This window comes from Cryobacterium sp. TMN-39-2, from assembly GCF_004402745.1.
Taxonomy (GTDB): Bacteria; Actinomycetota; Actinomycetes; order Actinomycetales; family Microbacteriaceae; genus Cryobacterium; species Cryobacterium zongtaii.
This window is the reverse complement of record NZ_SOFX01000003.1, coordinates 56,514-111,583: the sequence shown is the minus strand read 5'-3', so window position 1 is coordinate 111,583 and position 55,070 is coordinate 56,514. Positions and strand designations below refer to the sequence as shown.

Annotated in this window: 63 protein-coding genes (2 of these 63 cut by a window edge); 2 read left to right on the top strand and 61 right to left on the bottom strand. The window is 64.9% G+C overall.

Annotated features, from left to right (window positions below):
* The 4 genes from E3O57_RS00710 to E3O57_RS00695 form a co-directional block, all read right to left on the bottom strand.
* Positions 1 to 1,146: the 5' portion of a PTS mannitol transporter subunit IICB gene (locus tag E3O57_RS00710; RefSeq protein ID WP_103459162.1), read on the bottom strand. 312 nt of this gene lie to the left of the window's left edge; 1,146 of the gene's 1,458 nt are visible here — the first part of the coding sequence; its start codon is at positions 1,144 to 1,146; the stop codon falls past the left edge of the window.
* Positions 1,143 to 2,867 carry a phosphoenolpyruvate--protein phosphotransferase gene (ptsP, locus tag E3O57_RS00705; protein WP_103478905.1) on the bottom strand — a complete coding sequence of 575 codons (1,725 nt, stop codon included), beginning with the start codon at positions 2,865 to 2,867 and terminating at the stop codon, positions 1,143 to 1,145. Before ptsP ends, E3O57_RS00710 begins: the two co-directional genes overlap by 4 nt.
* Positions 2,868 to 2,880: 13 nt before the next feature.
* Positions 2,881 to 3,147, bottom strand: a complete 267-nt coding sequence (locus tag E3O57_RS00700) for an HPr family phosphocarrier protein (RefSeq protein ID WP_103478904.1) — start codon at positions 3,145 to 3,147, stop codon at positions 2,881 to 2,883.
* Between the two features lie 130 nt (positions 3,148 to 3,277).
* On the bottom strand, positions 3,278 to 3,595 hold the full coding sequence (locus E3O57_RS00695; protein ID WP_088457162.1) for a PTS sugar transporter subunit IIB: 318 nt from the start codon (positions 3,593 to 3,595) through the stop codon (positions 3,278 to 3,280).
* A 165-nt stretch (positions 3,596 to 3,760) separates the two neighbouring features.
* Here E3O57_RS00695 and E3O57_RS00690 point away from each other — a divergent pair, with 165 nt between their 5' ends.
* On the top strand, positions 3,761 to 5,692 hold the full coding sequence (locus tag E3O57_RS00690; protein ID WP_241990251.1) for a BglG family transcription antiterminator: 1,932 nt from the start codon (positions 3,761 to 3,763) through the stop codon (positions 5,690 to 5,692).
* A 114-nt stretch (positions 5,693 to 5,806) separates the two neighbouring features.
* Here the strand turns inward: E3O57_RS00690 and map are convergent, their stop codons facing one another.
* The 56 genes from map to E3O57_RS00405 all read right to left on the bottom strand — a co-directional run bounded on the left by map (position 5,807) and on the right by E3O57_RS00405 (position 52,880).
* Positions 5,807 to 6,643 (bottom strand): type I methionyl aminopeptidase, encoded by an 837-nt coding sequence (gene map / locus E3O57_RS00685; RefSeq protein WP_241990250.1) that lies wholly within the window; start codon positions 6,641 to 6,643, stop codon positions 5,807 to 5,809.
* 98 nt (positions 6,644 to 6,741) lie between these two features.
* A complete protein-coding gene (locus tag E3O57_RS00680) occupies positions 6,742 to 7,356 on the bottom strand; it encodes an adenylate kinase (RefSeq protein WP_088457167.1) in 615 nt (204 codons plus the stop codon).
* Positions 7,353 to 8,675, bottom strand: coding sequence for a preprotein translocase subunit SecY (secY, locus tag E3O57_RS00675; RefSeq protein ID WP_088457168.1), 1,323 nt, complete (start codon positions 8,673 to 8,675; stop codon positions 7,353 to 7,355). The genes E3O57_RS00680 and secY overlap by 4 nt, the downstream gene beginning before the upstream one ends.
* A gap of 102 nt (positions 8,676 to 8,777) precedes the next feature.
* Positions 8,778 to 9,380, bottom strand: a complete 603-nt coding sequence (gene rplO / locus E3O57_RS00670) for a 50S ribosomal protein L15 (RefSeq protein WP_088457169.1) — start codon at positions 9,378 to 9,380, stop codon at positions 8,778 to 8,780.
* Positions 9,380 to 9,562 carry a 50S ribosomal protein L30 gene (gene rpmD / locus E3O57_RS00665; protein ID WP_066597599.1) on the bottom strand — a complete coding sequence of 61 codons (183 nt, stop codon included), beginning with the start codon at positions 9,560 to 9,562 and terminating at the stop codon, positions 9,380 to 9,382. The genes rplO and rpmD overlap by 1 nt, the downstream gene beginning before the upstream one ends.
* Positions 9,562 to 10,275: a 30S ribosomal protein S5 gene (gene rpsE, locus E3O57_RS00660; RefSeq protein WP_088457170.1), complete on the bottom strand. Its 714-nt coding sequence runs from the start codon at positions 10,273 to 10,275 to the stop codon at positions 9,562 to 9,564. The genes rpmD and rpsE overlap by 1 nt, the downstream gene beginning before the upstream one ends.
* A complete protein-coding gene (rplR, locus tag E3O57_RS00655) occupies positions 10,272 to 10,643 on the bottom strand; it encodes a 50S ribosomal protein L18 (RefSeq protein ID WP_088457171.1) in 372 nt (123 codons plus the stop codon). The genes rpsE and rplR overlap by 4 nt, the downstream gene beginning before the upstream one ends.
* Before the next feature lie 2 nt (positions 10,644 to 10,645).
* A complete protein-coding gene (rplF, locus tag E3O57_RS00650) occupies positions 10,646 to 11,182 on the bottom strand; it encodes a 50S ribosomal protein L6 (RefSeq protein ID WP_088457172.1) in 537 nt (178 codons plus the stop codon).
* A gap of 6 nt (positions 11,183 to 11,188) precedes the next feature.
* Entirely contained in the window at positions 11,189 to 11,587 is a 399-nt protein-coding gene (rpsH, locus tag E3O57_RS00645; protein WP_066597609.1) for a 30S ribosomal protein S8, read from the bottom strand.
* Positions 11,588 to 11,691: 104 nt separating this feature from the next.
* Entirely contained in the window at positions 11,692 to 12,282 is a 591-nt protein-coding gene (rplE, locus tag E3O57_RS00640) for a 50S ribosomal protein L5 (protein WP_088457173.1), read from the bottom strand.
* Entirely contained in the window at positions 12,282 to 12,641 is a 360-nt protein-coding gene (gene rplX / locus E3O57_RS00635; protein ID WP_088457174.1) for a 50S ribosomal protein L24, read from the bottom strand. Before rplX ends, rplE begins: the two co-directional genes overlap by 1 nt.
* Before the next feature lie 3 nt (positions 12,642 to 12,644).
* Complete coding sequence (gene rplN, locus E3O57_RS00630) at positions 12,645 to 13,013, bottom strand: 50S ribosomal protein L14 (RefSeq protein WP_066597616.1); 369 nt, start codon at positions 13,011 to 13,013, stop codon at positions 12,645 to 12,647.
* A gap of 33 nt (positions 13,014 to 13,046) precedes the next feature.
* The gene (rpsQ, locus tag E3O57_RS00625; RefSeq protein ID WP_088457175.1) at positions 13,047 to 13,340 is read right to left on the bottom strand and encodes a 30S ribosomal protein S17; all 294 of its coding nucleotides are present in this window, start codon (positions 13,338 to 13,340) and stop codon (positions 13,047 to 13,049) included.
* A 2-nt stretch (positions 13,341 to 13,342) separates the two neighbouring features.
* Complete coding sequence (gene rpmC, locus E3O57_RS19180; RefSeq protein ID WP_066597620.1) at positions 13,343 to 13,681, bottom strand: 50S ribosomal protein L29; 339 nt, start codon at positions 13,679 to 13,681, stop codon at positions 13,343 to 13,345.
* Positions 13,681 to 14,100: a 50S ribosomal protein L16 gene (gene rplP / locus E3O57_RS00615; RefSeq protein ID WP_066597622.1), complete on the bottom strand. Its 420-nt coding sequence runs from the start codon at positions 14,098 to 14,100 to the stop codon at positions 13,681 to 13,683. The genes rpmC and rplP overlap by 1 nt, the downstream gene beginning before the upstream one ends.
* Positions 14,100 to 14,864: a 30S ribosomal protein S3 gene (gene rpsC, locus E3O57_RS00610; protein WP_066597624.1), complete on the bottom strand. Its 765-nt coding sequence runs from the start codon at positions 14,862 to 14,864 to the stop codon at positions 14,100 to 14,102. The genes rplP and rpsC overlap by 1 nt, the downstream gene beginning before the upstream one ends.
* Positions 14,864 to 15,229, bottom strand: a complete 366-nt coding sequence (rplV, locus tag E3O57_RS00605; RefSeq protein ID WP_066597626.1) for a 50S ribosomal protein L22 — start codon at positions 15,227 to 15,229, stop codon at positions 14,864 to 14,866. The genes rpsC and rplV overlap by 1 nt, the downstream gene beginning before the upstream one ends.
* 23 nt (positions 15,230 to 15,252) lie before the next feature.
* Entirely contained in the window at positions 15,253 to 15,534 is a 282-nt protein-coding gene (gene rpsS / locus E3O57_RS00600) for a 30S ribosomal protein S19 (RefSeq protein WP_066597628.1), read from the bottom strand.
* Between the two features lie 9 nt (positions 15,535 to 15,543).
* The gene (rplB, locus tag E3O57_RS00595) at positions 15,544 to 16,383 is read right to left on the bottom strand and encodes a 50S ribosomal protein L2 (protein ID WP_066597631.1); all 840 of its coding nucleotides are present in this window, start codon (positions 16,381 to 16,383) and stop codon (positions 15,544 to 15,546) included.
* A gap of 25 nt (positions 16,384 to 16,408) precedes the next feature.
* Complete coding sequence (gene rplW / locus E3O57_RS00590; protein WP_088457176.1) at positions 16,409 to 16,711, bottom strand: 50S ribosomal protein L23; 303 nt, start codon at positions 16,709 to 16,711, stop codon at positions 16,409 to 16,411.
* The gene (gene rplD / locus E3O57_RS00585) at positions 16,711 to 17,361 is read right to left on the bottom strand and encodes a 50S ribosomal protein L4 (RefSeq protein ID WP_088457177.1); all 651 of its coding nucleotides are present in this window, start codon (positions 17,359 to 17,361) and stop codon (positions 16,711 to 16,713) included. Before rplD ends, rplW begins: the two co-directional genes overlap by 1 nt.
* Positions 17,362 to 17,365: 4 nt before the next feature.
* Entirely contained in the window at positions 17,366 to 18,025 is a 660-nt protein-coding gene (gene rplC / locus E3O57_RS00580) for a 50S ribosomal protein L3 (protein ID WP_088457178.1), read from the bottom strand.
* Positions 18,026 to 18,033: 8 nt separating this feature from the next.
* Complete coding sequence (rpsJ, locus tag E3O57_RS00575) at positions 18,034 to 18,342, bottom strand: 30S ribosomal protein S10 (RefSeq protein WP_035834607.1); 309 nt, start codon at positions 18,340 to 18,342, stop codon at positions 18,034 to 18,036.
* 606 nt (positions 18,343 to 18,948) lie between these two features.
* Positions 18,949 to 19,170: an antitoxin gene (locus E3O57_RS00570; protein ID WP_103478903.1), complete on the bottom strand. Its 222-nt coding sequence runs from the start codon at positions 19,168 to 19,170 to the stop codon at positions 18,949 to 18,951.
* A 192-nt stretch (positions 19,171 to 19,362) separates the two neighbouring features.
* Positions 19,363 to 20,556 carry an elongation factor Tu gene (gene tuf / locus E3O57_RS00565; protein ID WP_088457194.1) on the bottom strand — a complete coding sequence of 398 codons (1,194 nt, stop codon included), beginning with the start codon at positions 20,554 to 20,556 and terminating at the stop codon, positions 19,363 to 19,365.
* Between the two features lie 126 nt (positions 20,557 to 20,682).
* Complete coding sequence (gene fusA, locus E3O57_RS00560; protein WP_088457195.1) at positions 20,683 to 22,797, bottom strand: elongation factor G; 2,115 nt, start codon at positions 22,795 to 22,797, stop codon at positions 20,683 to 20,685.
* Between the two features lie 102 nt (positions 22,798 to 22,899).
* The gene (rpsG, locus tag E3O57_RS00555) at positions 22,900 to 23,370 is read right to left on the bottom strand and encodes a 30S ribosomal protein S7 (protein WP_066597688.1); all 471 of its coding nucleotides are present in this window, start codon (positions 23,368 to 23,370) and stop codon (positions 22,900 to 22,902) included.
* Positions 23,370 to 23,744 carry a 30S ribosomal protein S12 gene (gene rpsL / locus E3O57_RS00550; protein ID WP_055811472.1) on the bottom strand — a complete coding sequence of 125 codons (375 nt, stop codon included), beginning with the start codon at positions 23,742 to 23,744 and terminating at the stop codon, positions 23,370 to 23,372. The genes rpsG and rpsL overlap by 1 nt, the downstream gene beginning before the upstream one ends.
* 336 nt (positions 23,745 to 24,080) lie before the next feature.
* Positions 24,081 to 24,722 carry a spermidine/putrescine ABC transporter substrate-binding protein gene (locus E3O57_RS00540; RefSeq protein WP_103459157.1) on the bottom strand — a complete coding sequence of 214 codons (642 nt, stop codon included), beginning with the start codon at positions 24,720 to 24,722 and terminating at the stop codon, positions 24,081 to 24,083.
* An 82-nt stretch (positions 24,723 to 24,804) separates the two neighbouring features.
* On the bottom strand, positions 24,805 to 25,446 hold the full coding sequence (locus E3O57_RS00535) for a YitT family protein (RefSeq protein ID WP_241990249.1): 642 nt from the start codon (positions 25,444 to 25,446) through the stop codon (positions 24,805 to 24,807).
* A gap of 60 nt (positions 25,447 to 25,506) precedes the next feature.
* Complete coding sequence (locus E3O57_RS00530) at positions 25,507 to 26,040, bottom strand: hypothetical protein (protein WP_103459156.1); 534 nt, start codon at positions 26,038 to 26,040, stop codon at positions 25,507 to 25,509.
* Positions 26,037 to 27,758, bottom strand: a complete 1,722-nt coding sequence (locus E3O57_RS18575; RefSeq protein ID WP_165787888.1) for a hypothetical protein — start codon at positions 27,756 to 27,758, stop codon at positions 26,037 to 26,039. The genes E3O57_RS00530 and E3O57_RS18575 overlap by 4 nt, the downstream gene beginning before the upstream one ends.
* Positions 27,751 to 28,704 (bottom strand): hypothetical protein, encoded by a 954-nt coding sequence (locus tag E3O57_RS00520; protein WP_103478902.1) that lies wholly within the window; start codon positions 28,702 to 28,704, stop codon positions 27,751 to 27,753. The genes E3O57_RS18575 and E3O57_RS00520 overlap by 8 nt, the downstream gene beginning before the upstream one ends.
* Positions 28,705 to 28,706: 2 nt before the next feature.
* Complete coding sequence (locus E3O57_RS00515) at positions 28,707 to 29,195, bottom strand: hypothetical protein (RefSeq protein WP_103459154.1); 489 nt, start codon at positions 29,193 to 29,195, stop codon at positions 28,707 to 28,709.
* Positions 29,196 to 29,306: 111 nt separating this feature from the next.
* A complete protein-coding gene (locus E3O57_RS00510; RefSeq protein WP_088457201.1) occupies positions 29,307 to 29,603 on the bottom strand; it encodes a WXG100 family type VII secretion target in 297 nt (98 codons plus the stop codon).
* 279 nt (positions 29,604 to 29,882) lie between these two features.
* Positions 29,883 to 30,749 (bottom strand): hypothetical protein, encoded by an 867-nt coding sequence (locus tag E3O57_RS00505; RefSeq protein WP_103459153.1) that lies wholly within the window; start codon positions 30,747 to 30,749, stop codon positions 29,883 to 29,885.
* A complete protein-coding gene (locus E3O57_RS00500; RefSeq protein ID WP_103459152.1) occupies positions 30,746 to 31,336 on the bottom strand; it encodes a hypothetical protein in 591 nt (196 codons plus the stop codon). The genes E3O57_RS00505 and E3O57_RS00500 overlap by 4 nt, the downstream gene beginning before the upstream one ends.
* Positions 31,333 to 31,971, bottom strand: a complete 639-nt coding sequence (locus E3O57_RS00495; RefSeq protein ID WP_103459151.1) for a hypothetical protein — start codon at positions 31,969 to 31,971, stop codon at positions 31,333 to 31,335. Before E3O57_RS00495 ends, E3O57_RS00500 begins: the two co-directional genes overlap by 4 nt.
* A 4-nt stretch (positions 31,972 to 31,975) precedes the next feature.
* The gene (locus E3O57_RS00490) at positions 31,976 to 33,307 is read right to left on the bottom strand and encodes a hypothetical protein (RefSeq protein WP_103459150.1); all 1,332 of its coding nucleotides are present in this window, start codon (positions 33,305 to 33,307) and stop codon (positions 31,976 to 31,978) included.
* A gap of 67 nt (positions 33,308 to 33,374) precedes the next feature.
* On the bottom strand, positions 33,375 to 33,689 hold the full coding sequence (locus E3O57_RS00485; protein WP_103459149.1) for a hypothetical protein: 315 nt from the start codon (positions 33,687 to 33,689) through the stop codon (positions 33,375 to 33,377).
* A gap of 140 nt (positions 33,690 to 33,829) precedes the next feature.
* The gene (locus E3O57_RS00480; protein ID WP_103459148.1) at positions 33,830 to 38,305 is read right to left on the bottom strand and encodes an FtsK/SpoIIIE domain-containing protein; all 4,476 of its coding nucleotides are present in this window, start codon (positions 38,303 to 38,305) and stop codon (positions 33,830 to 33,832) included.
* A gap of 42 nt (positions 38,306 to 38,347) precedes the next feature.
* Positions 38,348 to 38,836 carry a hypothetical protein gene (locus tag E3O57_RS00475; RefSeq protein WP_103478901.1) on the bottom strand — a complete coding sequence of 163 codons (489 nt, stop codon included), beginning with the start codon at positions 38,834 to 38,836 and terminating at the stop codon, positions 38,348 to 38,350.
* A gap of 27 nt (positions 38,837 to 38,863) precedes the next feature.
* Positions 38,864 to 39,859 carry a hypothetical protein gene (locus tag E3O57_RS00470; protein WP_103478900.1) on the bottom strand — a complete coding sequence of 332 codons (996 nt, stop codon included), beginning with the start codon at positions 39,857 to 39,859 and terminating at the stop codon, positions 38,864 to 38,866.
* 94 nt (positions 39,860 to 39,953) lie between these two features.
* Complete coding sequence (locus E3O57_RS00465) at positions 39,954 to 40,703, bottom strand: type 4a pilus biogenesis protein PilO (protein ID WP_103459146.1); 750 nt, start codon at positions 40,701 to 40,703, stop codon at positions 39,954 to 39,956.
* A 2-nt stretch (positions 40,704 to 40,705) separates the two neighbouring features.
* On the bottom strand, positions 40,706 to 41,269 hold the full coding sequence (locus E3O57_RS00460) for a hypothetical protein (protein ID WP_103459145.1): 564 nt from the start codon (positions 41,267 to 41,269) through the stop codon (positions 40,706 to 40,708).
* A gap of 131 nt (positions 41,270 to 41,400) precedes the next feature.
* Complete coding sequence (gene pilM, locus E3O57_RS00455) at positions 41,401 to 42,450, bottom strand: type IV pilus assembly protein PilM (protein WP_103459270.1); 1,050 nt, start codon at positions 42,448 to 42,450, stop codon at positions 41,401 to 41,403.
* Between the two features lie 56 nt (positions 42,451 to 42,506).
* Positions 42,507 to 43,352, bottom strand: a complete 846-nt coding sequence (locus tag E3O57_RS00450) for an A24 family peptidase (RefSeq protein WP_241990248.1) — start codon at positions 43,350 to 43,352, stop codon at positions 42,507 to 42,509.
* The gene (locus E3O57_RS00445; protein ID WP_103478899.1) at positions 43,349 to 44,872 is read right to left on the bottom strand and encodes a hypothetical protein; all 1,524 of its coding nucleotides are present in this window, start codon (positions 44,870 to 44,872) and stop codon (positions 43,349 to 43,351) included. The genes E3O57_RS00450 and E3O57_RS00445 overlap by 4 nt, the downstream gene beginning before the upstream one ends.
* A gap of 56 nt (positions 44,873 to 44,928) precedes the next feature.
* Entirely contained in the window at positions 44,929 to 45,558 is a 630-nt protein-coding gene (locus tag E3O57_RS00440; RefSeq protein WP_103459143.1) for a hypothetical protein, read from the bottom strand.
* Positions 45,558 to 45,989 (bottom strand): type II secretion system protein, encoded by a 432-nt coding sequence (locus E3O57_RS00435; RefSeq protein WP_133159731.1) that lies wholly within the window; start codon positions 45,987 to 45,989, stop codon positions 45,558 to 45,560. The genes E3O57_RS00440 and E3O57_RS00435 overlap by 1 nt, the downstream gene beginning before the upstream one ends.
* A 121-nt stretch (positions 45,990 to 46,110) precedes the next feature.
* Entirely contained in the window at positions 46,111 to 46,557 is a 447-nt protein-coding gene (locus E3O57_RS19175; RefSeq protein WP_279326924.1) for a type IV pilin protein, read from the bottom strand.
* Positions 46,558 to 46,795: 238 nt separating this feature from the next.
* On the bottom strand, positions 46,796 to 48,025 hold the full coding sequence (locus tag E3O57_RS00425; RefSeq protein ID WP_103478898.1) for a type II secretion system F family protein: 1,230 nt from the start codon (positions 48,023 to 48,025) through the stop codon (positions 46,796 to 46,798).
* The gene (locus E3O57_RS00420; protein ID WP_103459141.1) at positions 48,026 to 49,558 is read right to left on the bottom strand and encodes a type IV pilus twitching motility protein PilT; all 1,533 of its coding nucleotides are present in this window, start codon (positions 49,556 to 49,558) and stop codon (positions 48,026 to 48,028) included.
* A gap of 41 nt (positions 49,559 to 49,599) precedes the next feature.
* Entirely contained in the window at positions 49,600 to 51,267 is a 1,668-nt protein-coding gene (locus E3O57_RS00415) for a GspE/PulE family protein (protein ID WP_103459140.1), read from the bottom strand.
* A 159-nt stretch (positions 51,268 to 51,426) separates the two neighbouring features.
* Positions 51,427 to 52,107 carry a hypothetical protein gene (locus E3O57_RS00410; RefSeq protein WP_103459139.1) on the bottom strand — a complete coding sequence of 227 codons (681 nt, stop codon included), beginning with the start codon at positions 52,105 to 52,107 and terminating at the stop codon, positions 51,427 to 51,429.
* 74 nt (positions 52,108 to 52,181) lie between these two features.
* Positions 52,182 to 52,880: a hypothetical protein gene (locus tag E3O57_RS00405; protein WP_103459138.1), complete on the bottom strand. Its 699-nt coding sequence runs from the start codon at positions 52,878 to 52,880 to the stop codon at positions 52,182 to 52,184.
* Positions 52,881 to 53,048: 168 nt separating this feature from the next.
* On the opposite strand from E3O57_RS00405, the gene E3O57_RS00400 reads away from it, so the two are divergent.
* A complete protein-coding gene (locus tag E3O57_RS00400) occupies positions 53,049 to 54,263 on the top strand; it encodes a hypothetical protein (RefSeq protein WP_103478897.1) in 1,215 nt (404 codons plus the stop codon).
* A gap of 205 nt (positions 54,264 to 54,468) precedes the next feature.
* Here the strand turns inward: E3O57_RS00400 and E3O57_RS00395 are convergent, their stop codons facing one another.
* Positions 54,469 to 55,070, bottom strand: partial view of a bifunctional diguanylate cyclase/phosphodiesterase gene (locus E3O57_RS00395; protein ID WP_103478896.1) — the 3' end only. Its footprint extends 2,287 nt past the window's final position; the window shows 602 of its 2,889 coding nt (coding positions 2,288–2,889); its start codon lies off the right edge, out of view; its stop codon occupies positions 54,469 to 54,471.

Here is a 55,070-nt window from a genome sequence, read left to right as displayed (position 1 = left end):
GGCCGTGGCGCCGAGGTTGCCCAGGATCGAGCTGGACTTGCCCTTGTTGGCTTCGGTCTTGGCGATAGCGGCGGCCAGTTCGTTGTCGTTCTCAGCGGCGAGGTCCTTCTTGCGGCTGGCGCGGAGGATGACACCACCGATCGCGAACGAGACACCGGCTGAGGCGATGACCGAGAGGATGACGCCGATGAAGTCGGTTGCCGGGGTCTGCGCCAGCACGGCGATGATGCTGCCGGGCGAGGCGGGGGCGCGAAGGCCGGTCTGGAAAGCGACGTTCACGGCAACACCGGTCATGCCGCCACCGATGGCGGCGAGCACCATCATCGGCTTCATCAGCACATACGGGAAGTAGATCTCGTGGATGCCACCGAGGAACTGGATGATGATCGCGCCGGGTGCACTCGCGCGGGCCAGGCCGACGCCGAAGAACGAGAACGCGAGCAGGATGCCGAGGCCCGGGCCGGGGTTCGCCTCGAGCAGGAACAGGATGGACTTGCCGGACTCCTGGACCTGCTGCACACCGATGGGGGTGAGCACACCGTGGTTGATGGCGTTGTTGAGGAAGAGGATCTTGCCCGGTTCGATGAAGATCGACGCGATCGGCAGCAGGCCGTTGACGATGAGCCAGTCCACGATGGTCTCGAGGAAGGCGCTCAGGCCGGTGACCAGCGGGGCGATTCCGAAGAACGCACCCAGCGCCAGGGCGAAGCCGAGGATACCGGCGGAGAAGTTGTCCACCAGCATCTCGAAGCCGGGGCGGATCTTGCCGGCCCAGATCTTGTCGACCTTCATCAGGATCCATGCGGACAGCGGGCCGACGATCATGGCGCCGATGAACATCGGGATCGAGCTGCCCACGATGACACCCATGGTGGCGATCGAGGCGATCACTCCACCGCGGGTGCCGTAGACCATCCGGCCACCGGTGTTGGCGATCAGCAACGGCAGTAGGTACAAGATCATCGGGTCCACGAGCGTGACCAGGGTCTCGTTCGGGGTCCAGCCGGTGGGGATGAAGAAGGCGGTGATGATGCCCCACGCGATGAACGCCGCGATGTTGGGCATGATCATGCCGCTCAGGAAGGTGCCGAAGGCCTGTACGTGGACCCTCGCGCCCTTCTTCTCGGTGACAGACGTCGTTGTCATTTCTGTGTACCTCTCTCGGGGGTTGCAAGCACGGTAGGGCCCGTGCCGGTGGGGGCGGTGCTGGTGTAGCTGTGTGCGATTGCGGTTGCCGCGGTGCGAGCGGATGCTGCGCCATCGGCGGACAGAGCGGCGTCGGCGAGGTGCCGGGCCTGCTCGAGTGTGAAGTCGGCCAGGGAGGACCGAACGTCGGCGAGAGCTGACGCCGACATCGACAGGGTGGTGGCGCCGAGGCCCACGAGCACCACGGCCAGCAGCGGGTCGGCCGCGGCCTCGCCGCAGACACCGACGGGCTTGCCCAGGCTCGCGCCGGCGGCGCCGACCTCGCCCACCAGGCGAAGCACCGCGGGGTGCCACGGGTCCTGGAACGCGGCGACGCTGCCGAGCATCCGGTCCGCCGCCAGCGTGTACTGGGTCAGGTCATTGGTGCCGATGGAGGCGAAGTCGGCGTGCGCCAGGATGTGGTTGGCCAGCAGTGCCGCGCTCGGCACCTCGACCATGACCCCGGCGGTCTTCAGGCCCAGCTCGTGGGCGAGGGCGGTGAAGTACACGGTCTCTTCCACGGTGGACACCATCGGCGCCATCACCCAGAGGTCCGCGTCGGTGGCCGCGTCGGCTTCGGCGAGGGCGGTGAGCTGCTCCCGCAGGATGTCCTCGCTGGCACGAAGGGCACGCAGGCCGCGCAGGCCCAGGGCGGGGTTCTCCTCGGCGGCGTCGTTGAGGAACGCCAGGGGCTTGTCGGCGCCGGCGTCGAGCGCCCGCACCACGACCTTCTGGCCGGGGAAGGCGCGCAGCATCCGCTCGTACTGCTCACGCTGTTGCGTCACTGTGGGCGCGGAGGTGGAGTCGAGGAAGAGGAACTCGGTGCGGAACAGGCCCACACCTTCGGCGCCGAGGGCGACAGCCTTGGCGGCGCCATCCGCCGAACCGAGGTTGGCCCGCAGCGGCACCGGCGTGCCGTCCTTGAGCCGGCCGGGGCCGATCGGGGCCAGCGCGCGGGCTTCGCGGGCGGCGATGCGGGCGCGGGCCTCTGCGAGCTGCTTCGCGGTGGGGGCCACGAGCACGATGCCGTTGGCGGCGTCGATGATGACCTCGTCGCCGTCGGCGAGCTGCGCGGCGGCGTGGGTGCCCACGATCGCGGTGATCGACTTCTCCCGGGCCAGGATGGCGGTGTGCGAGGTGGGTCCACCGTCGATGGTGATCAGGCCGAGCACCTTGTCGAGGTCGAGCAGGGCCGTGTCGGCGGGGGCGAGGTCGTGGGCGACGAGCACGAAGGGGTCTTCGGGGTCCGGCACACCCGGTGCGGGCAGGCCGCCGAGGTCCGCGATGACCCGCTGGGCCACGTCGTCGAGGTCGGCGGCGCGCTCACCGAGGTAGCCGCCGAGGACCAGCATCTGGTCGCGGAAGACGGCGAAGGCCTCGAACACGGCGCGTTCGGCGGTCTGGTGCTTGTGCAGCCGGGCGGTGACCTCCTCGAGAAGGGTGGGGTCCTCGGCCATCATGGCCTGGGCCTCGAGCACCTCCTGGGCGGTGCCGCCGGCGCGTTCGCCCCGGGCTTCGAGGTCTTCGGCGACGGTGTGCATCGACGCGGTCGCCCGGGCCAGTTCGGCATCCGGGTCGAGGGTGCTGCGGGTGCCGACAGGCTCCGGCAACGGTGCGGGCATGCGCAGGACCCGGCCGATGGCGACGCCCTGGCCGATCCCGATGCCCTGCAGCTCAATCATGTGCGCGTCCCGCCTAGGCGTCGTGGTCGGTGAGGAGGAGCTCGACGAGGCCGTCGAGCACGGTGTCGGCGTTGTCGCCGTCGGTGGCGAGGGTGACGCTGTCACCGTGGTTGATGCCCAGCGAGATGACGCCGAGGATGCTGGCGGCATTGACCGGCTTGCCGTCGCCCTTCTGCAGGGTGACCGGGGCTCCCGCGGCGGCGGCGGCCTTCGTGAAGAGTTTCGCGGGGCGCGCGTGCAGCCCGTGCGTCGATCCGATCCGTACGGTGCGTTCGACCATGTGTCGCGCCTGCCTTTCCAACGTGCGGGAGTGTCACCGGGGCCTCAGTCGAGGTCCCGGCTTCGTGCGGGCAGCCGGCGGCGGCCGGCACAACAAAAAACGGATGGAACGGTGCGGGTGACCGGCGAAGTCAGACCCACGACCGCTCGTGTTCGGCATCTACGGCCAGATCAAGTGCCACGACGCCGTCACGCGCCGAGAACACCGAGTCGGGCAGCAGTGCCACGCCCACGCCGCGCTCTTTCGCCTGGGCGCTGATGCGCTCGAAGCGGGGTGCGAGGTGGGGACCGACCAGGAGTACGTCAATGGTGTCGAGCGAGGACGGTAGGTCCCCTTCGCTACCGGCGACGACCGCGAGGGTGAGCCCGCGTTCCTTGCCGGTGACCCGCAGCCTGTGCGCCACGAATGCGCTGGACGCTCCGGCACCACACACGATGAGAATCTTCATTGATTCTTTCCTTTCATCGATCTTTGAATTCAACACTTACTGTCCTCTCTTCGGACTTGCGGCGCCACCAGACCCTTTTCCGCAGGGTGCGGAAACACGTCGGGGTCCTACCGTGCCGGGCTCGCACTCTGCTTGACTACTCTTGAGACGATGGAGTTGCGCACGATGAGTGATAAACAGACGCGGATGCTGGACTTCCTGTCCCAGACATCCAGCTGGATCACGGCAGGCGAACTTGCTGACCGCCTGGGCGTTACCCCGCGCAGTGTGCGCAGCTATGTCACGGCGGTGAAGGCGGCCGCGCATCCGCTCACCGTCATCGAATCCGGCACCGCCGGCTACAGGCTCAACCGCGACGAGTTCGCCAGCTTCACCGCCCAGCACCGGTCCAAGCCGCGCGAAACGGACGCGGACACCCCGCAGCAACGGCTGTCCAGCCTGGTGCGTCGGCTCACCGAATCGCCCGACGGGCTGGACGTCTACGAGCTGGCCGCCGAGAACTTCGTCAGCGACTCCACGGTGGAAGCCGACCTGGCCCGGGTGCGGCTGATGCTGCCCGACAGTGGCCTGACCCTGGTGCGGCACGGCAGCGTGGTCACCCTCACCGGATCGGAGACCGACCGGCGCCGGCTGCTCAGCCGGATGTTCCGCGAGGAGAGCGCCCGCGGCATGATCGACCTGGAGACCATCCAGCGCGAGTTCACCTCCGGGCAGGCCGGCGCCGACAGCCTGGGCGCGTTCAAGACCGACCTCATCGAGCTGCTCGACGGCCAGGGATATTTCGTCAACGAGTACGGCATCAACAACGTGTTGCTGCACGTGGCCATCGCGATCGACAGGGTCACCAAGCACCTCTCCCCCGCCCCCGCCGTCGCCGAACCGCCGTCGGAGCTCGCCACCTCGTTGTCCGGCCTGATCACGAAGCACTTCGACGTGCGCCTGGGCAGCGGTGACCTCGCCTATCTGGCGTTCCTGCTGACCACCCGGGTGATCACCCCCGGCCACGACCAGCCGGCCGAGACCCTCATCGAAAGCTACGTGCGGCCGGAGGAGCTCGCGATGATGCGCGCCATCGTGGACCGGGCCAGCCGGGAGTACCTCGTCGACCTCGACGACGACGACTTCATCGTGCGGCTGACCCTGCACGTGCGCAACCTGATCAACCGGGCACACGACAAGTCCTACTCCCGCAACCCGCTCACCCGGTCGATCAAGACCTCGTACCCGCTGATCTACGAGCTGGCCGTGTACATCGCCAGCCAACTGCAGCGCGCCGAGCAGATCGTGATCAACGACGACGAGATCGCCTACATCGCCATGCACGTGGGCGCGCATCTCGAGCAGCAGGTGCGCCGGGTGGAGCTGGTGACCTGCGCGATAGTGTGCCCCAACTACTACGACATGCACGTGCTGCTGCGCGAACGCATCGAACGGGTGCTCGGCGACGACCTCGAGGTCGTCGCGGTGATCACCCGTTCCGATGTGGACTGGGACGCTCTCGACGCCGATCTGGTGCTCACCACCATCGACCCGCAGTTGCACGCCGACGGGGTCATCGTGATCCAGCCGTTCCTCACTCAGAACGACATCGACCGCATCCGCCAGCAGGCCAGCCGGGTGCGACGGATGCGCCGGCGCGCGCGCCTGAAGGACGACCTGCTGCAGTTCTTCGACGAGTCTTTGTTCTCGCGCAACTTCTACGCCCCCGACGAGACCGCGATGATCACCGCGCTGGGCGAGCGCATGATGGCGCGGGGCATCATCGATCAGAGCTACGTGGACGGCGCCATCGAGCGGGAGCTGATGTCATCCACCGCGTTCACCGATAACCTCGCCGTGCCGCACGCCATGGCGATGAGCGCCCAGCAGACCTCGATCGCCATCGTGATCAACGACGCCCCGATGGACTGGGGCGACAACCGGGTGAACGTGGTCGCGCTGATCGCCTTCAGTGCCGCCGGCCGCAGCACCTTCCAGGCGGTCTTCGACCAGTTCGTGGAGGTCTTCTCCGACCGCCTCGAGGTGCAGCGCCTGATCAAACGCTCCGTCGACTTCGCGTCCTTCATCGACGAGCTGGTCCACGTCATGGACGCCTAGCCCGGCGCGTCCCGCTCCCGCACCCAACTGGTCCCAAATCGGACGAATGGTCCCGGCACACCGGGCGCAATCGTCCGCACCGGCAACTGTTGCGGCCGGGCGGGCGACGGCCGCTTAGGCCAGGGGCGTCGGGGTGATGCCGAACTGGGCCAGGCCCGCCGCACCGCCGTCTTCGGCGGTGAGCACCCAGATGCCGTCTTTGTGCACGGCGACGCTGTGCTCCCAGTGCGCGGCGGCCTTGCCGTCGCTGGTCGCGACGGTCCAGTCGTCGTCGCGGGTGAAGGTCTCGATGTCGCCGAGCACCACCATCGGCTCGATCGCCACGACCAGGCCGGGCTTCACGTCCGGGCCCTTCTGGCGCACCCGGTAGTTGAACACCGGCGGTGCCTCGTGCATCGACTTGCCGATGCCGTGGCCCACGTAGTCGGTGAGGATCCCGTAGCTGCCTTGCGATTCGATGTAGTCCTCGATGGCCTCGCCGACCTCGTTGAGGTGCCGCGCCTCGGCCAGGCGGGCGATGCCGTGCCAGAGCGACTGCTCGGTCACCCGCGAGAGTTCCTCGCGCTCGGCGACGAGCTCGGGCCGCGACGGGTCCGGCAGCACGAAGGTGAATGCCGCGTCGCCGTTCCAGCCGTCGATGATCGCGCCACTGTCGATTGACACGATATCGCCGGCACCGAGCACCCGACCATTGGGGATGCCGTGCACCACGTCGTCGTTCACCGAGGCGCACACCGTGTGGAAGTAGCCCTGCTCGAGCTTGAAGTTGGGCTGGCCGCCCAGCGCCACGATGGCCGCCTCAGCGGCGGCATCCAGCTCGAGGGTAGTGACTCCCACCTGCATGGCTTCCCGCGCCGCCACGAGCGACGCAGCGGTCGCCAGGCCGGGGGCCAGCATCAGGCGCATCTGCGCCGGGGACTTGTAGATGGAGCGGCGAAGGGCCACGGTCATACCTGCAAACTAAGTCGTCGTGCGGAGCCGGCGCCGGAAAGCGCCCGGGTGAAAAACGAAAGGGCGCCGACCGAAGCCGACGCCCCATCACAGCAAATCTAGACGGATGCCGCCACGGCGTCGGTGGGACCGACGGCGTGCAGACCGCGTTCGGCCAGCGCGGCCACGATGCGGTCGGTGACCTGGTCGACGGCACCGAGGCCGTCGATGGTGACCACGACGCCGCGCTTGTCGTACAGGTCGATGAGCGGTGCGGTCTGCTCTTCGTAGACGTCGAGACGGTGCCGGATGACCTCGGCGGTGTCATCCGCGCGGCCCTGCTCGGCGGCCCGCTTGAGCAGCCGGGCGACGACCTCGTCGGTGTCCGCGACGATCTGCACCACGGCGTCGAGCGAGGTACCTTCGGCGTCGAGCAGGCGGTCGAGCTCGAGCACCTGGTCGGTGGTGCGCGGGTAGCCGTCGAGCAGGAAGCCGCCACGGGCATCCGGCTCCTGAAGGCGGTCGGCGACGATCTCGTTGGTCAGGGAGTCGGGCACATACTTGCCGGCCTCGATGAACGCCTTGACCTTCAGGCCCAACTCGGTTTCGGTCTTCACGTTGTGACGGAAGATGTCGCCGGTGGAGATGGCGGGAATGCCGAACGCTTCGGCCAGGCGCACGGCCTGAGTGCCCTTGCCGGCCCCGGGGGGTCCGATCACGAGAAGACGGGTCATCGCAGGAGCCCTTCGTAGTGGCGCTGTTGCAGCTGGGAGTCGATCTGCTTGACCGTCTCCAGGCCGACGCCGACGATGATCAGGAGGCTGGCGCCACCGAACGGGAAGTTCTGGTCGGCGCCGATCAGCGAGAACGCGATCAGCGGGATCAGCGCGATGAGGCCGAGGTAGAGAGCACCGGGCAGAGTCACGCGGGTGAGCACGTAGTCGAGGTACTCGGCGGTGGGCCGGCCGGCACGGATGCCGGGGATGAAGCCGCCGTACTTCTTCATGTTGTCGGCGACCTCTTCGGGGTTGAAGGTGATCGCGACGTAGAAGTAGGTGAAGCCCACGATGAGCAGGAAGTAGAACGCCATGTACAGCGGGTGGCTGCCCTGGGTGAGGTTGTTGGTGACCCAGGTGACCCAGGCCTGCGGCGTCTCGCCGGCGGCGGGCTGGTTGAACTGGGCGATCAGGGCCGGCAGGTACAGCAGCGACGACGCGAAGATGACGGGCACAACGCCGGCCATGTTCACCTTGATCGGGATGTAGGTGTTGTTGCCGCCGTAGGTGCGGCGACCCACCATGCGCTTGGCGTACTGCACCGGGATGCGGCGCTGCGACTGTTCGACGAAGACCACACCCGCTACGACCACGAGGCCGATCGCGAGGACGACCAGGAAGATCTCGATGCCCTTCTGCTGGGCGATGGAGATCAGCGAGTTGGGGAACTGGGCAGCGATCGACGTGAAGATCAGCAGCGACATTCCGTTGCCGATGCCGCGCTCGGTGATCATCTCACCCATCCACATGATCACGCCGGTACCGGCGGTCATGGTGATGACCATCAGCATGATGGCGTACCAGGCGTCGTTGGTGAGCAGCTGGGAGCACTCGGAGGAGGCCGAGGTGCCGAACAGGGCGCCGCTGCGGGCCACCGTGATCAACGTGGTCGACTGCAGGATGCCCAGGGCGATAGTGAGGTACCGGGTGTACTGCGTGAGCTTGGACTGGCCCGCCGCACCCTCCTTGTAGAGGGTCTCGAAGTGTGGGATCACCACGCGCAGCAGCTGCACGATGATGGAGGCCGTGATGTACGGCATGATCCCCAGCGCGAAGACTGACAGCTGCAGCAGGGCGCCACCACTGAACAGGTTCACGAGCTCGTAGAGGCCGCTCGTTCCCTGGTTCGCTGCAAGACAGGCTTGCACGTTGCCGAAGTCCACGAACGGGGCGGGGATGAACGAGCCCAGACGGAACAGGGCGACGATGCCCAGGGTGAACCCGATCTTCTTACGAAGGTCCGGCGTGCGGAATATCCGCGCAATGGCGCTAAACAAAAAAGGCCTCCAGTTAGTAACAAAGAACGAGCTTGCCGAGTCAGCACCAGCGCTTTAATCGCTGGGCAGGCTCGACAAGCTCGATCTCGTCTACGGGTCTTACTACTTGATCGAGCCACCTGCTGCGACGATCTTCTGCTCTGCTGAGCGGGAGACCTTATCGACTGCAACAGTCAGCTTAACCGCAATGTCACCATTGCCGAGAACCTTGACCTTCTCGTTGTCGCGAACGGCACCCTTGGCGACCAGTGAAGCGATGGTTACATCGCCGCCGGTCGGGTACAGCTCGGCGAGGCGCTCCAGGTTTACAACCTGGTACTCGACGCGGAACGGGTTCTTGAACCCGCGCAGCTTCGGGGTGCGCATGTGCAGCGGCATCTGCCCACCCTCGAAGCCGATACGCACGGTGTAGCGCGCCTTGGTGCCCTTGGTTCCACGACCCGCGGTCTTACCCTTGGATCCTTCACCACGGCCAACGCGCTGCTTGTCCTTCTTCGATCCGGGCGCGGGACGAAGGTGGTGCACCTTCAGTACCTGCGGACGGACCTCAGTGGGCTCAGTCGGCGCGGCGGCCTTCTTGGCGGCAACAGTCTTGGCCGGGGCCTTGGCTGCAGCAGCCTTCGTGGTCGTCGCCTTGGGGGCGGCGGCCTTCTTAGCGGCGGGCTTGGTTGCTACCTTCTCGGTAGCTTCCTTCTCGTCAGCCATTAGTCAATCTCCTCGACCTTCACAAGGTGAGCAACGGTGTTGACGTAGCCACGGTTCTGCGAGTTGTCCTCGCGGATCGTGACGGCGCCAATGCGACGCAGGCCCAGGCTGCGCAATGTGTCGCGCTGGTTCTGCTTCTCACTAATTTTGGACTTGATCTGCGTAATCTTCAGCTGAGCCATTAGGCACCTGCCTTCGCGCTTGCGGCGGCTGCTGCTGCAGCCGCGTCGGCACGCAGAAAACGGGCCGGAGCCACGTCTTCGTAGGGAAGGCCACGGCGAGCCGCGACTGCACGAGGCTCTTCGAGCTGGTGCAGGGCCTCCACCGTGGCGTGCACGATGTTGATGGTGTTCGACGAACCGAGCGACTTGCTCAGAACGTCGTGGATGCCGGCGCATTCGAGTACGGCGCGCACCGGGCCACCGGCGATAACGCCGGTACCTGCTGCGGCCGGACGGAGAAGAACGACTCCGGCAGCTGCTTCACCCTGAACGGGGTGCGGGATGGTCAGGCCGACGCGGGGAACGCGGAAGAAGTTCTTCTTCGCTTCCTCGACGCCCTTGCTGATTGCGGTCGGGACCTCGCGGGCCTTACCGTAACCAACGCCTACCAGGCCGTTACCGTCTCCGACGACGACCAGAGCGGTGAAGCTGAAGCGACGACCACCCTTGACGACCTTGGAAACACGGTTGATCGTGACGACGCGCTCGAGGAACTGGCTCTTCTCGGCGTCACGGCTTCCGCGCTCACGGTTCGGGCTGCGCTCACGGCCACCACGGCGAGCCTCACGAGGCTCGTTCTGCGGCGGCGTAGTCGAAGCTGCGGTTTCCACCGGAACTTCAGTGACGACGTCAGCTTCCTTCGCTGCTGCGGTGCTACTGGATTCAGTGCTCACAGGTCCAACCCTCCCTTTCGGGCTCCTTCGGCGATGGCTGCGACGCGTCCTGCGTACTTGCTGCCACCACGGTCAAATACGACGGCTTCGATACCGGCGGCTTTGGCGCGCTCGGCGACGAGCTCGCCGACCTTGTGCGCCTTGGCGGTCTTGTCACCATCGAAGGTGCGCAGACCGGTTTCGAGAGTCGACGCCGACGCGAGGGTGAAACCCTTGCTGTCGTCAACGACCTGCACGAATACGTGGCGAGCCGAGCGGGTGACGACGAGACGCGGACGAAGCGCGGTCCCCTCGATCTTCTTGCGAAGACGTGCGTGCCTGCGTCCGCGGGCAGCCGACTTGCTTTTTCCTCTAGTTCCGAGACCCATGGTTACTTACCACTCTTTCCGGCCTTGCGGCGAACAATCTCGCCGGCGTAACGCACACCCTTACCCTTGTAGGGCTCAGGCTTGCGAATCTTACGGATGTTTGCGGCAACCTCACCGACGGCCTGCTTGTCGATACCGCTGACCGTGAGCTTGTTAACGCCCTCGACGGTCAGGGAGATACCAACGGGCGGCTCAATGAGGACCGGGTGCGAGAAGCCAAGGGCGAACTCAACGGAGGTGCCCTTCTGCGCAACGCGGTAACCGGTACCGACGATCTCGAGTCCCTTGGTGTAACCCACGGTGACGCCGATGATCTGGTTGGCGATCAGGGTACGGGTCAGTCCGTGCAGCGAACGCGAAGCGCGCTCGTCGTCGGGACGGGTGACCAGAACCTGGCCATCGGTGACCTGAACCTCGATGGGGTTGGCGACGGTGAGCGCGAGCTCACCCTTCGGACCCTTGACGCTAACGGCCTGGCCGTTAGCTTCGACCGTGACACCCGCGGGGATCTCGATCGGAAGTCTTCCAATACGTGACATTGTCGGCTACCACACGTAGGCGAGAACTTCTCCGCCTACGCCCTTCTTCTCAGCCTGGCGGTCGGTGAGCAGACCGCTGGAGGTGGACAGGATGGCAACGCCGAGGCCGCCGAGAACCGTGGGGATCTCAGTCGACTTTGCGTACACGCGCAGGCCGGGCTTGGAAACCCGCTTGATGCCGACGATGGAACGCTCGCGGTTGGGGCCGAACTTGAGGTTCAGCGTGAGGGTCTTTCCGACCTCTGCATCCTTGACATCCCAGGCAGAGATGTAACCCTGTGCCTTGAGGATGTCTGCGATGTGCGCCTTGAGCTTGCTGTGCGGCATCGACACTGTGTCGTGGTACGCCGAGTTAGCGTTGCGCAGTCTGGTCAGCATATCTGCGACCGGATCTGTCATTGTCATTTGTGGTGCCTTTCTCGCCTGGTTTCGTGCACCCGTTACACGGATGACGACCTGTGGTGGTGGAGGGGGCCGAACGGTTGTCCGGCCCCCGGGGTAAAGCTAGTTTAGGAGTTCTCGGCCGTCTTGAACGGGAAGCCGAGCGCCTTGAGCAGCGCGCGACCCTCGTCGTTGTTCTTGGCGGTCGTCACAACAGTGATGTCCATACCGCGAACACGGTCGATCCGGTCCTGGTCGATCTCGTGGAACATGACCTGCTCCGTGAGACCGAACGTGTAGTTGCCGGCGCCGTCGAACTGCTTGTCCGAGAGGCCGCGGAAGTCGCGGATACGGGGCAGGGCGAGGCTGAGCAGCCGGTCGAGGAACTCCCACATGCGGTCGCCACGAAGTGTGACGTGCGTGCCAATGGGCTGTCCTTCACGCAGTTTGAACTGCGCGATGGACTTGCGTGCCTTGGTGACCTGCGGCTTCTGGCCGGTGATCTTGGTGAGGTCGGCGACGGCGCCATCCATGATCTTGCCGTCGCGTGCTGCTTCGCCGACACCCATGTTGACGATGATCTTCGTCAGGTTGGGTACCTGGTGGACGTTGGTGAAACCCAGGTCCTTGGCGAGCTGCAGGGAGATCTCTTCGCGATACTTCTGCTTGAGACGCGGCAGAACGACGGGCTTTGCGCCCTCGGTTGCGATGTCAGTCATTAGAGGTCCTTACCTGACTTCTTGGCGTAACGAACGCGGACCGTCTTGGTGACGCCGTCCTTCGTTACCTCTTCGAGACGGAACCCGACCTTGGTCGGCTTCTTGGTCTCCGGGTCGACGAGCGCGACGTTGGAAGCGTGAATCGATGCTTCCACAGTCTCGATGCCGCCGGTCTTGGAGCCGCGCTGGGTCTGGCCGACGCGAACGTGCTTCTTGACGAAGTTGATTCCTTCGATCAGGACGCGGTTCTTCTCGACCTGTACCTCGAGCACACGACCCTGCTTGCCACGGTCTCCGCCGCGAGCCTGGGTGCGGCCGGTGATGACCTCTACGAGGTCACCCTTCTTGATTCTGGCCATGATTTAGATAACCTCCGGTGCCAACGAAATGATCTTCATGAACTTCTTGTCGCGGAGTTCGCGACCGACCGGTCCGAAGATACGGGTACCACGGGGGTCTCCGTCAGCCTTCAAGATCACTGCGGCGTTCTCATCGAACTTGATGTACGAGCCGTCTGGACGACGGGTCTGCTTTTTGACGCGAACGATGACGGCTTTGACGACGTCACCCTTCTTGACGTTGCCGCCCGGGATGGCGTCCTTGACGGTGGCGACGATAACGTCACCCAGTCCGGCGTAACGACGGCCGGAGCCACCGAGAACGCGGATCGTCAACAGGACCTTGGCACCGGTGTTGTCGGCAACTTTGAGTCGTGATTCTTGCTGAAGCACTTTCTAACTCCTTCTATCAAGTAAGCGCGAGGCTTACTTGGCCTTCTCGAGAATCTCGACCAGGCGGAAGCGCTTGGTAGCGCTCAGCGGGCGAGTTTCGCTGATCAGGACCAGGTCGCCGACGCCGGCGGTGTTCGCCTCGTCGTGAACCTTCAGCTTGGACGTACGGCGGATGACCTTGCCGTACAGGGGGTGCTTCACGCGGTCTTCGACCTCGACAACGATGGTCTTATCCATCTTGTCGCTGGTCACGTAACCACGCATCGTCTTGCGGTAGCCGCGCACGAGAGCCTCGGCGGGGACGACCGTTTCGTCAGTCTTCGCCATGATTAGGCCTCCTTCGTCTCGACGGCGTCAGCCTCGGGAGCATCCGTGGATGCGTCCTTGGCCTTGGCCTTCTTGGTCGTCTTCTTCTCAGCCTTGGCCGGAGCCTCGACTGCGACGGGAGTGGCACGAATGCCCAGCTCGCGCTCACGGAGAACCGTGTAGATGCGTGCAATGTCCCGCTTGACCGCGCGAAGGCGGCCGTGGCTTTCGAGCTGGCCGGTGGCCGACTGGAAGCGCAGGTTGAACAGCTCTTCCTTGGCCTTCTTCAGCTCGTCGAACAGTCGTTCGTTTTCAAAGGTGTCGAGCTCGACTGAGGCGAGCTCCTTGGATCCGATCGCCATTATGCGTCGCCCTCCTCGCGCTTGATGATGCGTGCCTTGAGGGGCAGCTTGTGAATTGCACGGGTGAGCGCTTCGCGAGCAACGGTGTCAGAGACACCGGAAAGCTCGAAGAGCACGCGGCCCGGCTTGACGTTCGCGACCCACCACTCGACCGAACCCTTACCGGAACCCATGCGGGTTTCGGCAGGCTTCTTGGTGAGCGGGCGGTCCGGGTAGATGTTGATCCAGACCTTGCCGCCACGCTTGATGTGACGCGTCATGGCGATACGAGCGGACTCGATCTGACGGTTGGTCACGTACGCGGGGGTGAGGGCCTGAATGCCATACTCGCCGAACGAAACAGTGGTACCACCGGTTGCGTGGCCGGTACGGCCGGGGTGGTGCTGCTTGCGGTGCTTAACTCTGCGGGGAATCAACATTATTTAGCCTCAACTCCTGCTGCAACCGGAGCCGCGCCCTCTGCGCGAGGCGCACGGCGGGGACGGTCGTCACGACGCTCGGGGCGGGACGACTTAGCGTTGGCCTGCTCACGAGCGAGTTCCTTGTTGGTGATGTCGCCCTTGTAGATCCAGACCTTCACGCCGATGCGGCCGAAGGTGGTCTTGGCTTCGTAGAAGCCGTAGTCGATGTTCGCGCGCAGGGTGTGCAGCGGCACACGGCCTTCGCGGTAGAACTCCGAACGGCTCATCTCAGCGCCACCGAGACGACCGGACACCTGGATGCGAACACCCTTGGCGCCGGCGCGCTGGGCGCCCTGCAGGCCCTTACGCATCGCGCGGCGGAAAGCCACACGAGCGGAGAGCTGCTCTGCAATGCCCTGCGCGACGAGCTGTGCATCCTGCTCGGGGTTCTTGACCTCGAGGATGTTCAGCTGGATCTGCTTGGCGGTGAGCTTTTCAAGGTCGGACCGGATGCGCTCTGCTTCCGCGCCGCGACGACCGATCACGATGCCCGGACGGGCGGTGTGAATGTCGACCCGGACACGATCGCGGGTGCGCTCGATCTCGATGCGGGACACGCCGGCGCGGTCGAGGCTGGTGCTCAACAGGCGGCGGATCTTGACGTCTTCAGCGACGAAGTCGCTGTAACGCTGGCCCGGCTTCGTGCTGTCAGAGAACCAACGCGACACGTGGTCGGTCGTGATTCCCAGACGGAAGCCATACGGGTTTACTTTCTGACCCATTACTTCGTACCCTCCTCAGGAGTGGCGAGCACAACAGTGATGTGGCTCGTACGCTTCTTGATCTGGAATGCGCGACCCTGTGCGCGGGCCTGGAAACGCTTGAGCGTCGTGCCCTCGTCGACGAATGCCTGGGAGATGAACAGATCCTGTTCGTCCAGGAACTCGTTCGCAGCATCGGCCTTGACCCGTGCGTTCGCGATGGCCGATTCGACCAGCTTGTACACGGGGTCGGACGCGCCCTGCGGCGCGAACTTGAGAATTCCCAGCGCTTCGTGCGCCTGCTTGCCACGAATCAGGTTGACAACGCGACGGGCCTTCTGGGCGGTAACGCGGATGTGACGCACGCGTGCGATCGACTCCACCATTTCTCCTCCTTCACGTCACCGCGTTAGCGGCGACGACCCTTCTTGTCATCCTTCACGTGACCACGGAAGGTGCGGGTGGGAGCAAACTCGCCGAGTTTGTGCCCAACCATGCTCTCGGTGACGAACACCGGGATGTGCTTGCGACCGTCGTGAACCGCGATGGTGTGCCCGAGCATGTCGGGGATGATCATCGAACGGCGCGACCAGGTCTTGATTACGTTCTTGCTTGAGGCTTCATTCGCCTTGACAACCTTGCGAAGCAGGTGGTCGTCAACGAAGGGGCCCTTCTTAAGACTTCTTGGCATCGTCTACTCCTACTTACGCTTCTTGCCGACGGTACGGCGACGAACAATGAGCTTGTCGCTTTCCTTGTTCGGGTGGCGGGTGCGCCCTTCCTTCTGGCCCCAGGGGCTGACGGGGTGACGTCCACCGGACGTCTTACCCTCACCACCACCGTGCGGGTGGTCGACCGGGTTCATGGCAACACCACGAACGGTCGGGCGAACGCCTTTCCAGCGCATCCGGCCGGCCTTGCCCCAGTTGATGTTCGACTGCTCGGCGTTGCCGACCTCACCGATCGTGGCGCGGCAGCGAGCGTCGACGTTACGGATTTCTCCGGACGGCAGGCGCAGCTGGGCGTAGATGCCATCCTTCGCGACCAGGCGAACCGACACTCCGGCGGAGCGGGCCAGCTTGGCGCCACCACCCGGACGGATCTCGATGGCGTGAATGATGGTACCGGTGGGGATGTTCTTCAGCGGCAGGTTGTTGCCGGGCTTGATGTCAGCACCGGCACCCGACTCGACGATGTCGCCCTGGTTCAGCTTGTTCGGCGCAATGATGTAGCGCTTGGAGCCGTCCATGAAGTGCAGCAGCGCGATGCGCGCCGTGCGGTTGGGGTCGTACTCGATGTGAGCGACCTTGGCGTTGACACCGTCTTTGTCGTTACGACGGAAGTCGATCACGCGGTACTGGCGCTTGTGGCCACCACCGATGTGACGCGTCGTGATGCGACCCTGGTTGTTACGACCACCGGTCTTGGACAGCGGACGAAGCAGCGACTTCTCGGGCGTCGAACGGGTGATCTCTGCGAAGTCCGCAACAGATGAACCGCGACGACCGGGGGTCGTGGGCTTGTACTTACGAATAGCCATTTCTTATTCCTCTAGTCCTGGCCGCTTAGCCGACGGCCGTGAAGATGTCGATGGAACCGGACTTGAGCGTGACGATGGCACGCTTGGTGTCCTTGCGCTTACCCATGCCGAACTTGGTACGGCGAGTCTTGCCGATGCGGTTCATGGTGTTGATCGACGCAACCTCAACCTTGAAGATCTTCTCGATCGCCAGCTTGATTTCGGTCTTGTTCGAACGCGGGTCCACGATGAAGGTGTACTTGCCCTCGTCGATCAGGCCGTAGCTCTTTTCAGAGACGACCGGAGCGATGATGACGTCGCGGGGGTCCTTTTGAATCGGGGTAGCCATTATGCGGACACCTCTTCCTTCTTGGTCTTGTGCGCCACGAACGCGTCAAACGCGCCCTTGGTGAAGACGATGTCGTCAGAGACGAGAACGTCGTAGGCATTCAGCTGGTCCCACGACAGCACGTGCACCGTCGGGAGGTTGCGGATGCTGCGGAGAGTCATCTCGTCGGTGCGCTCGAGAACGACCAGCACGTGCTTGCTGCTGGCGATCTGGGTGAGCAGCGTGATGGCGCCCTTGGTGCTGGGCGTCTCGGACGAGAACAGCGCGGTCACCACGTGCAGACGGTCACCACGGGCGCGGTCAGAGAGTGAACCCTTGAGCGCGGCGGCAATCATCTTCTTCGGGGTGCGCTGGTCGTAGCTGCGCGGGGTCGGTCCGTGGACGATGCCACCACCGGTCATCTGAGGGGCGCGGATCGAGCCCTGACGAGCGCGACCGGTTCCCTTCTGCTTGAACGGCTTGCGGCCGGCACCGGAAACTTCTCCGCGGCTCTTTACCTTGTGCGTTCCCTGGCGTGCGGCAGCGAGCTGCGCGACAACAACCTGGTGAATCAGCGGGATGTTGGTCTGGACGTCGAAGATTTCGGCGGGCAGCTCAACGGAGCCGGCCTTCTTGCCGTTGGCATCGATGAGGTCGAGTGCGGTAGCCATAGGACTACGCTCCCTTCACTGCGGTGCGGACGAATACGAGGCGGCCCTTGGCGCCGGGAACGGCACCCTTGACCAGAATGAGGCCCTTGTCGGCGTCGATCGCGTGAACCTTGAGGTTCAGCACGGTCACGCGCTCGCCACCCATACGACCGGCCATGCGCATGCCCTTGAAGACACGGCTGGGGGTCGAGGAGGCACCGATGGAACCGGGCTTGCGGTGGTTGCGGTGCGAACCGTGCGAAGCGGAAACACCCTTGAAGTTGTGACGCTTCATAACACCGGCGAAGCCCTTGCCCTTGGAAGTGCCCATGACGTCAACCTTGGTGCCGGCGACGAACACACCGTCAACGGTGAGCTCCTGGCCCAGGGTGTAGTCAGCGGCATCCGCGGTGCGGAGCTCGGTAACGTGGCGGCGCGGCGTGACGCCGGCCTTCTCGAAGTGTCCTGCGGACGGCTTGTTCACCTTGCGGGGGTCGATGGCGCCAGAGGCAATCTGGACGCCGGCGTAGCCGTCGATGTCCTTCGTGCGGATCTGGGTGACGACGTTCGGCGAGATCTCGATGACGGTAACGGGAACAAGCTTGTTGTTCTCGTCCCACACCTGAGTCATGCCGAGCTTCTTGCCGAGGAGGCCCTTGGTGGTCTTGGTATCTGCGTACGACATCGCGGGCCCTAGAGCTTGATCTCGATGTTGACGTCTGCCGGGAGGTCGAGACGCATGAGCGAGTCGACGGCCTTCGGCGTCGGGTCAATGATGTCGATCAGACGCTTGTGGGTGCGCATTTCAAAGTGCTCCCGGCTGTCCTTGTACTTGTGAGGGGAACGGATGACACACACCACGTTCTTCTCGGTCGGAAGCGGCACGGGGCCGACAACGGTTGCACCCGCACGGGTGACGGTGTCGACGATCTTGCGCGCCGAGATGTCGATGACCTCGTGGTCATACGACTTAAGTCGAATGCGGATTTTCTGTCCCGCCATGTCGAACTCTCTTTCTTGTCAAGGCTTCTTACATCCCGAGGGCTGCATTGGACGCCGTAGTAGCACTGCTGCTATCGCACCACTGTTCATCTGTCAATTTCGATCCGGCCGGGAATCCGACCATCTCGAGCCAACTCCCCCAGGCCGGGGCCTGGCGGATGACATGGTTTTACCCAAGCATCCAAGAAGTTGATTTAAGCTTCGTTCTGCTACCCGCGGCCTAACTCCGACCCTCAAGGGGCGAGCTATGCACTGCCTGGTAGTGATTCCGGTCTCGCGTGCAGCGCGATCCGAAAGTGTTGAACTAGAAGAGTCTGCCACAGGAATAGGTCATTGTGCAACCCGGGCGTGTCGCGTTGGGCGTGTCGCGCGATCCGCGTCGTTCCGCGGGAGTTCAGCTACGCCCCTCCGCTGCTCGAGCTGCTTGAGACCCCGGAAATTGAGGCAATCTCCAGCCGCCTAAGCCGCTCCTTTGGGAGTCACCACGGCACGCACCGTGCGGCACAGAATCCGCATGTCGGCCATGTTCTGGGCGTGATGCCAACGACAAAGTCGGTGTGCGGCCTTACAGAGTCGACGCTGAGGTAGATGTTACGGCCGGGGCCGCTACTTCGGGTCGGGAGTGCTGTCGCGGCCGGCGGTGCCGTCGTTGCGGCCGATGTGCTTGTCGGCCGCGTCGCGGGCACCCTGGATCTTGTCGGCGTGCTTGTTTCCGGTGACCTTGTTGGCCGCGGCAGCTGCGCCATCGATGACCTTGTCGGACATCTCCTCGCCCTTCTCGCTCTTGAGGAAGTCCTGGGCCTTGCGGGTGATGTCGTTGAGGTTCATGTGGGTCTCCGATCCTTGGGTGTGGTTACGAGGTTAGTTCGGGGTGCGGGGTCTCGACAAGCTCGACCAACGGAACGCGCTCAACCAGGGCAACGCGCTCGACCTGCGGCGGCCGGGGACGACAAAGGGCCGGTCCCGAAGGACCGACCCTGTTGTTGTTGACTAGCTCAGCGAGTGAGCAGGTCTACTGAATTACTTGAGAACCTTGATGACGGTTCCGGCGCCGACGGTGCGGCCACCTTCACGAATAGCGAAGCCGAGGCCCTCTTCCATGGCGATCGGCTGAATCAGCGCGACAGTCATTTCCACGGTGTCGCCAGGCATGACCATCTCGGTGCCCTCGGGCAGCGTGATGACGCCGGTGACGTCCGTGGTGCGGAAGTAGAACTGCGGGCGGTAGTTCGCGTAGAACGGGTTGTGACGCCCACCCTCATCCTTTGACAGGATGTACGCGGTGCCCTCGAAGTCGGTGTGCGGCGTAACCGAACCCGGCTTGACGACAACCTGACCGCGCTCAACGTCTTCGCGCTTGGTGCCACGAAGAAGAAGACCACAGTTCTCGCCGGCCCATGCCTCGTCGAGCTGCTTGTGGAACATCTCGATACCAGTGACCGTGGTCTTGATGGTCGGGCGGATGCCGACAACCTCGACCTCGGAGTTGATCTTGAGGGTTCCACGCTCGGCGCGGCCGGTGACAACGGTTCCACGACCGGTGATCGTGAAGACGTCCTCGATCGGCATCAGGAAGGGCTTGTCCTTGTCGCGGACGGGCTCCGGGAAGTAGTCATCCACTGCCTGCATGAGCTCGAGGATCTTTGCAACCCACTTGGGGTCACCCTCGAGCGCCTTGAGGGCGGAAACCTGAACGACGGGGGCGTTGTCGCCATCGAAGCCCTGGCTGGAGAGCAGTTCACGAACCTCGAGCTCAACGAGCTCAAGGATCTCTTCGTCGTCGACCGCGTCGGACTTGTTCAGCGCGACGAGCAGGGACGGCACGCCGACCTGCTTGGCGAGAAGAACGTGCTCACGGGTCTGAGCCATCGGGCCGTCAGTAGCGGCAACCACGAGGATCGCGCCGTCCATCTGAGCAGCACCGGTGATCATGTTCTTGATGTAGTCAGCGTGGCCCGGAGCGTCAACGTGTGCGTAGTGACGCTTCTCGGTCTCGTACTCAACATGCGAGATGTTGATCGTGATGCCGCGCTGGCGCTCTTCGGGAGCGGAGTCGATCGACGCGAAGTCGCGCTGAACGTTGGTCTTGGAAGGGAACGTGTCGGCAAGGACCTTCGAGATAGCTGCCGTCAGCGTGGTCTTTCCGTGGTCAACGTGACCGATCGTTCCGATGTTTACGTGCGGCTTGGTCCGCTCGAACTTGGCCTTGGCCACTGTGGGTCCTCCTCAGGACTCTCGGCTCCACCGGACGTTGGTTTACGCCCGGTGGAACTGCTGGATTTGTGTACTTATGTTACTCGGGCCAGGAGGCCTAAGCGATTCGGCCCGAAGGCCGGTGGGTTATTCGCCCTTGTTCTTCTGGATGATCTCGTCGGCAACAGCCTTCGGGACCTCCTGGTAGCTCTCGAAAGTCATCGAGTACACCGCGCGGCCCGAGGTCTTGGACCTCAGGTCGCCGATGTAACCGAACATCTCCGAAAGCGGAACGTGTGCGCGGATAACCTTCACGCCCTGTGCGTCCTCCATGGTCTGGATCTGGCCACGGCGAGAGTTGAGGTCTCCGATGACGTCACCCATGTATTCCTCAGGGGTGCGCACCTCGACGGCCATCAACGGCTCGAGAAGAACCGGGTTTGCCTTACGAACGGCTTCCTTGAAGCCCATCGATCCGGCAATCTTGAACGCCATCTCCGAGGAGTCGACGTCGTGAGCGGCACCGTCAAGCAGGCTCGCCTTGACGCCGACCATCGGGTAGCCGGCGAGCACACCCACGTTGAGGGCATCCTGGATTCCGGCGTCAACCGAAGGGATGTACTCACGCGGGATACGGCCACCGGTGACCTTGTTCACGAACTCGTACGACTTGTCGGCAGTGATTTCAAGCGGCTCGATCGCGAACTGAATCTTCGCGAACTGGCCGGATCCACCGGTCTGCTTCTTGTGCGTGTAGTCGTGACGCTCGACGGCCTTCTTGATCGTCTCGCGGTAAGCAACCTGGGGCTTGCCGACGTTCGCCTCAACGTTGAATTCACGCTTCATGCGGTCGACGAGGATGTCCAGGTGAAGCTCGCCCATTCCCTTGATGACCGTCTGACCAGTTTCCTGGTTCTGCTCGGTCCGGAAAGTGGGGTCTTCTTCGGCCAGCTTCTGGATCGCGAGACCCAGCTTTTCCTGGTCCTGCTTGGTCTTCGGCTCGATGGCAACTTCGATAACCGGGTCGGGGAACGTCATCGACTCGAGTACGACCTGCTGGGCAGGGTCGCACAGGGTGTCGCCGGTGGTCGTGTCCTTGAGGCCGATGACCGCGTAGATGTGACCAGCGGTAACGAAACCGACCGGGTTCTCCTTGTTGGCGTGCATCTGGAAGATCTTCCCGATGCGCTCCTTCTTGCCCTTGGTGGAGTTGATGATCTGGGCGCCGGATTCGATGCGACCGGAGTAGACGCGCACGTAGGTGAGGCGACCGAAGAACGGGTGCACCGCAACCTTGAACGCCAGAGCCGCGAAGGGCTCGTCCGCGTTCGGGTGCAGCATGACAACCTTTTCTTCGTCGCGTGCGTCGTGCGCCTCAATGGCGGGAACGTCAAGCGGCGTCGGCAGGTAGTCGACAACGGCATCCAGCATCGGCTGCACACCACGGTTCTTGAACGCGGAACCGCAGAGGACCGGGTAGATCTCGCTGGCGACCGTGAGCTTGCGGATCGCGTGCTTGATCTCGGACACGGTGAGCTCTTCGCCGGAGAAGTACTTCTCCATGAGCTCGTCGTCGGTCTCGGCGACGGTCTCGAGGAGCAGCTTGCGGTATTCCGCAGCCTTCTCGACGAGGTCGGCGGGGATCTCTTCGATGGCGTACTTGGAGCCCATCTCGACGTCACCCTTGGAGTCGCCGCGCCAGGTCAGCGCGCGCATCTCGACGAGGTCAACGACCCCTTCGAAGTTCGACTCTTCACCGATCGGCAGCTGGATGACCAGCGGCTTGGCGCCGAGGCGCTTGATGATGGTGTCGACGGTGTAGTAGAAGTCGGCGCCGAGCTTGTCCATCTTGTTGACGAAGCAAATGCGGGGCACGTCGTACTTGTCGGCCTGGCGCCAGACGGTTTCGGACTGGGGCTCAACGCCCTCCTTGCCGTCGAACACGGCGACAGCGCCATCGAGGACGCGGAGCGAACGCTCCACCTCGACGGTGAAGTCCACGTGGCCGGGGGTGTCGATGATGTTGATCTGGTTGCCGGCCCAGAAGCACGTCGTAGCAGCGGACGTGATCGTGATGCCACGTTCCTGCTCCTGTGCCATCCAGTCCATCGTGGAGGCGCCATCGTGCGTCTCACCGATCTTGTGGTTCACACCCGTGTAAAACAGGATGCGCTCGGTCGTGGTGGTCTTGCCGGCATCAATGTGGGCCATGATGCCGATGTTGCGGACCTTGCTCAGGTCGGTGAGCACGTCAAGTGCCACGGGTGTCCTCCGGAAGTTTTGTGATAGATGAGGTTGAACAGGCCTTGCGCCGGTCGAGCTTGCCGAGACCGTGGTCCCGGCAGGCTCGACCGGCGTGGACGACTACCAGCGGTAGTGAGCGAAAGCCTTGTTCGCTTCAGCCATCTTGTGAGTGTCCTCACGACGCTTCACAGCGGCGCCGAGGCCGTTGGACGCGTCGAGGATCTCGTTGGTGAGACGCTCGGTCATGGTCTTCTCGCGACGCGCCTTGGCGTAGCTGGTCAACCAACGCAGCGCGAGAGTGTTCGCACGGTGCGGCTTGACTTCGACGGGCACCTGGTAGGTGGAACCACCGACGCGGCGCGAACGCACCTCGAGGGTCGGGCGCACGTTGTCGAGTGCCTTCTTCAGCGTGACAACAGCATCCGCACCGTTCTTGGCAACGACGCCTTCGAGTGCATCGTAGACGATGCGCTCGGCGAGGCCCTTTTTGCCGTCGAGGAGGATCTTGTTGACCAGCTGGCTAACAATGGGGGCGCCGTATACCGGGTCAGCGATAACGGGACGCTTGGGCGCTGGGCCTTTACGAGGCATTACTTCTTCTCCATCTTGGCGCCGTAGCGGCTACGAGCCTGCTTGCGGTTCTTGACTGCCTGGGTGTCCAGGGCGCCACGAACGATCTTGTAACGAACACCGGGGAGGTCCTTAACACGACCACCGCGAACGAGCACCATCGAGTGCTCCTGCAGGTTGTGGCCTTCACCGGGGATGTAGGCGGTGACCTCGGTACCGTTGGACAGCTTGACGCGAGCAACCTTGCGGAGAGCCGAGTTCGGCTTCTTCGGGGTGGTCGTGTACACACGCGTGCAAACGCCGCGCTGCTGGGGGTTGGACTTCAGGGCGGGAGCCTTGGTCTTGGTGACCTTGGGGCTGCGTCCCTTTCGCACCAACTGCTGAATGGTGGGCACTAATAACTCCTTGTTTTTGCTGCACGGTGACAGCTGACTGATGTCAAAGCATTCGAATCGCACTTCTCAGTACTCATCGAGTTCATCTGGACCCTCCGGACATCACGGAATTGCTTCCGGTCGTTCTGGTGGGTATGCCGTGGGGGCCGCTCGGAGAGCAAACCCTGTTTGCGTGGAGTGTCGGGGCGTCTGAAGTGCAACCCGATGTCAGACAACGAAGCGGCATAACTGAAGCGCACGACAAAGCGCACACCGGATAATTCTAAACCCCGCCGGGGTGGCGGGTCAAGCGAGCCCCGTCGGTCGAGCCTGTCGCAACCCCGCAAGCCGATCTGCTCACGTACTGTGCGGGTCCAGCGTGCTGCCCAGATCGGCCAGCAGCGCCTGCACCTGCGGTTCCACGAACGCGGCGATGGCCTGCTGCAGCTCGGCGCGGTGCCCGCGCAGGTCGGCGCAGACCCGCTTGCCCACCAGGGTGGCGTAGTCATCCGCCAGCCGCATCTCCACCCGCAGGCCCGCCTTTTCCTCGATGCTCAGCGGCGGCGGCACGAGCTCGGGATCGTCGGCGGTGAGGGGCTGTACGAACTCTTCGAAGGTGAACAGGTACGGAGAGCCCGGCTCGGCGGGCGGGTCGAGGTCGATGCCGTCGAACTCCGGCTCGAGGCCCTCGAGTGGCCGGTACGCCTGCGCGGCACGGCGCAGTTCGATAAGTCCCAGCTCGCGGTTGAGGAGCGGCAGGCTCTGCGCGGTGTACGTCTCCACCTCGTCGTCGACGAGCGTCTTCATGCGCATTGAGAGCGGATGCTGCACGGCGTGCGGCACATCGGTGTCGAGTCCGGCGGCGCGCAGCACCGGGGAGCCGAAGCAGTGTTGGCAGAGTCTGGAGCGCGCCCGGTGCGTGCCGGGCCGCCACCGCGGAACCCAACGCAACCAGGCCTCGACCTCGCGGTCGACCCGCGACTCGATGGATGCATCCATGGCTGTCAAGTTTAGTCGCTGCCGGCCCCGGAGTCACCAGGTTTCGACAAGCTCAACCAGCGGACCGGGCCCGGCGGGCTGATTAGCCGAAGTAGCGGTCGGGGCGGTGGTTCATGGCGATGATCATGTTGAGGATGACCGCACCCACCACCGAGAGCAGCACCATCGGCAACGGCAGCGTCGCGAAAGCGGCGAGCACGATGAGCACGTCGACGACGAGCTGCACGTAGCCGGCGCGCCATCCGCGGCTCTTCTGCAGGTACAACGCGAGGATGTTGACCCCGCCCAGGCTGGCCTGGTGTCTGAACAACACGATGAGACCGATGCCGGCCAACAGACTGCCCAGCAGCGTGGCGTAGATCGGCTCGATGTGCCGAATCTCCAGCAGCAGCGGGTGCACCTCGGAGAAGACCGAGACCAGCACCACGGCGACGAGGGTCTTCACTGTGAAGCGCCAGCCCATCCGCCAGATCGCCAGCGCGAAGAATGGCAGGTTGACCAGTACGAACCACACACCGAACGACCAGCTGGTGACGTAGCTGGCCAGCAGCGCGATACCGGCGGTGCCGCCGGTGGCCACCCCGACCTCTTTGAGCAGGTACAGCCCGAACGAGACGGCGAAGGTGCCGATGAACAGTGCCACCACGTTCTCGAACCGGGAGTGCGGCACCCGCTGCGGACGCTCGGACGGGTCGACGATGGGTACAGAGCCGGTGCGCGTCACGCGCGCGGCTCGGGGGTGAAAATGGCACAAGTCATTACGCCATGGTATCGAGCCGTGGGGTCAGCCCAGCGCGGCCGGCTTCTCCGGCACCGGGCCGGGCCAGGGACCGTACCGGTCGGCCATCTCGTCCATGGAAACGGCGAGGGTGGGGCCGGTCATGCCCGTCCAGCCGAGGGCAGCTGCGGCCGGAGCCAGGTCCAGTGCCGAATCCCCGTCCCGGAACGCCACGGCCGCCGTGGTGGTGGGTTGCTCAACGGTTGCGGACCAGGCCATGGCGAGCGTGTAGTCCAGCAGGGCGGGCACGTCCCCCGGGTAACCGGCCTCGAGGTTGAGCCCGACGGTCAGTTCCAGTTGGTTGGGCAGCCCCACCGGCCCGGTCGACACAAACGCGGCGCTCACTCCGGGCAGCTGGCCCAGCTCGTCGGTGACCTGCGCCGTCGTCCGGCTGTCGGATGCCGGGTCGTTCGGTGACGTGGACGCGGGCTGGCCGGACCGGCCGACGGCGACGCATCCGCCCAGCGTTACCGCAGTCAGGGTTGCGACGACGAGCAGAGCCGTTCGGCGGGTCGTCAACGATCGGTGCTGGCCGTTCATGGTTGGCGTTGCGCTCCGTAGTCGGTGGTTTCGGATACGACCGCACCGGTTTCGGTGTTGGTTGTGGTGGTCGTGGTGATGTGGGTTTCGGGGTCGGTGATCATTGTCACTTCGAGCTTGTCGCCCGCGTCCGGGAAGTACCCCGCCGCGGAGTCGGTCCACGCGGCGATGCTGGGATCGGAGGAGCCCTCGACCTCGCCGGCCGTGATCGCGTACCGTTCGGCGTTGTGGGCGCCCTGTTCGCCGGCGATACCGACCGGCACACCGTTGTCGCCCGGCAGCGACGGGGCAGGCGCCTGCACGGTGGTCCAGTTCGCGGCGTCCGGGTTGTTGTGGCCGTCGAGCTTGGCCACCGGGTCTTCGTCGAATTCGAGCGAGAGCACCTGCACGTCGCTGGGGATGTCGAAGTTGGCGACGGGTGAGCCCCCGGTGACGACATGGGTGAAGTTGTAGTTCAGGCTCGGGTCGGCCGCCATCTGCCCGGCGACGATGCCGCCCAGGCTGAAGCCCTGGATCATCACGGGATTCTCGTTGGTGATGCCGGCCTCCCGCATCGCCGCATCCACGGCGCTGGAGAGCGCCGTCTGCTGGGCCAGCATGGCGTGGGTGTCTGCGGTGACGTCGTTCGGGGTGCTGCCGGCGGCCGGGTCCCACACCTGGGTGCTGGGCACCTGCACGATGAAACTCGGCGGGTTGCCGGGCACCTCGGTGATTCGGATGCGCGCCAGCGCGTCCTCGTCGCCCGTGGCGGAGGTGTCGTACTTGTCGATCTGCGCCGACCCGGCGAACAGTCCCTCGAGGCTGGTGGGGGTGGCGACATCCGGACCGATGATTTCCGGCGGGTTGATCAGGTCGTCGCGGGTGAGCAGCGGGCCGTCCTCGAAGAGGCCGGCCTTGTTGCCGCCGCCGATGATGGCCTGCAGGGCCTGTTCGTAGCTGGTGGGCGGCCACGGCACCCCGGTGAGTGCCGTCAACGCCAGCCGGGTGCGAACCGGACCCAGGACCAGTGCGAGCGGCAGGGTAAGACCGGCGAGGAGCCCCGGGGCGCCCTGTGCGATCAGGTCGACCGCCCAGGCGTTCTCCCCCGCCAGCTCGTTGAGCTGGGCCAGCTGGTCGGCGAGAGTGCCGGCCACGGTCTCCTGAGCCTCGTCGGAGTCGTAGGCGTCGACGGTGTTCACTGCCAGGCTGCCCAGGAAGACGCCGGGCAGGGCGAGTTTCCACGGGTCGGCCAGGGTCTCGTTTAGGCCCTCACCGAGCGACTCGAGCGCTTCGCCGCCGTACCCGGCCACGTAGACCAGGGCCACATCGGCGGCGGCCACGGCGGCGAGGCCCACGGCCAGCGGCACGGCCATCACCCCGATGAAGAAGGTCGTGGTGTTCGCGGCCGCGTCGGCCAGGATCGACAGGCTACGGTCAACGGCTTCGTAGGCATCCACGGCGCCGGCCAGGAACACCGCGGTGACGCCGGCCTCGGTGGCGAAGAGCAGCATCTGGCCGGTGGCGAACACGATCTGCTGCTCGGCGGCCGCCGCGGTGATCGGCGAGAGGACGGCGGAGGCCAGCAGGTCGCCGTCCACTGCGATGCCGGCCGCGGTGAGGGCCTGGTCCACGAGCTGCTGGGCCATCGCGGCGAGGTGCCCGGATTCGGTGCGCATGTCGTCGAGGTTCGCGCCGATGCCGCCCGCTCCCCCGGACACGGTGAACGTGGGCTCAGCCACGGAGCACCCCGAGCAGCGAGCCGATGGCGGTGGTGACCTGGCCGGTGATCGCGGCCGGGCCGGTGGTCTCGATGCGCACCCGGCTGGAGTCGACGAAGTCGACGGTGGACTCGATGCGACCCACCAGTGGGGTGTCCGCGCTCATCTGGAACCAGCCGGCCGCGCTGCGGAACCAGTGCACGGCGAGGCTGTCGCCGGTGAGGGAGGTCGCCGCGACGCTGTAGCCGGCGTCGATGCCGAACGCGGGCCCTTCGAGGACTTGTTCGGCCTGCGGCAGCCCCACCGTGAGCGCGGCGGCGTGGATGATCTCGGGGTTGCCGGTGCGGATGGCGCCGATCATGCCCTGCGCCAGGGTGAGCGGCAGCACGACGGCGGCGGCGGACCTGCCGTGCGGGGGTCTTGGCCTGTTTTTCGGTTCGAGGCGCACGAGCGAGCGCAGCGTTTCGCCGATCAGGGCCGAAACGGGGAACGCGGAAAGTTCCACGGCATCCTCGTTGGCGGGATGGCCGCCGTGGTCGTCCAGTCGTTGGCCGCGCACCAGGGAGGCGGCGAAGCCGGCGCGCACGGCGATGGTTTGCACGATGGTGCGGCCGCCGCCCCAGGAGTGCACGGCCAGGAGCAGGGCGGGTTCGGTGAACAGGCCGAGGAAGCCGAGCACGGCCGGGTGCACCCGGGCCGCGAAGGTGTCGGAGTGGGTGTCGATGGGTGCTGCGGTGGGGGTGTCGGTGGGCGCCGCCCGCAGCAGGCCCTGGTCGATGAGACCGAGTTCGGCGACGAGCATCCGTTCGGCGCGTTCGATCTCGGGCACCTCGGCGGCCCAATCGGAGTAGAACTCGGCCGGCAGAGTGAGGTCGGGGCAGCGGCTCTGCAGCAGGTGCAGCTGGTCGGCGGTGAGGCCGAACCGTGCAGGCGTGGTCGGGGAGATGGGCGCGGTGGAGAAAGCCATTGTTACCAGCCCCGTCGGTGGAAGGTGTCGGCCAGGTCGAGCCAGCCGGGCGAGCCCGGTGTCGGCAGTTCCCGCACCGTGCGGATGAGTTCGTCGGCTTCGCTCACGAGCGCGCGGGGCACCTCGGTGCCAAAGAACTCGAAGACGTTCTCGGCGCCCTCGGTGATCACCTCGACGGTGTTTCCCACCAGCCGGGCGGCGTCGTTCCAGCGCTCGGAAATCCACTGTTCCGCTTCGACGATGGCCTGTTTCACGGCTTCGACCGAGCGGATGTGGGCGTCGATCGCGTCAGCCGCCTCGTCGAGCGATGTGGCGGAGGCGTCGAGGTTGTTGGCCCGCTGACCGAGCTGTTCGATGAAGGTCGCCGCGGCGGACGATACCCAGGTGGTTCCCACGGCCGAGCGCAGCGTGGTGGCGCGGGTGCGGGTGTCCTCCGCCAGGGCGCGCAGCTCGGTGGACTGCCGGCCGAGTGCCGCCATATCGCCGTACATGCGGTCTCCCTGGGGTTGGCTGCTCGGTGTGGGGCTTGTGGCTTGGGGTGGTGCGGATTGACCAAAGGCGTGACCGGAATCCGGTCACGCCTTTGCTCTGAAGAAGCGGAATTAGCCGCCGATGCCGCGGGCGAGCTCGCTGTCGACGTTCTCCAGGGCGGTGGCCGCCCGGGTGAGGAACTCCGACATGCCCTGGAGGCCGTTGACGGCCTCGGTGGTGCCCTTGGTGAACTGCTCGTACGAGGTGTGGAAGGCGCCCGACGCGGCGTCGGTGACGAAGCCACCGGCGACGAGGTTGTTGACCAGGCTCTGCAGCTGGGACAGCTTGGCGGTGAGGTCGTCCTTGCCAGCGATCAGGCTGCGCGACGCATCGTTCATTTCGCCGTAAGTTACGTTCATATTCGCCATGAGTTACTGCTCCTCTTATTAGTAGTTCGGGGCCAACCCCCAAAGGCCGACCGACTACGTACAACCTAACGAACCCAGGTCGCAATGCGGAATGGGCAGCACTCCCCATGCTCTCCCCCGCCGCTGGCCGACCGGGTCGAACGAGGTGAGACGCATCCGTCGGTAAAGGCGGAGTTTTTCGGGAAGCGCCGTGCTGTGCGCCACGACACGCCGACCCCGGCCGAGGATCTCCGCCTTTACGTTCGACGGCCAACGGACGGCGCGAGGTGAAGACCCGGGTTAGGAGTAGGACTCGCCCGCGCCCAGGGGCTCGCCGGCACGCCAGTAGTTCACCGCGAGCAGCAGGCCGGCCGCCAGCAGGGCCAGGCCGATAGCCAGGGTGGCGATGAAGAACGGGGTGTCGTCGAAGCCGAGGGCGATCCAGCACAGCCCCACGAAGGCCCCGCCGAGTCCGGCCAGCCACAGGTCGAAGCGCCAGCGGAAGGTGACCCAGCGCCAGAGACCCTTACCGGCGCTGCCATCAACGGCCTCCGGGTGCCGCGCAACACGCGCGGTGTAGACGACCTTCTTGATCAGCGACACCACGATCGCCGCGAACAGCGCCGCGGCCAGACCGCCGTACGCGGCCAACAGCATCCATACCGCCGAGGAGTTCTCATCCTTCAGACCCGCCGGCCAGGCGGTACCGCCGATGAGGTTGCGCAGCGGAATCACCACGAGCAGCACCCACGCGGCCAACGGCAGCAGTGCCCACGCCGCGTGCAGGCCCAGCGGCAGCGGTTTGTACTTGGCGGTGTGGGAGCCGCCCCGCCAAAAGGTGGTGTCGCGTTCGGCGATCACGCCGCGTCGGCGCAGGTAACCCGGAATGAGGAAGCACACGGCGACGATCAGCAGCATGGCCGGGACCGCGGTCATGGCGGAGAGCACCGAGAGCTCCCGCTCGACGAAACCGAACTCGGCCCGGTACGACAGGTTCTGCTCGTTGATTCGGGCTAACGCGTCGGACTGCAAGGTGGAGATACCGACCACGGTGATGAGGAGCATCACCACCGCCGCGATGGCGAACACCACCCCGGTCGAGAGCAGGAACAGTCCGCGGGCGTTGCGACCGGTCGTGGCTTCGGGCGTGGTGGTGCTCTGGGTCATAGGGTCTCGGCCTTCCAGGTGATCGAATCAACGATCGCGTCGAACAGTTCGGTGAAGAGGTCGGCATCGTCGACCATGGGCGCGGAGATCGTGATGCGCAGCAAATCGTCGGTCTGCGGCCTCGGCAGCCAATAGGTGGCCCGCAGCGACGGCACCGTTTCCTCGCCCACCCGCTGCCGGGCGCTTTCGGCCTGCCGGGCCACCAGGCCGCTGCGCTGCTCGAGCACCACAGCATCGGGCACCATGGCCCGCAGACGGTCGGCCGGGTCCAAATCTGCGGATGCCGATATCGGCCAGGTCTCCACAGTGGTGATCATCGCGGCGGGAAACGGCACGCCGGGCAAAAGTTCCATCGACAGAGCGAACGAAATGGCGCCGGCATCCCGGGCCTGCTGGGCCGTCTTCACGAACTCGTCGCGGGTCTGCCGGCGCAGTCGGGCCGCACGGTCACCGCCGCCGACCTGTTTCTTCACCAGGGCCACGATGCGCTTGGTCATGGCCACTTCGTCTTGCAACGGGATGACCGCCCAGGTCCCGGGCAGGATGATCGAAAAGGTCTGGTCAGGGCTGACTACCTTGCGGGTCACGCGGTCGCCTCCAGTTCGATGCGCAGGGCCGCGACAACCTCTTCGGTCTGTCGGGGCATGTTGACGAACGCGCCGACACTCTCGGCGGAGAAGACCAGCTGCACCATCTGCGCGGCACCGGGCGGGAAGACGGCGAAGACCGTGCGTTCCTCAATGACGGCTTCGTCGTCGCCCGGGTTGCGCAGGGCGATGAGGTTGTGCGCGGCGACGAACGGACCGGCCGCGACCTCACCCTGCCAGGTGGTGACGCTCAGGTATTCGATGCCGGGTGTACGGCGGCCCTCGTCGGCGCGAAGCTCGGCGAGGTAGCTGTCAGCGGCCGCTTCCGCGGTGCCGGCGGGCAGGTCGGTGAGCTGGAAGGCCAGCGCGCTGGACGCCCGGCCCGTTTCGGGGTACGGGATCCAGACGGCACAGCTCATCCGCGGGTTGCCGCTGCCGATGAGCCGGATCTGCAGCGCTTCGAGCTGACTGCCGAGCGTGCGCCGGCTGCTTCCGGCCCCGGTCACCTCGGCGGCCAGGGTCTCACCCCAGAGCAGCTGTTCAGACCGGTCGAGCGGAACTGGATACCAGGTGGCCTCTGCATCAACGCTGAGGTCGACAATGTCCCTGGTGGAAGGCGAATTGCGAAATGTCATCGGTCTAGTCTCTCCCGAAGGTCTTCTCGACCTGGTGCACCAGAGGCGCGTACTCGCCGAGGAACGGGTCGATCGGGTTTTCCATCAGGCTCTGCACGGCCGTGACCGAGGTGTGCATCTGCACCACCGTGAGGGAGACACCCTGCACGACGAGCGGCGTATCGAGGATCTGCGGCGCCTTGCCGGCCATCCGGTAGAAGTCCATCAGGTCGTCGTTCAGGCTCAGCAGACTGGAGGGCGTGAAATCGTCGAGGGTCGGCAGGGCTTTCTTCGCCGCCTCCTTGAACATCTCCATCGCTTTGACGGGCGCGCCATCGGGAACCAGGTCCTTCTTGAAGGCCCCGAGCACCGAATCCTTGAACGGCTTGCTGACCACCTTCGCGGCGTCGTCGATGCTCATGAACGCCTTGCTGTGCCGGCCGACCCCACTGAGCTGGCGGGTCAACGCCGGGGCGCCGTCGAGCCTGGCGGCGGCCTTGGTGATCATCGAGGCACGCACGTACTTCGCGCCCACGGAGAAGATCTTGCCACCGAAGATCGACATCACCGCACCGACCGCGGCGCCGGCGACTGCCCACCAGCTGCCGTCGCCGTTCACGGCCGCGATGGTGGCCTCGATGAGTGTGAGCACCGCGCCGACGGCGGCGAGCACCATCAGCACCTGCCCGAGGATGGGCACCCAGGCCAGGAAAACGGCGAACACGCCGGCCCAGTCGCAGATGGTCTTGAGGATGTCGAGCGCCTTCGCGCCCCAGTCGTCCCACCAGGTGTCGTTGAGGTCCTGGCTCTTCTTGCCCTCGACGACCTCGAGGATGGCCGTGATCGCCGACTCGGCCGCCTGGTTCTTGATCGCGAGGGCCGAGTGCCATTCCGCCTGGGCCGCCTGCAGCGCCTGGCCGGCCGCCTCGGCGGCCTCCTCGGCCTTGTCGGCGGCGGCGGTGTCGGTGGCGCTGGACTCCGGGGTGGCGCTCTCGGCCGTGGCGGCGGTGCGGGTGGCCGTGCGACCGGCGGTGTCCGCGGCGGTTTCCTTGTCGCCGATGTGCGCGATGGCGGTGGTCGCGGCATCCTGCGCCAGGCGCAGCTGCGCCGAGTAGGTGATCAGGGCCTGAGCGGTGCCGGCGTACCTGTCCTTGGCCTTGCCGATGTCGTCGGCGACGTTGCCCGCCTCTTCGCGGATCGCGTCGATGGCTTTGGACGTCATGCCCTCCACCGACTTGATCGAGTTGAGGGTGGTCACCGACCGGGCGATGGCGTTGGCGATCTCGGCGTAGTGCTGCGCCTTGGAGCGCACCAGGTCGGGGTCACCCTCGAGGGCACGGAATTCGGTGTCGGTCATGATGATTCCTTCGGCAGGCTGCGGGAAGATCTCGGGGTGGCCGGGCGGGCGGACGGCATGGGGTGGGTCACAGTGGGGTGGCGGTCTGCAGCGGCGGAGCAGCGTCGGTCAGGGCTTTCGCGAGGCCGTCATCCACCTGGGTGAACCCATCGGTGATGCCCTCGATCTTCTTGCGCAGACCCTCGACCGCCTCGGTCATGGTCTTGCGCTTGTCGTTCCACTTGTGTGCGAAATCGCTGACGTGGTCGCCGAGGTTCTCGTGACCGGTGGCAATGGCCACGTCGTCGCTGAAGTCGTCGGCGTTGGCGAACTCCTTCACGACGGCGTCCAGGTCGTCCCGCAGCTGATGAAGCAGCTCCAGGTTGATGATGAGATCACTCATGATCGGTTCCCCCTAAGTGTTCGGCTTGACCGGCCTCGTTGCGACGGATGCGCGTGGGCCGGCTGCCTGTTAGAACAGTACCGAACCCGGTGAACGGGTTCGATGGGCAGCGGTCCCCATCGAGGTCCCGCGACTCGACGTCACGAGAGCAGCGGCAGCTGCACCCGCACGAAGTTGCCCTTGGCGATCAGTACGCCACGGCCGGGCGGGAACTCCGCCCGGTTCATCCGCGGCAGAGCGGTCTTCAGCAGGATGTCGCCCTCGACCGATTCGGGCTGCAGCAGCAGTCCGCGGCGGGCGTTCTTGATCTCGCCGAACAGCGGCCAGGACGAGTTCCAGGCGCTGGTCTCGGCCTCAGCGAGCAAAAAGTGATCGCTGCGCTTGACCGCCCGGGTGAGTTCGAGGATGCCGCCGTCGGCGGGCGTCTGGAGGAAGTCACCCAGACTCTCGACGAACACCGCGATGCGGCCCTCGGTGTCGGGGTCGGCGACCGCCGCCGCAAGGTCCTTGGCCAACGCCGCGATGGCGTCCACCGTGGTCGCGGCCTCGGTCCACAAACCCAGCCGGGAGATCGGCGAGCGGGCGTTGCCGAAGTAGTACAGGCGCGCATCCGGTTCGAACCGTTTGAACGCCAGCGCGATCGATTCGATGGCGGTGCTGCGGCCGCTGGCCGGCGGGCCCGCCAGCAGCAGGGTGCCGCTGGGCTCGAAGCCGGCCGGGCCCAGGTCGATGTCGCCAAGGCCGAGCACCACCCGGTCGCCGATCCGGGCGGGCAACTGCGCCTGCGGGAACTCCTTGGGCAGCGCCCCGATCGACGGCGCCTCGGCCACGCCGGCACGGCGCATGGCGTCGGCGAGCCGCTTGGTGGCGGCTGACTGCGCGGACTGCGCCGACAAGCCGCCGAGGATGGCGATCTGGGTTTCGAAGCCGTCCACAATGGCGCGGCCGGCCGGCGACTTGATGCTCAGGATGTCGCCGGGCACGTCGAGCATGCCGTAACCGTCGTCGGCCAGGCGCAGTACCACCTTGCGCTGGATCGCCGAGGAGATCGACGCGGGCACCGCGCCGGCCCGGTCGGCGGTGATCGCCACGTGCATGCCCAGCTGGCGGCCGTCGGAGAGGATGTCCTTGAACACGTCGAACCACTGCGCGCGGCCGGCCGCGATCTCGAAGTCGTTGCGGAAGTTGGGGAACCCGTCGATGAGCAGCAGGATGCGCGGCTCGGCCGGCTGGTTGGCCAGCTGACGGTATTCGGTGATGTTCGACGCGTTCGCCTCGGCGTACAGCGCCTTGCGGCGGTCGATTTCACCCTGCAGGGTGCGGAACAACCGCACGACCCGTTCGACGTCCTCACCCATGATGATCGAACCGACGTGCGGCAGCTGCTCGAGCATGCGCAGGCTGCCGGCACCGAAGTCGAGCCCGTATACGTGCACCGGGCCACCGCGCGGGGTGATCGCGGCCGCGCAGGCGAGGGTGCGCAGCACCGCGGACTTGCCGGAGCCACCGGTGCCGAAGATGGAGATGTGACCGTCGATGTCGGGCCGGAAGTACGCGGAAACCTGCTGCTGCTGCTCGGCGATGTCGGAGACGCCGAGCAGGAGTTCGGCATCCGTGCGCTGCCGCAGCAGGCTGAGGTCGTAGGCACCGGCGAGTTCGTCGAGCCACGGCCGCCGGGGCGCGGGGATGCCGGTGACGGCGTTGGCGCCGATGATGGTGGTGACCAGGCGTTGCTGGTCGGTGGGGCCGAGGTCGCGGTCTTCGTCGACGTAGTCGACCGCTCGGGGCTCCTCCCAACGGCTTTCCGCGCCGAACCGCAGTTCGTGCACGTCGATGCCGGCCCGCTCGGGTTCGCGGCTGGTCCAGCCGCCGGCGTAGGCGGACTGGAACTGGGCGAGCCGGCCGGGGCCGGTCTTGGCGACGCCGCGGCCGGGGATGGCCGGGTCGAAGTGGGCGGATTCCTTGGTGCCGATCACGTCGGTGCTGTCGGACTCGTCTGCCATCCGCAGGGCGATGCGCAGCGGGGTGTTGGCGCGCAGGTTGTCTTTGATCACGCCGGCGGGACGCTGGGTGGCCATGATCAGGTGGATGCCGAGCGACCGGCCGCGCTGGGCGATGTCGACGACACCGTCGACGAACTCGGGCACCTCGGTGGCCAGGGCCGCGAACTCGTCGATCACCAGCACCAGGGCGGGCGGGCTGTCGGGGTCGCCGCGCTTCTCCAGCTCGAGCAGGTCCTTGGCCTTCTTGCGGTTGAGCAGGTGCTCGCGGTGGTGCAGTTCGGCGCGCAGGCTGGTGAGCGCGCGGCGCACCAGGTGCGGGCTGAGGTCGGTGACCAGTCCCACGCAGTGCGGCAGGGTGACGCAGTCGGCGAAGGCCGAGCCGCCCTTGTAGTCCACGAACAGGAAGGTGACCCGGTCGGGGCTGTACTCGGCGGCCATGCCAAGCACCCAGGCCTGCAGGAACTCGCTCTTGCCGGCGCCGGTGGTGCCGCCCACGAGGGCGTGCGGGCCCTGGGTGCGGAGGTCCAGGTGCATGGCGTCGACGCCGGCGGAGCCGATGATGGCGCGCAACTTGCCGGCCCGGCGCGGTTTCGGGGTGCCGCCGCTTCGGTCATGGATGGAGGTGTTCTGCTGCCACCGGTCGATGACCGCGGCGCTGGTCTCGACCATGTCATGGCCGAGCAGGGTGACCAGCGACACGGTGCGGGGCAGGTCGCTGGCGTCGGCGACGAGGGCGCCGGCGTCGATGACCGGGGCCATCCGCTTGGCGAATTCGAGGGCGGCGGCGGAGTCGACCTGTTCGGTGACGACGTTGTCGATGGTCTCGCCCAGGCGCACGAAACCGACGGTGGCGATGCCGGGTTCGTCGCCGAGGTGCAGGTAGGTGCGACAGACAGCGGGCAGTGCCGCCACGGTCGGGCCGATCCAGATGGGGTACACGCCGGCGTCGGCGGCGATCTCGGCAAGCTGCACGAGCCGGGCCCGGTCGATGGCCACGTCGTCCGAGATCAGCAGCACAATCGCGGGGATGGCCGACTTGGTGCCCTCCTTGGTGCCGGATGCGCCGACCTCGCCGCCGCGCTCGAGCGCGGCATCCGTTTGCACCATGGCGCCGCGGCGGCTGGCCTTGGCCTGGGCGAGGCGCTGCTCCACAACACCCTCGATGCCGGAAAGCACCGCGCTGGCACTGGCGGCGCTGTCGGCGAGGTGGCTTCCTTCGATGGGGCTGTGCGGGGAGGAAGTGTGGGGCATCCACTTGAGCCATTCCAGCTCACGGGACCAGCGCGGCGTGACCAGGGAGGCGACGACAAGTTCGGCCGGGGAGTGCAGTGCGGTGAGCTGCACCAGGATCGAGTTGATCGAGCCCATCGCCTGGGCGGGTGAGCCGGCGATGCCGAGTGCGCCGGAGTCGTAGAGGTTGTCGATCAGCGGCACGCCGTCGAGGGTGCGGTTGGCGTTGATGACTTCGGTGAGCTTCTCCTCGAACTCCGGCAGCATGTCGCCGCGGCTGGAGTCGGCGATGGTGTTGCGGGAGTTCATGGTGCCGCAGCCGAGCCGCACGTTCAGGAACGACCAGTGTTCGGGACGGCGGGTCCAGAGCATCGGCCCGCGATTCATGGCGTGCTCGTGGGCCTCCAGGGTGGAGGGCGACTCCTTGAGCCGCAGCTCGTGCTCGATGACGCGTTCGGTGGCCAGCCGATTGGTGAGTACCTCGAGCCGGGCACTGAACTTGGCCACGGCCTTGGCCATCCGGCGTTTGTCACGGCCCTTGGTGGTGAAGAAGTTGCCGATCAGCATGACCGGGGAGAGCAGACAGAACAGCAGGGTGGTGGGGCTCTTGGTGAGCGCGAACATCGCCCCGCCCAGCAGCAGCGGGGTGATCATCGCCAGCAGCGGGAACGGTGCGTCCTCCTTCTCGGTGGGCACCTCCGGGGAGACGAACTCCTGGCCGATGTAGCGTTTCTCCACCTTGGGCGACCGGTTGAAGAAGATCGGGCCGGGTTTGGGCGCGCTTTCGGGCGCGGCGCCGGCGACCAGGCTGATTTCGACCTCGGAGTCGCCGAGCAGCATCCGTTCGGTCTTGGCGATGCGCAGCCGGCCCACGATGCCGCCGTCCACGACGACCCCGTTGGCGCTGCCGAGGTCGATGACCTCCACGGCCTCGCCGATCTCCAGCCGCACGTGCTTCTTCGACACCAGGCTGTCGTGCAGCACGATGTCGCAGGCGGCGTCGCGGCCCACCAGCAGGCTGCCGGGCGCCAGCGGGAACTCGCGGCCTTCATCCGGCCCGGAGAGCACCTTGAGCTGAGCTACCGGCTGCGCCGTCAGCGTTGACGGGGCCTGGTAGAGCACACCGGCGTCGGCGAGGCTCACGGATGCGCCGGAGCCGATCCAGGCCTCCCCCACCGGGCCGTCCGGCGGCAGGGTCAGTGGCACGCTCTGGCCGGGCAGCGTTGCCCGCAGGGTGAGGAACCGGTCCGGTGAGTGCGTGGTCTGCGCGTCGACCCGGCTGATGGTGCCGGCGATTTCGGAGATCGTGGCTGCCGCATCCGCGGTGACGATGATGTCGCTGGCGGCGCCGTTGGGGCGAACCAGGGTGAGCTTGAGGCGCATTCAGTTCCTATGTCAGTAGAGCTGGCGGTGCGGGGTGACGTGCTATTCGCCGCGGCGCTCCCACGGCCAGAGCGGCCGGCCGTGCTCGCCGTAGTGCGAGGCCAGCAGGATCGAGTAGACGAGCGCAACGAGAAAGGCCAGCGCACCAACGGTGAGGGCGAACGGGCTGGCGAGCATGCTGCCGGCGAACAGCAGTACGCCCAAGGGTTGGCCATTGCCGGCGGCCACGAGGATGGCTCCGGTGACGACGAACAGGCCGTACGCGGCGATGCCGGTGGCAACTGCAAACCCCACCACGACGCGTTGCTTGTCGGGTGGGGTGTTGACGCCGAGAACGATCAGCATGAGCAGCACCAGCAGCACGGCGACGGCCGTCATGGTGGGGCCCACCAGGGTGCCGGCCGACCTGTCGGCGATGACCTCGAGGTTAGTGGCCAGGCTGATCAGGCCGAACGCGGCCACGAGCAGTGCGGCGTAAAGCACGGTCGCGAAAACCGCGACGACGGTCGCGTATTTCTGGTAATCGCGCATTCTGTGCTCCCCCCGCACTGCCAGCGGTTAGACCGGACGGGCGAGCTGCGGTCCTTCGGCGAGCTGACGCTCGTATTCGGCCTTGGCGGCGATGTTCTTAGCGGTGATGCTGCGGCCGCGGCGGGCGATCCAGGCGCCGAACCAGATGGGCACCTCGCGGGCCACGACGGCCGCGGCGATGGCGCCGGGGTTCAACCACTGAGTGCTCACGAAGCGGGCAGCTTCGGCGGGCGTCAGGTTCCACGCCTGCACGGCGAGCAGGGCGCCGCCGATGTAGGAGAAGTACACGACCACGGCGACAAGGAAGCCGCCGAGCACGTAGGCCCACCAGCCGGCACGGTTGAGCACCGCGACCAGCAGCGCGAAGGCGAGGAAGAAGAAGATCACCGGCACGTAGTAGACCGGCAGCACCAGGAAGTCGGTGAACCGGGCGGTCGCGTCGGCGACGTTGGCGGCGTTGGCCGCGGAGATGAAGAACGCGATCACCGCGTAGACCCCGGCGAAGACCGCGGTGGCGATCAGGCCGATGAGGATGCCGGCGGCCCGGTTGCCCAGGGTCTTGGGCGGGGTGGGAGCGGTGACGTACACCGGGCTCTGCGAGAACTGCTGGGTCTGCTGCTGCACCGGCGGCTGCACCGTGGGCTGCGCGGCTGCGGCGGGGACCGTCGCGGCTGCCGGGGTGGGCACGTAGGTGGGCGTGTAGTTCTTCTGCTCCGCAACTGCTTCATCGCGGGCGACCTCGGCCGGAGTGGGCTCGGCGGTAAGGCGTTCGACCTTCTCGGTCTGCGCCTCCGACGCGTTGACCGTCACCGGAGTGGCCGGCTCATAGTCGATCGGCTCGCCGGGAACGTAGGCAGGCTCCGGCGTCGAGGTCTCGGCCACCGGTTCGCGCACAGGCTGGTCGACGGTCTTGCTCGGGTCGGCCACGGTGGTGGGCTCCGGGTTCGCATCGTCGTAGATGTGCTCGGTGGGCGCATCCGGGTTGTGATTCTTGTTGCCCTCGGGGGGCGTGGTGTCGGTCATGCTGCACTCCTCGTGAGCCTCGCGGCCGTAGCTCTGTGCTGCCACTGTAGCAATCAGGGGCGACAAGTCGACGGAAGCTCGGGGCGCGCGGCGGTTAACCTGCTTCGGCCTGCGCGGTGGGGTCGAGCAGCACGTAGATGAGGGCCGAGATAGTACCGGTCACGGTCGAACCGGCAGCAGGCACAGACACGGATTCGCCACCTTCGGGCAACGTCGTTGCGCCAGCCGCTGACGGGATTGTATTGAACTTCGTCACGGTGACAAGCCGTGTGCCTGTCTGGAGACCCTCCAGGAAGTTCAAGACGTTTCCGTAGCCGCCGGTAAGGACGAGATCGACGGGGATGGCTACGAAGTTCTCTGCGGTGATCAGCGGGTTCGAAAAAGGCACCCCCGGGACGGCAACGGGCGCCTCCGCCTCAGTATCGTCCGTTGCTGCTTCCGCACTCGCGGCCTCATCGTCAGCCGGCGCCGCGACTTCCGTGCCTTCAACTACGACTGGCGCGTACGAAACGGCGTCACTCACGCTGATTGAGGTGAAGGTGACTGAGCTCTCCTGCGCGATTGTGTTGAGCTGCCTGACGAACGTAGGCAGCTCGGCCCCAGGCGGGAGCTCACTGCGCAGCTCGTCAAGTTGTTCGGCCAGCCCCTCCATACCCCTGTACTGCTCCTTCAGAGCTGAAAGCTGTTGCTCATACGCCTGATTTTGAGACTCGACGCTCAGCCGCTCCTGATCGGCGGCACGAGCGCTGCTCAGCAGCGGCCCCACCCCTAACATCCATCCGAAAATAAGGGTTGCGGCGATCACCAGTGCGGATCCGATGACCCACCATCGTTGCGTGGACATCTCTACTCCGTCTCATCTGTTGACGTGGCGTCAGCGGCATCAGCAGCTGTCGAACTAAACCGACCGGAGAACGCCTCCTCGTTGACATGAACCTTGACGCCAACCTTGTAGCCGCCGTTGTCCCCCAGAGCTATGGATCCAGGGGAGGCGTCCGCGAAACCGGGCAGCGATTCGAGCGCGTCGAGCCACTCTGGCACCGCGGGGAGACCGGGCGCGCTCAGGGTGAGGTCGAGTGTGGCTACGCGTGCAGGCTGCAGGGGCGACGTGGCCTGCGGATAGAGCTCGAGCGGTGACGACGAGGTTATGTCCACCCCATCGATCGAGACATCCGCCGGCAAGAGTGACCGCACGTCAAGAAGGAACGCCTTCCAGTCGATTTCGGTGGCGGAACCGACCTCTCGCGCCGCATGGGCGAGGTCAACGTGCCCCTGAACCTCACGCACCGATATGTACGTCTGCTGCTCGCTCAGCAACTCGGCCGAGACCGACTGGGCATCGGCTAAGCGCACAACGCTCTGTGCCGAATGCCAGGCCGCGGCGGCGACGCCGACGGCCACGATGAGCATGATTCCGCCTGTGACTAGTGCCAGGCCACGACGCAGGGACCGGCCCCTCGCTTCTGCCGCCACTTCAGGTGGCAACAGGCTGACGCGAGGCTCACCGCCGAGGACCAATTCGCTGTCGTGCGTTGTCCCGATCATGCTGCGCTACCCAGAGCGAGGCCGAGTGCCACAAGGTACTCTCCACGGGTACGGCTGAAGTCTTCAGCGCTGAGTCCTCGAGCGAAGGTGACGGCCCCGAGGGGCTCCGGTCGCACCACCGGTAGCCGCGTGAGTTCCCCCAGCGCCGGACCGAATCCGATAAGTTCGCTGCCGCCGCCCGTGAGAACCAGACGGTCGACGGTGAGTCCAGGGCGTGTGTTCACGAAATAGGTGATGGTATTCCTCAGGCTGTTGAGAATTTCGGTTGCCACCTCACGAATGATGGTGACGGCATGTTCATATCCTGGCTCGACCCCACTCGGGGCCAGCCCGTGGGACCGCTTGATCACATCGGCGTCCTCAATGGCCGTCGGCAGCCGGGTGGCGATCGCCTGTGTGAGGTCATCACTGCCTGCCGGGATGATGCGCACGAACTGGGGAACTCCGAGGATCGTAACGACCACACTGGTCGTACGCGCACCGACGTCGATCTGCACGACGACCCCGGGATCGGATTGGCCGCGGTAGATGACCCGGCTCAGGGCAAACGGAATGAGATCGACCTCGACGGGACGAAGCCCAGCGAGCTGGACGGCCTTCACGTTGCCCTCCACGGACGCTTTGACGGCGGCAACTAGGAGTCCCCGGACCTGCGGGCCCTCTCCCTCGTCCACCTCGGCGATGGGATAGAAATCGAGAAGAGCATCTGACACGGGTACTGACAGCATGTCCTGAACGTGAAACGGCAGGGATTCACGGATACGCGCCTTTGAGGCCTTCGGGAGCGCGAGGTCACGCACGAGCACGCGGTGATTGCCCATACCGATCACAACGTCCTTGGTGGCAAACCCTCCGCTCGACCACAGTAGCTTGAGGGCCTCTGCCACGGTGTTGACTTCCTGCACCTCGCCACGGGCAACGGCACCCTCTGGAAGGGGGACGCTGTGGTACCGAGTGATTGTAGGCTGCGGTTTACTCGCCCCGGTCAATTCGACCGCCCGTATACCGGTGCTGCCGATGTCAATTCCTACGACGCTTGCGACCATGGCCACACGTCCTTTCCTGCCGAGCTTGGTGCTGAATAGAGGTATTGGTCCACGAGCTAGCTCAGCCCGAAGGCGCCCAGGTATGCGGTCCACAGTTGCTGCCCACCGAAAATGCCCACCCACGCGCCGATGAGCATCCAAGGGCCGAAAGGAATGCCTGACTTGCGACTGGCTTGACGAGTGACGACCAGGACGATGGCGTACATACCTCCGAGAAGGAAAGCAGCGAAGGCTCCCACCACGAGCGGTCCCCAGCCTAGCCAGCCGAGAAATAGCCCTAGCACTCCGGCGAGTTTCACATCGCCGAAGCCCATGCCACCGGGGTAGACCACAGCGAGCAGGAAATAGAAAAGCCACAATGCGCCCATACCGACACAGGCTCCGAGTAGCGACCCATAGTCGCCAGTGACGACACTGATTGTGCCAAAAAGCGACGCCCCGACGATATAGGACGGCAAAACGATGCGGTCGGGCAGAGTATGGGTGTCAAGGTCGATGAGTGCAAGGGCAACGCTTACGGCGGCCAGGTAGAGGTACGCGACCAACGCCAGGGCAAGTCCCACGCCGGAGCCGGCTGGTGCGGCCAAGGGCTTGTCGAGGAGTGCCCAGCCGACGGTAGCCGAAAAGAACACACCCGTTCCGAACTCAACAACGGGGTAGCGAACCGAGATGCTAGTTCGGCATTGGCGGCACCGGCCCCGTAGCAGCAACCACGAGATCACCGGAATGTTGTCGACCGGGCGGATTAAGGCTCCACAACCGGGGCATGCGCTCGGCGGACTCACTATCGACCGCCCATTGGGCACCCTGTAGACAACAACGTTGAGGAAGGAGCCGATCAATATCCCGAAGATTCCCGCCACAGCGATGAATGCAGCGTCCACGCCGTCGAGCGGGCTCACCCGTTGAGGTCTCTTGATGACAGCTCCGAGCCGAGTACGCCGCCGCTGCCGCCAGTGCTCCCGGAAGTTCCGGTACTCAAGTTAGCCCCGGGCATCCCCACCGGCACGAATGTAAGACTGCTGTTGCTGTTGAAATCCACCTTGCTGCCATAGATCTGCCCTCGCCATGCATTGCTCGAGTTGGACATCCCGCACGGTGTGTAGACCATGGCTACGACGGGTGCGTTGATTACGGTTGTGGTGTTCACCGCGCTCGCCCCTCCACCTGCCGGGCAATCGGGAACGTGGTTAGTGAGGTTTGAATCGGGGGTGATAAACCAGAGGCGCTTGGCTGCGGAATCACTTGAGGTGACGTTCAATCCCTGGATCGTCACCTTGTTCTCGATGAAGGCGATATCGGTCTTCATCTGCCAGTCCAGGGTGCCCGAAACAAGGGTGAGTCCCCCGGGGCAGGCCGTCCGGGTGTCCCAGACCGTGGGCACACTCATTGGGACGAAGGTGCCGGTGAAGAAGGTGGAGGCCTGGAAAGAGACGTCGACATTACAGACGTTTGCAGCGTTGTTAACGCTGGTCGGCCACGAGAGAATCTGAAATCCAGCCGAGGTCCAGGTCGAGGGTACGAATCCGTAGTCGAGCCAGTCAGGCACGACTGGGGCTTGCACCGTGGTGTCTCGAAAGGTCACAGTGCCGGTGGCGATGGACTGCTTGATCGCGCACTTGTAACCATTTTCATCCCACCCGTTGTTCGGCGATGGGCACCGGCTAGCGCTGGTGAAGGCGGTTCCCGCCAAATCGACGAAGCCTCCGACCCGGGTGTTGGGACCGAAGGTGCTTTCCCCAGTGCTTGCCGAAAGTGCGTTGCCACCGATGAGGCCGCTTTGCAGGGTTAGTTTGCCGGCTGCCCAAATGTCGCCCGTGACCTGGCATGCGTTGTTGAGGATGGCGTCGCCCTCCGCCACGTACACCTTTCCCTGTACCAAGCTGGATTCCGTGCAGCTCAGGGTGCCTTTCTTGATCATGACGTCGCCCACGGACGTCGAGGACAACACCCGGAAGCTGTTGAATGTGCCAGCGTTGTAGGAGTACATGGCGCCCCCGCTGGCCGTGATCGGAGACGACGGGGTGTAGCCGTAGATGACTTCCACCTTGCGGGTGTCACGGGCGGATTGTGTGGCAACGCCTCGATTGATGGCTGAGCCTTGTGAAACGATTTTTATCCGCACCGCCGCAGCCGATCCGATGGGGCAGGAGGCCCAGGTGTTTCCCGATGCGCTGAGGGAATACTGCACCGTAGCTGTGAATACCGGCGCGTTGGCCACTGCCGGGTTGGAATAGCTTGCCTGGCAGGCGTTGGTGCCAGTCAGCTGCGCAGCCACATAATCAACCCCAGCCTCCGCCGCCGCGAGGGACTGCACCGAAGCCCGCACTGAGGAGGTTTGACCGAGGGATTGCGTGGTCATGCCAGCGACGAGGGTTGACAGGACAATCAGCACAGCCATCACCGAGATCACCAGGATCAAGCCGCTGCCTCGAGTGCCATCCTCGCGGAGTTCCCGAACCCTTCGTTTCACGCGAACTAGAAGCACGTCGACGTCGCTCCTACCGTTGGTTGACGATCGAGAGCGCTGCTGACGACCTTGACATCCGGGGAGGTGCCCGCATCAATCGACAGTGAGATTCCGATCTGGTTGCCGGTTCTGGTGAAAGGCAGCGCGCCCGACTGGTTTACGCCCTCGCCCCAAATTTGCCACCCTGTCGGCGCCGCAGCGGGAGTGTTTGCCGGGAGGCTTGCCAGATAGGCCACGTTGGGCGGAACGATGGCAGCCAGGGGGACAGTTCTCACGAAAAGCTGGCCCCCATGGCTCGGCACATAGAACCAGGCCTGGCATTGAGTCGACGAGGTCGCGCCCCCTGTCGTCGTTTCGACGACGAGTAACTGTGTGCCGGCAACACCGACTGCCGCGACCGTGGGCGTGTACGGAGTCTTAATCGCCACCGCATCCCGCACCCCAGCCTGCACGCTTGAGGTGAGTTTCTGTGCGAGGGAAGTGGCGGTCGTCATGCTTCGCACCAGGGTGGTCGTGCGTGAAGATCCGGCCAGCAGCCCGCCACCGATGAACACGACCAGCACTAAAAGCAGGGAGTAGATCAGGAGTTCCACAAGAGTGAAGCCAGCCGTGCGGTTGGTCTGCGGTGTCTGACGCATCAGGATGCCGCCGTCAGCCGGACGTAGGTGGTCGCCGACGAAAGCGCACCGGCAACGCCGACCTTCGCCACCGAGACGGTGACCTGCACGATGCCCGGATAGGTGGCCGGACACGTGCTGACGGTACGGGTTGCCTGATAGTTCGTCCCGCGGGCGTCGGTCATGACGGGCGGGGTGGAAGGGCCGTATCCACCCGCGCCAGTGAATGCCGCACAGCTGGTTGCAGTGCCGCGGGCGATCTCCAGCTGCTCGTTGGCAATCTGCGTTGCGGATGCAATGGTGGCATTTCGAACGGCTAGCTGCATGCCCTGCGCGAAAAGAGGAAGGAAAGAAATAGCAAGGATCCCGATAAGAAAGATGCAGACGACAATCTCAATGAGTCCCAATCCATCGTCCGAGCTTGGTCGGACGGCTGCGTCATCGCGGATCACGTCATTGTGTCGGGACACCGGTTCACCCCTCATTGCACCTGCACTTGCCTTCGTAAGACTGAGTGGGACGCCCAAGAACTGGACGTCCCACTCCAGCGGGGCCCAAGCCCCAGTGAGCTACCTAGCAGACGACGTTCTTGACGCCTTCGCTGGCCTTGATGCGGAAGGGCCCACCGCCGGTGCGGGTTCCGTTGATGCAAAAGTCAGTCGATCCGGTGGCCGGGGCGGTGCCGAATGAGAGGGTGACTCCCTCGGTGATTGTCAGGCCGTAGTTCTTGAGCTTGACGCCGGCCGTCGAGGTGCCAGCAAGGTCAGCCGTCACGAGCGCTGACGGGCTCACTGAGTCGGTGTAGTAGGCCACGATGGCGGACTTGGCGTTTGCCAGGTCCGACTTAATGGCGGCATCCTTCGAGCTGTCCTGAATGCCCAGAAACACGGGGATAGCGATCGCAGCGAGGATTCCGATGATGATCACGACGACGAGAAGTTCGATAAGGGTGAAGCCCTTGTCGTCCTTGTCGGCGAGTTTGGCACGCTGGCGGGAGAGGGCACTCGAGATGGAGAGCATGGGTCGTCCTGTTCTGTGGGGGTGAAGGGGTAAACAGGCTTTCGGGTGCCTCACCTGAGGTTACGACCTAGCCGCATCCCAGAACGACACGATTGCTGAAGATAAGCTGTGAATATGACCCCCAAAACGGGGGGTGGTTGAATGTATAGCGTCGACAGCCCAAATATGAGATTTCATCAGCTCATTCTCGCAACACCTCGGGCCGCCGTTGCCGCCCAAGTCTGGGCGTGTGCACGAGCTACTCGATGAGCTTGAAAATGTCGAAAACAGGAAGGTAGAGAGCCACTATCATGCCACCCACCACCACACCGATGAAGGCCACCATGAGCGGTTCGATCAGCGAGGTGAGCTGCTCGGTGGTTGACTCGACCTCGGCGTCATAGAAGTCAGCGATCTTGCCGAGCATCTGCTCGAGCGATCCCGAGTCCTCCCCGACAGCGATCATCTGAGTCACCATGGCCGGGAAGATCGGCTCGTTGGCAAGGGGTCCAGCAATGGACTTGCCTTGCCGCACTGACTCCGCCACGTTCCGTAGTGCCATTTCGACTACCCAGCTTCCGCTGGTCTCACCGACGATTTGAAGCGCCTTGAGAATGGGAACGCCCGCTCCGATCATCGCCGAGAAATTGCGGGTAAAACGCGCCACCGCAATCTTGGTCATCAAGGGCCCGAAAACCGGCAACTTGAGCTTCAAGGGGTCAATGACCTTGCGCACGCGTTCGGTGTGTCGGTTTTTATGCCACCAGACGGTGAAGAAGACCGACCCAATGACAACCACCGGCACGATGTAAATCATCATCTCCGACAGCCATACCAGCATCTGGGTGGGTAGCGGCAGCGTGCCCCCGAGCCCTTCGAACATTCCCTTGAACACCGGCACGATGAAGATCAGCATGGCGGCCACGGCGACAATCGCCATGATCAGCACGATCACCGGATAAGTGAGCGCCGACTTGATAGTGCCTCGAAGTTTCACATCTGCTTCAAAACTGTCCGCGATTGAGGTCAGCGAGTTTTCGAGGAATCCCCCGGTCTCGCCTGCACGAACCATGTTGATCATCAGCGGCGGGAAGTCTTCCGCATGCTGCTGCATAGCGTCAGACAGGGCAGACCCAGTTTCGACATCGGATCGCACCTTGCCGAGAATGTCAGCTAGAGCTTTGCTTTCTGTTTGTTCCGCCAAGATGTTCAGGGTACGCAACAACGACAGACCCGACGAGATCATGGTCGCCATCTGCCGACTCATGATCGCCAGATCAGCGAGCTTCACTCGCTTCCTGAAGCCGCCGATATTGATCTCTCGGTTCAGTCCAGTGCCCGCCGAGGCCTCTGCGATCGAGATAGGAGTGAGTCCCATGGTGCGCAGACGTGAGGTGACCGCTAGCTCAGAAGAGGCGTCAACGCGGCCCTTGACGATGCGGCCAGCAGCATCGCGGCCCTTGTAGGCGTAGGCCTGGGTGCTGGGCATTTAATACGCTCCGGGAGAATATGCGTCGCCGAAATCTGTGTCACCCGTTGATTTGCCAGCGGAGACACCACCGCTCGGGTCAAGCTCGACGCGTCTGATCAGCTGGGCGAGGCTCGCGGGATCCTGTGCTTTTTCCTCCGCCGACCTGCGGCTGATAAGTCCCGAATTAACCAAGTCAGCAAGGTGCTGATCCAAAGAGTGCATCCCCTGTTCCCTGCCGGCCTGCATGGCGGAGGAGATCTGGTAGGTCTTGCCCTCACGAATGAGGTTCGCGATGGCGGGAGTCGCGAACAGCACCTCGGTGGCCACCACACGGCCGCCGTCGACCCGTTTAACCAGGGTCTGGCAGACCACACCCTGCAGCGTCGCCGCGAGCTGTGAACGCACCTGGGACTGTTGGTGAGGCGGGTACACGTCGATGATGCGGTCAATTGTCTGGGCGGCGCTTTGGGTGTGCAGCGTCGCGAAGACGAGGTGGCCGGTCTCGGCGGCGGTCAACGCCACCGAGATCGTTTCAAGGTCACGTAACTCGCCGATCAGGATCACGTCGGGGTCCTGCCGCAGCACGTGCTTGAGGGCGGCCGCGAAGCTGTGCGTGTCGCCGCCGACCTCGCGCTGGTTCACCAGCGACTTCTGGTGCCGGTGCAAGAACTCGATCGGGTCTTCGACGGTGACGATGTGGTCGGCGCGGGTGCGGTTGACCTGGTCTACGAGCGCGGCAAGTGTGGTGGATTTTCCCGAACCGGTGGGCCCCGTGACGAGGACCAGACCCCGGGCCATGGCGGCGAAACGACCCACCGATTCCGGCACGCCGAGGTCCTTGAGCTGCTTGATCTCCCGCGGAATAAGCCGGAAGGCTCCACCGATGGAGTTGCGCTGCTGGTAGTAGTTCACCCGGAACCGGGCACCGCTCGTGGTGTACGCGAAGTCTAGTTCGAGCTCCCGCTCGAATTCCTCCCGTTGCGTAGGGGTTAGCAGGCTATACAGGGCGGACTGCACCTTCTCGCGCATCCACCGGTTGGTGTTGTCGAGAGGGCGGAGCGACCCGTTCACGCGGATGTTCGGTGGTGCACCGACAGTCACATGCAGATCCGAGCCGTCCAGGTCGAGCACCTCTTGGAGGGCGTTCAGAATATCCTGGTCGGCCTCGACAACATCCTCGAATCGCTGCGCCCGGCGGGGGCGTGAAGTTCCGGCAGGCACATCTACGCGGGGTCGGAGCACTTCGTTGCTGGAGGGGTCCAGAGCCGAGCGGGTGAGGTCGGGTCGCGCCGAATCGGGGATGATATCGATGTCGGCCACTGTGCGCGCAGGCTCCGCGTGGGTGGGGTAGACGGGCACGGTATTGGTGGGCTGGTCATAGATGGACTTGAACACCACCGGCTCGGTGGGCGGTGAATCCGCCGGGTCCTGCAGGTACCACGGTAACGGCGCCTCGGGAAGAACGGCGGTCGCCTGATCGGCGTCGGGATCGTCTCTGCTCTGCGGCCGTTGCGGCGGCGTCACCGGAATCTCGTAGATGGGCTGGCTCATACTGATTTCCCCTTCGGCACTACGCATCCACTCGTTCGGCACTAGGCGACCACTCGCAGAACTTCTTCGATGGAGGTCAAACCCATCCGAACTTTGGTCCAGCCGTCTTCGCGGAGGGTGATCATGCCCTGATCGCGGGCGGCCTGGGCGATGTCGGCGCTGGAGGCGTGCGCCACCGTAAGCCGCTCGATCTCCTCGGAGACAGTCATCACCTCGTGCACGGCGATCCTGCCGCGGTACCCGGTCTTGGAGCAACTCGGGCAGCCGACCGGTTTGAACAGTACCGGCGCCTCGGTGTCTTGCGGGGTACTGAAACGCAGGTGCATCAGCTCGCCAGGATCGCGCGAATCCGGGGCTTTGCAGCGGTCGCAGAGCCGCCGGGCGAGCCGCTGAGCGACCACACAATCCAGGGCGGAGCCCACGAGGAACGGCTCGATACCCATCTCGGTGAGCCGGGTGACCGCGCTGGGCGCGTCATTGGTGTGCAGGGTGGAGAGCACCAGGTGACCGGTGAGGGACGCTTCGATGGCGATCTGGGCGGTCTCATGGTCGCGGATCTCACCGATCAGCACCACGTCCGGGTCGGACCGCAGGATCGAGCGCAGCGCGCTGGCGAAGGTGAGTCCCGCCTTGGGGTTCACCTGAACCTGGTTGATGCCGGCCATCCGGTATTCCACCGGGTCTTCGACGGTGATCACGTTGATCTCGGGCCGCGCCACCGTGTGCAGGGTCGTGTACAGGGTGGTGCTCTTGCCCGAGCCTGTGGGGCCAGTGACCAGGATCATGCCGTACGGCTTGGAATAGGACCTTCGGTAGGCCTCAAAGTTGCCCGGCAGCAGGTTGAGGTCTTGCAGACTCATCGACGTGCTGGAGTTGTCGAGGATTCGCATGACGACCTTTTCGCCCCACACAGTGGGCAGCGTGGCCACCCGCAGGTCGATATGCCGGCCGCCGTGGCTGACCGACATGCGGCCGTCCTGCGGTTTGCGTCGCTCGGCGATGTCGATGTCGGCCATAATCTTCAGCCGGGAGATGACACCGTTTTGAATGCTCTTGGGCGCCCGCTGCATATCGTGCAGCACCCCGTCGATGCGGTACCGCACACCCAGGCTGTGTTCGCCCGGTTCGATGTGGATGTCGGAGGCCTTGTCCTGAATGGCCTGGCTGACCAGGAGGTTCACGAATCGCACGATCGGAGCGTCGTCGTCGAGTGAGTCCGAAACTCCGAATGCGCTTTCCTCCGGGGCGTGTTCCTCCTGCAGGGTAGTGGTGAGGTTGCTCAGCTCGTCGTCGGCGCGGTGGTAGCGCTCGATGGCGGCCAAGAGGTCGGCGCGCTCCACGACGACCGGATTGACGCGCATACGCGCCGCCTCGATCACGTCATCGAGTGCGAAGACGTTGCCGGGGTTGACCATCGCGAGCACGAGGCGGTTCATGCTGACCGCGATCGGAAGCACCTCGTGGCGTTTGCAAACGGCGGCTGAAACCAGGGCTACGGCGGCGCGGTCGACCGGATAGTCGAGCAGGTCCACAAAGGGCAGTTTGGCCTGCGCGGCCCGGGCCTTGGCAAGTTGCAGCGACGTGATAACACCGCTTTCCACCAGGGCCCGGGCGGCACCTTCGTCGGCCGGATCGTTACTCATCACCGTGTCGAGGTATTCGATCGGCAACGAGCCGTGAAGAATCAGGATTTCGGTCAGGGTAGGCATTCGACCCTCCCCGGATCGTGGCTGTGCGGTGGAACTCGGGGAGAACAAATTCTGCGCGAAAGACGGCGCCCGAGGCGTCCTGTGTGACAGATTACGGTATCTCCGGGCGTTTCGGTGTCACCAGTCCCTTAATCGGGGGTGGGCGCGTCGGCGCCGTGGTCAGGCACCGGCCCAGATCGTGTTGACCATGTCGTGGGTGTAGCCATCTGGGCCGGCATTCACCCAGAGGGTTGCCAGCCAGATGCCGCCGCGCAGGAAGTGTGACTGGCCGTAGCGGCCGACGTCGGTGGTGGTTTCGGTGATGCAGCGCAGCCCGTCCAGCTCCTCGTAACACTCCATGCCCAGCGCGCGGAGGCGGCCCTCGACGCCTGCGGTCTGCTCGGCGGTGACCCACACCACGCTGGTGGACACGCCGCTGTCGGACGCCCCGGCGGGGCTGACCCACCGGCAGCTGAGGTGCTCGCTTCCGTTGATGATCGCGCGCAGCTCGGGGTCGTCGGCGCCGTCGCGCACATCGGCGCCGGGCTGGGTGGTCCAGGCCGGGTTGAGTACCAGGTCGCCGAACGCACCGACCATCGTTGGGCTGTAGATCTGCTCGCAGGCGGCCGGCTTGGGAGTGCCAGGTTCGAGCACGGCGGTGGGGGCGCTGACCGCGGCAGCCGCCGCCGGCGCTGCTGGCACGGGCCGGGCGTCGGGGTCCGCTGCGGGGGTGGGCACGGGCCGGGGTGAAAATACCACCCACACCGCGGCCAGCACGACGAACACGGTCACGATACCGCCCAGGATCAGCAGCACCCACTGTGCGCCGGCCGTGATCGTCGGTGTTCCATGAACGGGCATTCCGCCTCCCTGAGCGCAATCCTCCCGGAGGATTTTGCGCACAGCATAGCCCGACCGGGCGAGGGAGGTGCTGGTTAGGCGCCGGCCCAGACGGTGGCGACCATGTCGTGGGTGTAGCCATCCGGGCCCGCGTTCACGTAGCGGGTAGCCAGCCAGATGCCGTCGCGCAGAAAGTGCGACTGGCCCGCGATGCCCTCGGCACCCTCGGTCGATTCGGCGACGCAGCGGATGCCGCCGAGCTCTTCATAGCAGTTCAGGCCGTCGCCGAGCAGCCGCTGGTGCACCGCTTCGGACTGCTCGGCCGTGACGAAGACCACGTTGGAGGTGAGGCCGCTGCCCGAGCCGCCGTCTGGGTTGCCCCATACGCAGGTGAGGTGCTCTGCGCCCTCGATGACGACGATGAGTTGTTCGTCATCGGTGCCGAACAGCACGCCGGAGTTGACGTCTTCCTCGGCCCACTCGGGGTTGAGGCTGCCGGTCTCGTTGAGGGTGGCCAGCATGGTGGGGCTGTAGATCGCCTCGCAGCTGGTGGGGCGCGGCCCGGCGGCCACTGCGGGCGCGGCGCTGGCGACGGCATGCGGCTCGGCGGTTGCGGTGGGTGTGGGGCGCGTGCCCGGCAGGGAGTCGTCGGAGCCGGAGGGAGTGCCCGCTCCCCCGCGCCAGACGACGAGCACCACGATCAGCGCCACGACCAGCAACACGCCCACCGCGCCGAGGGCGAACCACAGCGGGCGCCGGGACGGTGAACCAGTCGGCAACGTTGCAGCGCCCATGGCGGTGACCCCCTTCGAGATTTTCTCCCAGCCTAGCTGGCCGCGGTGGGTTGCCCCGGATGTGGGCGTTGTTCGTGAATACGATCCCTGTGCGCTGGGTAGGGTCTAGCCATACGTCGACAGCCAGTCGTCTTTTCTTTGGGGGGTACCGTGCATTTACGCGATGCGATGATTGACAACGAGGGAAACGTGTTCGGCGACGGGCTGATCGCCTACCCGCCCGACCCCACAGGGGTCTTCACCAGCCCCAAGGCCGGAATGGTTCGCGTTACATTCCGTGGGTCTCGTATCGTCGAGTTTTCAGCGTGCCGGGCTCATCGGGATCCCATTACCGGCTACCTCACGGCAGAACCCGTCAGAGTTCGCGTGCAAATACCGGATGACCTCGCGCGCATTCTGGCACGGGCAATCCGAGCGACTCCGCGCTTGAGTCCCTTCACTTTTGCGCTCGACGAAGAGGGCATGATGTACGCCGATTCAGGACATGAGGCGTTCCGTCAGGGTCTGTCCGACTGGCGTGGGTCAGTGTCCTATGCCGACACTGGGTTCAGGGTGAAGCTCTCGGCGGCGTTGCGCTCGGTGTTGCCGGTTCCCGTACACAGACCGGTTGATGACCCATGGCCTGCAGATGCCGACCCGACCTCTAGAGTGAGTGTCGAGTTCTGGCTGGATGCGATGACAGCTGTCGTGCGCTTCGGCGGTATCTCGAACGCCCTCTCCGAAAAGCGCGAGCCACTACCGTCTCGCGTCGTACGGACGTCTCTTGACGCCATGCGCCTGGATGCGGCGCCTCTGGGATTCAACGGAGCGTTTTGGGGCATCACCGCCGACAACAAATGGGTCAGCATCTACAACAGCGCCCATACGGATGTGCAAAGTTCCTTGTACATCGACACCCCGAGCGTCGAGCATCGATACGAGTGCGGTCTGATGACGCCATCGAATAGATTCCCCCGCATCATGTTCAACGGAATCGATCTCGACATGGTCGGTGCGAACATGAGGTCGACGCGGAATTTCGGCCTGACGTTGACGAGCAACGACCCCGGCTCCATTCACTGGGATAGCTGGTCCACCGATGGGCCTGGCGCCTCAAGTGGGTTGCTATGGGCGAGCCTTGAATTCGAGCTGACGATAGACGGCCTCGTTTTCAGCTACTCAGCTCTGCCGATCAAGTCGTGGAGCGAGGCTCAAGCTGATTCGCTCCGGGCTCAGGGTGTGCCCAGCGCAGTAGTGCGAGATATCCAGAGTCGCTCGGACTACTCATCACATCGACTCAACGAGGCCTGGCTGGTCGGGACGATCACCATCCCCTGGGAGGTGCTGATCCTCCGCTCAATGTGGTTCGGCCGCCACAGGGAAGCACTTCTGGAAGAAGGCTGACCTGCACATGCTGTCGCTTCCGTAGTGAATTTCGCCCGGCCTAAGTAGCCGTTTGCCTCCGGGCCGGATGCGGGGCATCATGGGTCGCGAGCCACCGTGTGTTCATGACTCCTTGTTGCGCGACCTAGTCCGCACTGTCTGTCACACGGTGGCTCCTCGCATCCACTGGTGGCGCTTGTCGGCGACGCGCCTAAGGACGAGCGCGTCAGGTGGCGAAGACGACCGCGGGGGAAGCGCTAGGAGTCGGCTTCGAGAAGAGGTAACCCTGGCCGTAGCGGCAGCCCATCGCCTGCAGCAGGTCTCGCTGGTTGGTGGTCTCGATGCCCTCGGCCACCACATCCAGATTGAGGGAGTCCGCCAAACGGAGGATTCCTTCCACTATCGCTCGATCGTGTTCGGACCGTTCGAGGTCGCGGATGAACGACAGGTCGATCTTCAACAGGTCCACAGTGAACTCGCGCAGATGTGTGAACGACGAGTAGCCGGTGCCGAAGTCATCGATGGCGAGCCGCACTCCGATGGCGCGCAGCTCCTGGAAGGTTCGGGCGGCGGAGTCGATCGCCTCGAGCACGGCGCTCTCGGTGAGCTCCAGCCAGAGCTGGTCAGGGGCCAGACCCGACTCCCTGAGCGCGCGCTTGACGACCGCACCGAAGTCGTCCTGCACGAACTGCCGGGCCGACACATTCACGCTGACGGCCACGTTGCGCTCCAGGGCGGTCGCCGCGTGGCAGGCCTGGCTCAGCACCGTGGCACCGATGCCCTTGATCAGGCCGACCTCTTCGGCAATCGCGATGAACTCAGCCGGGG

Bases quoted from the DNA above. Each gene is read 5' to 3' on its own strand.
- E3O57_RS00570 (WP_103478903.1), bottom strand. From the start codon at position 19,170: ATGAACCTCAACGACATCACCCGCAAGGCCCAGGACTTCCTCAAGAGC.
- E3O57_RS00530 (WP_103459156.1), bottom strand. From the start codon at position 26,040: ATGAACGGCCAGCACCGATCGTTGACGACCCGCCGAACGGCTCTGCTC.
- E3O57_RS00480 (WP_103459148.1), bottom strand. From the start codon at position 38,305: ATGCGCCTCAAGCTCACCCTGGTTCGCCCCAACGGCGCCGCCAGCGAC.
- E3O57_RS00420 (WP_103459141.1), bottom strand. From the start codon at position 49,558: ATGAGCCAGCCCATCTACGAGATTCCGGTGACGCCGCCGCAACGGCCG.
- E3O57_RS00495 (WP_103459151.1), bottom strand. From the start codon at position 31,971: ATGACATTTCGCAATTCGCCTTCCACCAGGGACATTGTCGACCTCAGC.
- rplX (WP_088457174.1), bottom strand. From the start codon at position 12,641: ATGGCCAGAATCAAGAAGGGTGACCTCGTAGAGGTCATCACCGGCCGC.
- rpsJ (WP_035834607.1), bottom strand. From the start codon at position 18,342: ATGGCGGGACAGAAAATCCGCATTCGACTTAAGTCGTATGACCACGAG.
- map (WP_241990250.1), bottom strand. From the start codon at position 6,643: ATGACCGTGGCCCTTCGCCGCTCCATCTACAAGTCCCCGGCGCAGATG.
- E3O57_RS00460 (WP_103459145.1), bottom strand. From the start codon at position 41,269: ATGCTCATCGTGGCCGTCGGCGTCGCCGCCGCGGCCTGGCATTCGGCA.
- E3O57_RS00505 (WP_103459153.1), bottom strand. From the start codon at position 30,749: ATGACCCAGAGCACCACCACGCCCGAAGCCACGACCGGTCGCAACGCC.
- E3O57_RS00440 (WP_103459143.1), bottom strand. From the start codon at position 45,558: ATGCGTCAGACACCGCAGACCAACCGCACGGCTGGCTTCACTCTTGTG.
- rplC (WP_088457178.1), bottom strand. From the start codon at position 18,025: ATGTCGTACGCAGATACCAAGACCACCAAGGGCCTCCTCGGCAAGAAG.
- E3O57_RS00465 (WP_103459146.1), bottom strand. From the start codon at position 40,703: ATGTCCACGCAACGATGGTGGGTCATCGGATCCGCACTGGTGATCGCC.
- E3O57_RS00470 (WP_103478900.1), bottom strand. From the start codon at position 39,859: ATGACCGACACCACGCCCCCCGAGGGCAACAAGAATCACAACCCGGAT.
- ptsP (WP_103478905.1), bottom strand. From the start codon at position 2,867: ATGATTGAGCTGCAGGGCATCGGGATCGGCCAGGGCGTCGCCATCGGC.
- rplO (WP_088457169.1), bottom strand. From the start codon at position 9,380: ATGGCTGACGAGAAGGAAGCTACCGAGAAGGTAGCAACCAAGCCCGCC.
- E3O57_RS00510 (WP_088457201.1), bottom strand. From the start codon at position 29,603: ATGGCGAATATGAACGTAACTTACGGCGAAATGAACGATGCGTCGCGC.
- E3O57_RS00405 (WP_103459138.1), bottom strand. From the start codon at position 52,880: ATGGGCGCTGCAACGTTGCCGACTGGTTCACCGTCCCGGCGCCCGCTG.
- E3O57_RS00415 (WP_103459140.1), bottom strand. From the start codon at position 51,267: ATGCCTACCCTGACCGAAATCCTGATTCTTCACGGCTCGTTGCCGATC.
- rplW (WP_088457176.1), bottom strand. From the start codon at position 16,711: ATGGCTACCCCGATTCAAAAGGACCCCCGCGACGTCATCATCGCTCCG.
- rpsS (WP_066597628.1), bottom strand. From the start codon at position 15,534: ATGCCAAGAAGTCTTAAGAAGGGCCCCTTCGTTGACGACCACCTGCTT.
- rplR (WP_088457171.1), bottom strand. From the start codon at position 10,643: ATGGGTCTCGGAACTAGAGGAAAAAGCAAGTCGGCTGCCCGCGGACGC.
- E3O57_RS00520 (WP_103478902.1), bottom strand. From the start codon at position 28,704: ATGGCTTTCTCCACCGCGCCCATCTCCCCGACCACGCCTGCACGGTTC.
- E3O57_RS00400 (WP_103478897.1), top strand. From the start codon at position 53,049: ATGATTGACAACGAGGGAAACGTGTTCGGCGACGGGCTGATCGCCTAC.
- E3O57_RS19175 (WP_279326924.1), bottom strand. From the start codon at position 46,557: ATGCTCTCCATCTCGAGTGCCCTCTCCCGCCAGCGTGCCAAACTCGCC.
- E3O57_RS00410 (WP_103459139.1), bottom strand. From the start codon at position 52,107: ATGCCCGTTCATGGAACACCGACGATCACGGCCGGCGCACAGTGGGTG.
- E3O57_RS00540 (WP_103459157.1), bottom strand. From the start codon at position 24,722: ATGGATGCATCCATCGAGTCGCGGGTCGACCGCGAGGTCGAGGCCTGG.
- rpsC (WP_066597624.1), bottom strand. From the start codon at position 14,864: ATGGGTCAGAAAGTAAACCCGTATGGCTTCCGTCTGGGAATCACGACC.
- E3O57_RS00425 (WP_103478898.1), bottom strand. From the start codon at position 48,025: ATGCCCAGCACCCAGGCCTACGCCTACAAGGGCCGCGATGCTGCTGGC.
- rpmD (WP_066597599.1), bottom strand. From the start codon at position 9,562: ATGGCTCAGCTGAAGATTACGCAGATCAAGTCCAAAATTAGTGAGAAG.
- E3O57_RS00680 (WP_088457167.1), bottom strand. From the start codon at position 7,356: ATGACCCGTCTTCTCGTGATCGGACCCCCCGGGGCCGGCAAGGGCACT.
- rplB (WP_066597631.1), bottom strand. From the start codon at position 16,383: ATGGCTATTCGTAAGTACAAGCCCACGACCCCCGGTCGTCGCGGTTCA.
- E3O57_RS00475 (WP_103478901.1), bottom strand. From the start codon at position 38,836: ATGCGCGATTACCAGAAATACGCGACCGTCGTCGCGGTTTTCGCGACC.
- E3O57_RS00485 (WP_103459149.1), bottom strand. From the start codon at position 33,689: ATGAGTGATCTCATCATCAACCTGGAGCTGCTTCATCAGCTGCGGGAC.
- rplE (WP_088457173.1), bottom strand. From the start codon at position 12,282: ATGACTGACATCGCAACCGAGGGCGCAAAGCCCGTCGTTCTGCCGCGT.
- E3O57_RS00695 (WP_088457162.1), bottom strand. From the start codon at position 3,595: ATGAAGATTCTCATCGTGTGTGGTGCCGGAGCGTCCAGCGCATTCGTG.
- E3O57_RS00515 (WP_103459154.1), bottom strand. From the start codon at position 29,195: ATGTACGGCGATATGGCGGCACTCGGCCGGCAGTCCACCGAGCTGCGC.
- rplV (WP_066597626.1), bottom strand. From the start codon at position 15,229: ATGGTGGAGTCGATCGCACGCGTGCGTCACATCCGCGTTACCGCCCAG.
- rplF (WP_088457172.1), bottom strand. From the start codon at position 11,182: ATGTCACGTATTGGAAGACTTCCGATCGAGATCCCCGCGGGTGTCACG.
- rpmC (WP_066597620.1), bottom strand. From the start codon at position 13,681: ATGGCGATCGGATCCAAGGAGCTCGCCTCAGTCGAGCTCGACACCTTT.
- E3O57_RS00700 (WP_103478904.1), bottom strand. From the start codon at position 3,147: ATGGTCGAACGCACCGTACGGATCGGATCGACGCACGGGCTGCACGCG.
- E3O57_RS00690 (WP_241990251.1), top strand. From the start codon at position 3,761: ATGAGTGATAAACAGACGCGGATGCTGGACTTCCTGTCCCAGACATCC.
- rplD (WP_088457177.1), bottom strand. From the start codon at position 17,361: ATGGCTACCGCACTCGACCTCATCGATGCCAACGGCAAGAAGGCCGGC.
- rpsG (WP_066597688.1), bottom strand. From the start codon at position 23,370: ATGCCTCGTAAAGGCCCAGCGCCCAAGCGTCCCGTTATCGCTGACCCG.
- rpsQ (WP_088457175.1), bottom strand. From the start codon at position 13,340: ATGGCGAAGACTGACGAAACGGTCGTCCCCGCCGAGGCTCTCGTGCGC.
- rplP (WP_066597622.1), bottom strand. From the start codon at position 14,100: ATGTTGATTCCCCGCAGAGTTAAGCACCGCAAGCAGCACCACCCCGGC.
- E3O57_RS00490 (WP_103459150.1), bottom strand. From the start codon at position 33,307: ATGACCGACACCGAATTCCGTGCCCTCGAGGGTGACCCCGACCTGGTG.
- rpsH (WP_066597609.1), bottom strand. From the start codon at position 11,587: ATGACAATGACAGATCCGGTCGCAGATATGCTGACCAGACTGCGCAAC.
- pilM (WP_103459270.1), bottom strand. From the start codon at position 42,450: ATGGTCGCAAGCGTCGTAGGAATTGACATCGGCAGCACCGGTATACGG.